The sequence below is a fragment of the Neorhizobium populisoli genome, from assembly GCF_019430945.1.
GTDB classification, from domain to species: Bacteria; Pseudomonadota; Alphaproteobacteria; order Rhizobiales; family Rhizobiaceae; genus Neorhizobium; species Neorhizobium populisoli.
Genome location: NZ_JAHYCB010000007.1, coordinates 112,390 through 170,060 on the forward strand (window position 1 = coordinate 112,390; position 57,671 = coordinate 170,060).

Annotated in this window: 45 protein-coding genes (2 of these 45 only partly in view); 11 read left to right on the plus strand and 34 right to left on the minus strand. The window is 61.0% G+C overall.

The features are described 5' to 3' along the window. From hemA to KX729_RS20685, 4 genes are all read right to left on the minus strand, one after another. On the minus strand, positions 1 to 1,120 hold the 5' portion of the coding sequence (gene hemA, locus KX729_RS20670) for a 5-aminolevulinate synthase (protein WP_219744382.1). It extends 95 nt beyond the left edge of the window; the window shows 1,120 of its 1,215 coding nt (coding positions 1–1,120); its start codon is at positions 1,118 to 1,120; the stop codon falls past the left edge of the window. Between the two features lie 222 nt (positions 1,121 to 1,342). Continuing rightward, a complete protein-coding gene (locus tag KX729_RS20675) occupies positions 1,343 to 2,140 on the minus strand; it encodes an FAD binding domain-containing protein (RefSeq protein WP_219744383.1) in 798 nt (265 codons plus the stop codon). Positions 2,141 to 2,152: 12 nt separating this feature from the next. Further along, positions 2,153 to 4,498 carry a xanthine dehydrogenase family protein molybdopterin-binding subunit gene (locus tag KX729_RS20680; RefSeq protein WP_219744384.1) on the minus strand — a complete coding sequence of 782 codons (2,346 nt, stop codon included), beginning with the start codon at positions 4,496 to 4,498 and terminating at the stop codon, positions 2,153 to 2,155. Positions 4,499 to 4,583: 85 nt separating this feature from the next. After that, on the minus strand, positions 4,584 to 5,072 hold the full coding sequence (locus KX729_RS20685) for a (2Fe-2S)-binding protein (RefSeq protein ID WP_219744385.1): 489 nt from the start codon (positions 5,070 to 5,072) through the stop codon (positions 4,584 to 4,586). Positions 5,073 to 5,351: 279 nt separating this feature from the next. Here KX729_RS20685 and KX729_RS20690 point away from each other — a divergent pair, with 279 nt between their 5' ends. From KX729_RS20690 to KX729_RS20715, 6 genes are all read left to right on the plus strand, one after another. Beyond that, positions 5,352 to 5,615 carry a YMGG-like glycine zipper-containing protein gene (locus tag KX729_RS20690; RefSeq protein ID WP_219744386.1) on the plus strand — a complete coding sequence of 88 codons (264 nt, stop codon included), beginning with the start codon at positions 5,352 to 5,354 and terminating at the stop codon, positions 5,613 to 5,615. A gap of 178 nt (positions 5,616 to 5,793) precedes the next feature. Then, a complete protein-coding gene (locus tag KX729_RS20695) occupies positions 5,794 to 7,722 on the plus strand; it encodes an autotransporter assembly complex protein TamA (protein ID WP_219744668.1) in 1,929 nt (642 codons plus the stop codon). 29 nt (positions 7,723 to 7,751) lie between these two features. After that, on the plus strand, positions 7,752 to 12,251 hold the full coding sequence (locus tag KX729_RS20700) for a translocation/assembly module TamB domain-containing protein (RefSeq protein WP_219744387.1): 4,500 nt from the start codon (positions 7,752 to 7,754) through the stop codon (positions 12,249 to 12,251). A gap of 287 nt (positions 12,252 to 12,538) precedes the next feature. Further along, the gene (locus KX729_RS20705; protein WP_219744388.1) at positions 12,539 to 14,326 is read left to right on the plus strand and encodes a methyl-accepting chemotaxis protein; all 1,788 of its coding nucleotides are present in this window, start codon (positions 12,539 to 12,541) and stop codon (positions 14,324 to 14,326) included. Then, positions 14,326 to 14,805 carry a chemotaxis protein CheW gene (locus tag KX729_RS20710; protein ID WP_219744389.1) on the plus strand — a complete coding sequence of 160 codons (480 nt, stop codon included), beginning with the start codon at positions 14,326 to 14,328 and terminating at the stop codon, positions 14,803 to 14,805. Before KX729_RS20705 ends, KX729_RS20710 begins: the two co-directional genes overlap by 1 nt. Positions 14,806 to 15,052: 247 nt before the next feature. After that, positions 15,053 to 16,819, plus strand: coding sequence for a methyl-accepting chemotaxis protein (locus tag KX729_RS20715; RefSeq protein ID WP_219744390.1), 1,767 nt, complete (start codon positions 15,053 to 15,055; stop codon positions 16,817 to 16,819). Positions 16,820 to 16,881: 62 nt separating this feature from the next. On the opposite strand, the gene KX729_RS20720 is transcribed toward KX729_RS20715, so the two are convergent. The 8 genes from KX729_RS20720 to KX729_RS20755 all read right to left on the minus strand — a co-directional run bounded on the left by KX729_RS20720 (position 16,882) and on the right by KX729_RS20755 (position 27,331). Continuing rightward, positions 16,882 to 17,925: an aldo/keto reductase gene (locus KX729_RS20720; RefSeq protein WP_219744391.1), complete on the minus strand. Its 1,044-nt coding sequence runs from the start codon at positions 17,923 to 17,925 to the stop codon at positions 16,882 to 16,884. A 267-nt stretch (positions 17,926 to 18,192) separates the two neighbouring features. Then, complete coding sequence (locus KX729_RS20725) at positions 18,193 to 19,845, minus strand: OFA family MFS transporter (protein ID WP_219744392.1); 1,653 nt, start codon at positions 19,843 to 19,845, stop codon at positions 18,193 to 18,195. 155 nt (positions 19,846 to 20,000) lie between these two features. Continuing rightward, entirely contained in the window at positions 20,001 to 20,360 is a 360-nt protein-coding gene (locus KX729_RS20730) for a formate dehydrogenase subunit delta (RefSeq protein WP_219744393.1), read from the minus strand. Then, positions 20,350 to 21,177, minus strand: coding sequence for a formate dehydrogenase accessory sulfurtransferase FdhD (gene fdhD, locus KX729_RS20735; RefSeq protein ID WP_219744394.1), 828 nt, complete (start codon positions 21,175 to 21,177; stop codon positions 20,350 to 20,352). Before fdhD ends, KX729_RS20730 begins: the two co-directional genes overlap by 11 nt. Before the next feature lie 181 nt (positions 21,178 to 21,358). Further along, positions 21,359 to 24,238: a formate dehydrogenase subunit alpha gene (fdhF, locus tag KX729_RS20740; protein WP_219744395.1), complete on the minus strand. Its 2,880-nt coding sequence runs from the start codon at positions 24,236 to 24,238 to the stop codon at positions 21,359 to 21,361. Positions 24,239 to 24,242: 4 nt separating this feature from the next. Continuing rightward, positions 24,243 to 25,799, minus strand: a complete 1,557-nt coding sequence (locus KX729_RS20745; protein WP_219744396.1) for a formate dehydrogenase beta subunit — start codon at positions 25,797 to 25,799, stop codon at positions 24,243 to 24,245. Continuing rightward, the gene (locus KX729_RS20750; protein ID WP_219744397.1) at positions 25,796 to 26,275 is read right to left on the minus strand and encodes a formate dehydrogenase subunit gamma; all 480 of its coding nucleotides are present in this window, start codon (positions 26,273 to 26,275) and stop codon (positions 25,796 to 25,798) included. The genes KX729_RS20745 and KX729_RS20750 overlap by 4 nt, the downstream gene beginning before the upstream one ends. Positions 26,276 to 26,437: 162 nt before the next feature. Further along, positions 26,438 to 27,331 carry a LysR family transcriptional regulator gene (locus KX729_RS20755; protein ID WP_219744398.1) on the minus strand — a complete coding sequence of 298 codons (894 nt, stop codon included), beginning with the start codon at positions 27,329 to 27,331 and terminating at the stop codon, positions 26,438 to 26,440. Between the two features lie 180 nt (positions 27,332 to 27,511). Between KX729_RS20755 and glpD the strand changes: the two genes are divergently transcribed. Beyond that, positions 27,512 to 29,026 carry a glycerol-3-phosphate dehydrogenase gene (gene glpD, locus KX729_RS20760; RefSeq protein WP_219744669.1) on the plus strand — a complete coding sequence of 505 codons (1,515 nt, stop codon included), beginning with the start codon at positions 27,512 to 27,514 and terminating at the stop codon, positions 29,024 to 29,026. 91 nt (positions 29,027 to 29,117) lie between these two features. Beyond that, positions 29,118 to 30,206 (plus strand): sensor histidine kinase, encoded by a 1,089-nt coding sequence (locus tag KX729_RS20765; protein ID WP_219744399.1) that lies wholly within the window; start codon positions 29,118 to 29,120, stop codon positions 30,204 to 30,206. 104 nt (positions 30,207 to 30,310) lie between these two features. On the opposite strand, the gene KX729_RS20770 is transcribed toward KX729_RS20765, so the two are convergent. From KX729_RS20770 to KX729_RS20810, 9 genes are all read right to left on the minus strand, one after another. Then, the gene (locus tag KX729_RS20770; RefSeq protein WP_219744400.1) at positions 30,311 to 30,718 is read right to left on the minus strand and encodes a F0F1 ATP synthase subunit epsilon; all 408 of its coding nucleotides are present in this window, start codon (positions 30,716 to 30,718) and stop codon (positions 30,311 to 30,313) included. Between the two features lie 113 nt (positions 30,719 to 30,831). Next, positions 30,832 to 32,262 (minus strand): F0F1 ATP synthase subunit beta, encoded by a 1,431-nt coding sequence (gene atpD / locus KX729_RS20775; protein WP_219744401.1) that lies wholly within the window; start codon positions 32,260 to 32,262, stop codon positions 30,832 to 30,834. 24 nt (positions 32,263 to 32,286) lie between these two features. After that, positions 32,287 to 33,165: a F0F1 ATP synthase subunit gamma gene (locus KX729_RS20780; protein ID WP_219744402.1), complete on the minus strand. Its 879-nt coding sequence runs from the start codon at positions 33,163 to 33,165 to the stop codon at positions 32,287 to 32,289. 30 nt (positions 33,166 to 33,195) lie between these two features. Then, positions 33,196 to 34,725 carry a F0F1 ATP synthase subunit alpha gene (gene atpA / locus KX729_RS20785; protein WP_219744403.1) on the minus strand — a complete coding sequence of 510 codons (1,530 nt, stop codon included), beginning with the start codon at positions 34,723 to 34,725 and terminating at the stop codon, positions 33,196 to 33,198. Beyond that, entirely contained in the window at positions 34,725 to 35,291 is a 567-nt protein-coding gene (locus KX729_RS20790) for a F0F1 ATP synthase subunit delta (protein WP_219744404.1), read from the minus strand. Before KX729_RS20790 ends, atpA begins: the two co-directional genes overlap by 1 nt. Before the next feature lie 262 nt (positions 35,292 to 35,553). After that, on the minus strand, positions 35,554 to 35,937 hold the full coding sequence (locus KX729_RS20795) for an AGROH133_08824 family phage infection protein (RefSeq protein WP_219744405.1): 384 nt from the start codon (positions 35,935 to 35,937) through the stop codon (positions 35,554 to 35,556). A gap of 84 nt (positions 35,938 to 36,021) precedes the next feature. After that, the gene (locus tag KX729_RS20800; protein WP_219744406.1) at positions 36,022 to 38,259 is read right to left on the minus strand and encodes a primosomal protein N'; all 2,238 of its coding nucleotides are present in this window, start codon (positions 38,257 to 38,259) and stop codon (positions 36,022 to 36,024) included. A 129-nt stretch (positions 38,260 to 38,388) separates the two neighbouring features. Continuing rightward, positions 38,389 to 39,522, minus strand: coding sequence for an AAA family ATPase (locus KX729_RS20805; RefSeq protein WP_219744407.1), 1,134 nt, complete (start codon positions 39,520 to 39,522; stop codon positions 38,389 to 38,391). Between the two features lie 42 nt (positions 39,523 to 39,564). Next, entirely contained in the window at positions 39,565 to 40,491 is a 927-nt protein-coding gene (locus KX729_RS20810) for a lysophospholipid acyltransferase family protein (protein ID WP_219744408.1), read from the minus strand. A gap of 151 nt (positions 40,492 to 40,642) precedes the next feature. Between KX729_RS20810 and KX729_RS20815 the strand changes: the two genes are divergently transcribed. The 3 genes from KX729_RS20815 to KX729_RS20825 all read left to right on the plus strand — a co-directional run bounded on the left by KX729_RS20815 (position 40,643) and on the right by KX729_RS20825 (position 43,982). Next, positions 40,643 to 41,578, plus strand: a complete 936-nt coding sequence (locus tag KX729_RS20815; RefSeq protein WP_219744670.1) for a tyrosine recombinase XerC — start codon at positions 40,643 to 40,645, stop codon at positions 41,576 to 41,578. Positions 41,579 to 41,674: 96 nt separating this feature from the next. Beyond that, positions 41,675 to 42,754, plus strand: a complete 1,080-nt coding sequence (locus KX729_RS20820) for a TraB/GumN family protein (RefSeq protein ID WP_219744409.1) — start codon at positions 41,675 to 41,677, stop codon at positions 42,752 to 42,754. 247 nt (positions 42,755 to 43,001) lie between these two features. Then, positions 43,002 to 43,982, plus strand: coding sequence for a TraB/GumN family protein (locus tag KX729_RS20825; RefSeq protein WP_219744410.1), 981 nt, complete (start codon positions 43,002 to 43,004; stop codon positions 43,980 to 43,982). Between the two features lie 5 nt (positions 43,983 to 43,987). Here the strand turns inward: KX729_RS20825 and KX729_RS20830 are convergent, their stop codons facing one another. From KX729_RS20830 to KX729_RS20890, 13 genes are all read right to left on the minus strand, one after another. After that, positions 43,988 to 44,494, minus strand: coding sequence for a cytochrome b (locus KX729_RS20830; protein WP_219744411.1), 507 nt, complete (start codon positions 44,492 to 44,494; stop codon positions 43,988 to 43,990). A 113-nt stretch (positions 44,495 to 44,607) separates the two neighbouring features. After that, positions 44,608 to 45,198, minus strand: a complete 591-nt coding sequence (locus tag KX729_RS20835) for a YdeI/OmpD-associated family protein (RefSeq protein WP_219744412.1) — start codon at positions 45,196 to 45,198, stop codon at positions 44,608 to 44,610. Positions 45,199 to 45,275: 77 nt separating this feature from the next. After that, positions 45,276 to 46,682 (minus strand): dihydrolipoyl dehydrogenase, encoded by a 1,407-nt coding sequence (gene lpdA, locus KX729_RS20840; RefSeq protein ID WP_219744413.1) that lies wholly within the window; start codon positions 46,680 to 46,682, stop codon positions 45,276 to 45,278. An 89-nt stretch (positions 46,683 to 46,771) separates the two neighbouring features. Further along, entirely contained in the window at positions 46,772 to 47,524 is a 753-nt protein-coding gene (locus KX729_RS20845; protein ID WP_219744414.1) for an SDR family oxidoreductase, read from the minus strand. Continuing rightward, positions 47,521 to 48,015 (minus strand): hypothetical protein, encoded by a 495-nt coding sequence (locus tag KX729_RS20850; protein ID WP_219744415.1) that lies wholly within the window; start codon positions 48,013 to 48,015, stop codon positions 47,521 to 47,523. Before KX729_RS20850 ends, KX729_RS20845 begins: the two co-directional genes overlap by 4 nt. Before the next feature lie 4 nt (positions 48,016 to 48,019). Then, complete coding sequence (locus tag KX729_RS20855) at positions 48,020 to 48,427, minus strand: MAPEG family protein (RefSeq protein WP_219744416.1); 408 nt, start codon at positions 48,425 to 48,427, stop codon at positions 48,020 to 48,022. 18 nt (positions 48,428 to 48,445) lie between these two features. Further along, positions 48,446 to 49,690 (minus strand): 2-oxoglutarate dehydrogenase complex dihydrolipoyllysine-residue succinyltransferase, encoded by a 1,245-nt coding sequence (gene odhB, locus KX729_RS20860; protein ID WP_219744417.1) that lies wholly within the window; start codon positions 49,688 to 49,690, stop codon positions 48,446 to 48,448. Between the two features lie 54 nt (positions 49,691 to 49,744). Next, positions 49,745 to 52,741 (minus strand): 2-oxoglutarate dehydrogenase E1 component, encoded by a 2,997-nt coding sequence (locus KX729_RS20865; protein ID WP_219744418.1) that lies wholly within the window; start codon positions 52,739 to 52,741, stop codon positions 49,745 to 49,747. 303 nt (positions 52,742 to 53,044) lie between these two features. Beyond that, positions 53,045 to 53,947, minus strand: a complete 903-nt coding sequence (sucD, locus tag KX729_RS20870; protein ID WP_219744419.1) for a succinate--CoA ligase subunit alpha — start codon at positions 53,945 to 53,947, stop codon at positions 53,045 to 53,047. A 19-nt stretch (positions 53,948 to 53,966) separates the two neighbouring features. Next, the gene (sucC, locus tag KX729_RS20875; RefSeq protein ID WP_219744420.1) at positions 53,967 to 55,160 is read right to left on the minus strand and encodes an ADP-forming succinate--CoA ligase subunit beta; all 1,194 of its coding nucleotides are present in this window, start codon (positions 55,158 to 55,160) and stop codon (positions 53,967 to 53,969) included. A 38-nt stretch (positions 55,161 to 55,198) separates the two neighbouring features. Continuing rightward, on the minus strand, positions 55,199 to 56,161 hold the full coding sequence (gene mdh / locus KX729_RS20880) for a malate dehydrogenase (protein WP_219744421.1): 963 nt from the start codon (positions 56,159 to 56,161) through the stop codon (positions 55,199 to 55,201). A gap of 177 nt (positions 56,162 to 56,338) precedes the next feature. Further along, positions 56,339 to 57,502, minus strand: coding sequence for a cell division protein ZapE (gene zapE, locus KX729_RS20885; protein WP_219744422.1), 1,164 nt, complete (start codon positions 57,500 to 57,502; stop codon positions 56,339 to 56,341). Between the two features lie 28 nt (positions 57,503 to 57,530). Continuing rightward, on the minus strand, positions 57,531 to 57,671 hold the 3' portion of the coding sequence (locus KX729_RS20890) for a protease inhibitor Inh/omp19 family protein (RefSeq protein WP_219744423.1). It continues 384 nt past the right edge of the window; 141 of the gene's 525 nt are visible here — the last part of the coding sequence; its start codon lies beyond the right edge, outside the window; the stop codon is at positions 57,531 to 57,533.

A 57,671-nucleotide genomic window follows, 5' to 3' on the forward strand; every position in this document is an offset into this window, starting at 1 on the left:
GTGTGATGCGCAGGCGCTCGGTCTTGCGCGGCACGGTCGGGTAGTTGATCGGCTGCACGTAGATGCCGCAGGTGTCGAGCAGGATGTCGGAGATCCACTTGCACTTGGCCGCATCGCCGACCATGACCGGCACGATATGGCTCGGATTGTGCATATGCGGAATGCCCTGCTGATCCAGCATCACGCGCAGCTTCTTGACGCGATCCTGATGGCGAACCCGCTCGAACGGGCTGTTTTTCAGGTGGCGGATCGAGGCGATCGCTCCAGCAGCCAAAGCCGGCGGCAGCGAGGTCGTGAAGATGAAGCCGGACGCGAATGAGCGGATGAAGTCACAAAGTGCCGTGGAAGCCGCGATGTAACCGCCCATCACGCCGAACGACTTGGCAAGCGTTCCCTCGATAATGGTGACACGATCCATCAGGCCTTCGCGCTCGGCAATACCGCCGCCGCGCGGGCCGTACATGCCGACGGCATGCACTTCGTCCAGATAGGTCATCGCGCCGTATTTGTCGGCGAGATCGCAGATTTCCTTGATCGGCGCGATATCGCCGTCCATCGAATAGACGCTTTCGAAGGCGATCAGCTTCGGCGCCTTCGGATCGGCAGCCGCCAGCTTCGCTTCGAGGTCGTTCAGGTCGTTATGCTTCCAGATCACCCGCTCGCACTTGGCGTAACGAATGCCTTCGATCATCGAGGCATGATTGAACGCGTCGGAAAAGATGATCAGGCCGGGGATTTTCTGGCCGAGCGTGCCGAGTGACGCCCAGTTGGACATGTAGCCGGAATTGAAGATCAGCGCGTCTTCCTTGGCATGCAAATCGGCAAGCTCACGCTCCAGCACGACGTGGTAGTGATTGGTGCCAGAAATATTCCGGGTGCCTCCCGCACCCGCGCCACAGTGATCGATGGCGTCTTTCATCGCCTGGATCACGGCGGGGTGCTGGCCCATGCCGAGATAGTCGTTGGAACACCAGACGGTCACTTCCTTCGGGCCGTCGGCGGTGTGACGGGTGGCGCGCGGAAAATTGCCGCGATGCCGTTCGAGATCGGCGAACACGCGATAACGGCCTTCCTTGTGAAGTCCGTCCAGTTCGCTCTTGAAAAATGCCTCGAAATCCATGTCACACTCCAGAACCTGCTTTGGTTTTGGTTTCAGTCGCGCTTTTCGTCAACCCCGGATCGCGCCAATGGAACCAACCTGCGGCAAAAGGCCCGCTTTTTTTCAATTATTCCAATGAAAAGCTAATCGATACCGAAGATGTGAGAATTGATCCACGTCAACAGGGCCGGAAACTGCGGTTTTTACCGCATTCCGACCCCGTTTATCGATGCCGATTCGAGCTTAGCAGGCGGAGACCACCGCTCGCTTTGCCATGACCTTCACCAGGTTTGCGCGGTATTCCGCATTTGCATGCAGGTCGGACATCAGCTTGGAAGCGTCGACCGCGACATTGGCAATCGCATCCGCCGACCAGTTGCCGGCCAGCGCCTGCTCCATGCCCGCCTGGCGGAAGACGCCGTCAGAACCGGCACCGGTCACCGCCACACGAACCCCACCGGCTGTCTTCGCCACGAACACGCCGGTCATCGCAAAACGCGAAGCCGGGTTGTTGAACTTGGCGTAACCCGCCTTTTCCGGAGCATCGAAGGTGACAGCCGTCACCATCTCGCCCTCTTCCAGCGCCGTTTCGAACAGGCCGATGAAGAACTCGTCGGCGACAAGCGACCGTCGATCGGTGACGATGGTCGCGCCGAGCCCGAGCAGGCCGGCCGGATAATCGGCCGCCGGATCGTTATTGGCGATCGACCCGCCGATCGTGCCCATGTGGCGCACATGCGGATCGCCGATATGGCCGGCAAGCTGGCAGAGTGCCGGACAGACCGCCTTGAGTTCCCGCGAGGCGGCAACATCCGCATGCGGTGTGGCCGCTCCGATCGTCACCTTGCGGCCTTCGACCTTGATGCCCCGGAGCGCCGGGATATGGCGAAGGTCGATGAGGTCGCTCGGCGCGGCAAGCCGCTGCTTCATGGTCGCGATCAGCGTCATGCCGCCGGAGAGGTATTTGCCCTCGTCATGCGTCGCTTTGGTTTTCACGGCATCCTCGACGGAGGAAGCGCGATGGTAGCTGGTTGCGTACATAGGTCGTCCTCCTCAATGAGCCGCGTGAAGCGCCTGCCAGACCTTCATCGGGGTCGCCGGCATGGTCAGTCCGTTATTGCCGATCGCGTCGGTGATCGCGTTCATCAGCGCCGGCGGCGAACCGATGGCACCCGCCTCGCCGCAACCCTTGATGCCAAGCGGATTGCTCGGGCAAGGTGTGTTCTGATGCGACAGGTTGAACGACGGCAAGTCGTCGGCGCGGGGCATGGCGTAATCCATGAAGCTCGCGGTCAGAAGCTGGCCGTTCGCATCGTAATGCACGCTTTCCAAAAGCGCCTGACCGATGCCCTGCGCAATACCGCCATGCACCTGGCCCTCGACGATCATCGGATTGATGATATTGCCGAAATCGTCCGCTGCGACGAATTGGATGATATCCGTTTCGCCCGTATCCGGATCGATCTCGACTTCGGCGATATAACAGCCGGCCGGGAAGGTGAAGTTGGCCGGGTCGTAGAACGCCGTTTCCTTCAGCCCCGGCTCCATGCCGGCGGGCAAATTATGCGCAGTATAAGAAGCAAGCGCCACCTGGAACCAGGGCAGCGCCTTGTCGGTACCGGCGACCTTCAGCTCGCCGTTCTCGATGACGATGTCCTGCTCGTCCGCTTCCATCAGATGAGCAGCGATCTTCTTTGCCTTGGCTTCGACCTTGTCGAGCGCCTTGACGACCGCCGACATGCCGACAGCGCCGGAGCGGGAACCATAAGTACCCATGCCCATCTGCACCTTGTCCGTATCGCCATGCACGATGTTGATACTGTCGATCGGCACACCGAGACGGCCGGCAACGAGCTGCGCAAAGGTCGTCTCATGCCCCTGGCCGTGGCTGTGCGAACCGGTCAACACCTCGATCGTGCCGACCGCATTCACACGCACTTCTGCTGATTCCCACAGGCCGACACCGGCCCCGAGCGAACCAACCGCCGCCGAAGGTGCGATGCCGCAGGCCTCGATATAACAGCTCATACCAATGCCGCGTTTCTTGCCATTGGCTTCGGAGGTCGCCTTGCGGGCTTCGAATCCGGCCCAGTCCGCCGCCTGCATCGCGGCATTCAGCGAGGCCTCGTAGTCGCCAGCGTCATAGTTCATGATGACAGGCGTCTGGTAGGGAAAGGTCCGGATGAAGTTCTTGCGACGCAGTTCCGCCGGCGAAATGCCGAGTTCCCGCGCCGCCGTCTCCATCGTCCGCTCCAGCAGATAGGTCGCCTCGGGACGCCCTGCGCCACGATAGGCATCGACCGGCACGGTATTGGTATAGACCGTGCGGACATTCGCATGGATCGCCGGAATGGCGTACTGGCCGGACAGCAGCGTCGCATAAAGATAGGTCGGCACGGCCGAGGAGAAGAGCGACATATAAGCGCCGAGATTGGCGATCGTATCGACCTTCAGCGCTGTGATGCGGTGATCCGCATCGAAGGCCATCTTCACCTTCGAGACATGGTCGCGGCCATGGGCGTCGGTCAGGAAAGCCTCGGTCCGGTCGGACGTCCACTTCACCGGCACACCGGTCTTCTTGGAGGCCCAGAGACAGACAATCTCTTCCGGATAGATGTAGATTTTAGAGCCGAAACCGCCGCCGACATCCGGCGCGATGACGCGCAGCTTGTTTTCCGGCGCCACATTGTAGAAAGCGCTCATCACCAGACGCGCCACATGCGGGTTCTGGCTCGTCGTGTAGCAGGTATAATGGTCTTCAGCGCCGTCATAGATACCGAGCGTGGCCCGCGGTTCCATCGGGTTCGGCGAAAGCCGATTGTTGTGGATTTCGATCTCGGTGACATGCGCGGCTGCAGCGATCGCCTGATCGGTCGCATCCGGTTCGCCGATCTGCCAATCGAAGATCAGGTTGTCGGAGGATTCCGGATGGATTTGCGGCGCACCGGCTTTCAGCGCATCGACGGCTTCGGTCACGGCCGGCAGCACGTCGTAATCGATCACCACGGCTTCGGCCGCATCGCGCGCCTCGCCCAGCGTGTCCGCCACCACGATCGCAATCGCATCGCCGACATAACGCACGGTATCGGCCGCCAGCGGGCGCCAGGCACCCATCTTCATCGGCGAGCCATCCTTGGAATGGATCATCCAGCCGCAGATCAGATTGCCGATACCGTCTGCCAGCAACTGCCTGCCGTCCAGCACGTCGATGACGCCGGACATGGCCTTGGCGGCGGACACGTCGATGGATCTGATCTTGGCATGCGCATGAGGACTGCGAACGAAATAGGCATATCTCATGCCCGGAGCGGTCATATCGTCCGTATAACGGCCCTTGCCGGTCAGGAAGCGTTTGTCTTCCTTGCGGGTAACGCGTGCACCGATTCCTTCAACACCCATTTTCATCTCCTCCCGAGATGGCAATTACTGTGCAGTGATTAGGAGCTAGTTGGTCCCGAACTATCGCTGGTAAGCGACGGCCGCCTTATTCCGCAGCCTGGCGGCCGCCCGCCATTTCGGCATCGGCGGCAAGGATCGCCTTGACGATATTGTGGTAGCCGGTGCACCGACAGATATTGCCTTCGAGCCCGGCGCGGACCTTCTCTTCGGTCAGCGAACCGCCTTCGCGGTTGATCATGTCGACGGCAGTCATCACCATGCCCGGCGTGCAGAAGCCGCATTGCAGACCGTGATGTTCCTTGAAAGCCGCCTGGACGGGGTGAAGCTCGCCCTGACCTGCAAGACCCTCGATGGTTGTGATCGTCGAACCGGAGGCCTGCACGGCCAGGATGGAACAGCTCTTCACCGAATGCCCATCCATATGGACGACGCAGGCACCGCACTGGGTGGTGTCGCAACCCACATGCGTGCCGGTCAGGCTGAGCTTTTCGCGGATGAAATGCACGAGCAGGGTGCGATCCTCGCACTCGCCGCTCACCGTGCGGCCATTCACCGTCAGCGTCACTTTCGTCATATTTTCCTCCTCGTGTCCCTCCCGGACACGGCAATCATCATTTGCCTTTTTGCCTGGGGGATCAACCACTACTTTCTATGGAACATGCAATATTTTGGTCGACCGTCTGACAAAAATCAGGTCGACCGTCAGGCGCCCGAACCGAGTAACTATCGGCAAACCAAACCGAAATTCCGTCTCAAAAGTGATCAATCGGATATGGACTCTTGGTGCTTGCGACCTATTCTTCTCATCGAAGGCCGGAGCGACCGGCCGCAAGAATGAACCCAGGAGGATCTCATGAAAAAGGTCATCGCACTTCTGCTGGTCGGCGCCGCACTCGCGAGCTGCACCGCAACCGAACAGGGTGCCGGCATCGGCGCCGCATCCGGCGCCGTCATCGGCGGCCTGGCAACCGGCAACGTCCGCGGCGCGGCCGTCGGCGCTGCAATCGGCGGCGTTTCCGGCGCCGTGATCGGCTCCGTCGCCGAACAGCCCGGCCAGTGCTATTACCGTGACCGCTACGGCCGCCGCTATATCGACGATTGCCCGCGCCGTTACTGATAAACGCTCGGATTGCATTAAAATCTGTGGCCCCGGAGCAAGTTCCGGGGCTTTTTATTTCATGAAATCATCACGAAAGACGCGGGAGGGGTACCCCACCCGGTTTTTTGCGGTTAAGTAGGTCACTTCGTTGGAAGCATGACGGCTTCCGGTCGGGGAAACGACAGTCAGTTTGCGTATGCGGAACGAAAACACTGGGCGGGCTAAAAACCGGAGGCTGAAGGGGGCAGGTGTTGCAGCACTGCTGGCCGCAGCCTTGACGGTCGCTCCGCCGCTCGCGACCAACGCATTCGCCTTCAAGCTTTTCGGCATCACCCTTTTCGGCGACGACGATGACGACACCGTCGAGGTGATCGATCCCGTGCGCTACGAACCGACCCTTCAGACCGGCAATGCCGACAAGGATCTGAAAGACCGTCTGGAATCCGCCGCCGCCCTCATCACCGATAAGGAAAAGCCGGTTTCCGGCGATCTCGGCGTCATCATCAAGGCGCGCGAGGATCGCGACCGGCTGATCGCCGTACTTTACGAAGAAGCGCGCTACGGTGGCACGGTGAAGGTCTCCGTCAACGGCACCGATATCGACCGCCTGCCGCCCAACCCGACATTCGACCACTCCAAGCCCGTTCCGGTGACGGTCAGTATCGACCCCGGCCCGCTCTTCAAGCTCGGCTCCATCAGGTTCGATGGTGATCTCAAGGGCAGAAACCCGGAGGATTATGACCTCGTGCCCGGCGGCGAAGCCGGTTCGAGGCTCATTCTCAAAGCGGGCGAAAAGCTGCTCGTCGACCTTAAGGATGAAGGCCGGCCTCTTGCCAAACTGACGGAACGGAAAGTCACCGCCGACCATCGCACCAATACGCTCGATGTCGTGCTCGGCGCGGTCGGCGGCCCAGTCGCGCCGTTTGGCGCCGTCACGGTCAAGGGTTCGCGTAGCGTCGATCCCGCCTTTATTAGCCGTTATTCCCGCCTCGACAAAGGCGGCCGCTACTCCCGGGAACAGCTCAAGAAGGCCAATGACCGGCTGCGCGAACTCGGCGTTTTCTCGAGCGTGACCATCCATGAATCGGAAAAGCTGGCGCCGGATGGCTCGCTGCCGCTTCTGATCGAGGTTTCCGACGGCAAGCAGCGCTATTTCGGCCTCGGCGCCGAATATTCCTCGTTGGACGGCGCCGGCCTGCAGGGCTATTGGGGCCATCGCAACCTCTTCGGCGAGGCGGAATCGCTGCGCATCGAGGGCAAGGTATCCGGCATCGGTGCGACGACCGACGTTTCCACCTTCGATTATTCCGCCGGCATCATCTACACCAAGCCCGGCGCCATCGTACCGGAGGCCACGTTCGAATCCCGTCTCGAAGCCAAGAGCGAGACACCCGACGTCTACGATGCCCAGACCGTCGTTTATTCCGCCAGCCTCGCTTACGAACTGAACGATACGGACAAGATCAAGGGCGGTGGCGAGATCGCCTGGATCAATACAGACGATGCCTTCGGCAAGAACCAGTACCTGACCTTCAGCCTGCCGATCTCGTTCGAGCGCGATACACGCGACAACAAGCTCGATCCGACCGAAGGTTATTATGGAACGCTGTCGGCCAAGCCGAGCTACGAGTTCCTCGACGGCACCGTATTCTCCTCTTTCGAAGGGGCGATTTCCGGTTATCTCGGCTTCGGAGAGGAAAACGGCGTGGTCCTGGCCGGCAAACTTTCGGCCGGTACGCTGATCGGCGGAGATGGGCTTGAAACTCTCCCGGCAACGCGCAGATTCTTCGCCGGCGGCGGCGGATCGATCCGCGGATATACCTATCGCGAAGTCTCGCCCTACAATAATGACGACGAGGCGACCGGCGGGCGCTCTTATGCCGTGGGATCTTTCGAAGTGAGGGTAAAAGTGTCAGAAAACATAGGCATTGTACCTTTTATTGATGTCGGTACGGTATCGACCGGAATCATGCCTGATTTTTCTGATATTCGTGCGGGCGCAGGGATTGGCGTCAGATATGCCACGCCTTTTGGCCCGCTCAGACTGGATGTTGCAGTTCCACTGCAAAGATATGACGGCGGCAGCCAATACGGTATCTATGCAGGCATAGGGCAAGCATTCTAAATGGCACCTCGAAAGGTTAACGAGCGGGCATGACGCTGATGGTTCGCATGATGAAATGGATCTTGAAGGCTGCGCTTGGCGCGGTCGCGGTCCTGTTCGTCATGGGGCTGGGCGTCGTGCTTTTCGTGGCCCTGACGCCGGTCGGCGGCCGCGTGGCAGCAGACCGTATTTCCCAGATCGTCTCGACCCCTGACCGTGGCATTACCTTCACCCGGCCCGAAGGCTTGTTAACGGGCGATCTCAAGATCGACAGCCTGACCCTGTCCGACGATGCCGGCCCCTACGCCCAGATCGGCGGCATCAAGGTGGACTGGTCGCCGACCTCGCTGGTGACCGGCGTCTTCCGCGCCGACCATATCTCCGCCGATACCGTCAATTTCATTCGCCCGCCCCGCCCGCCGAAACCGGCCGCGCCCGGCGCTTCGAACTCCAGCTCTTCCGGCTCGCCATTGCCGGTCGGTATCCGCGTTGCGCAAATCGACCTGCCGGATGTCAACCTGTCGCAGGCACTGTCGGGCGGGCGTGACTTCTCACTCTCGGTCAAGGGCTCGATCGACGCGACCGGCCCAGACATCTCCCTCGACCTGCAGGCGACCCGCAAGGACGAGCCGAACGCCAAGGCCTCCGCCGACGTCGTCTATGCGCCGACCGAAAACCGCTTGACGCTGAAGGCGGCGATTTCCGAGCCGAAGGGCGGCCTGCTCGCCCGTCTTCTCCGCCTGCCGGGCGCCCCCGCGGTCGATCTTGCACTCGATGGCGAAGGACCGCTTTCTGATTGGGCCGGCAAGCTGCAGGGCAGCGTCGGCGGCGTTCCTGTGATCGACGTCAACGGCAAGCATCTCCTGGTCGAAAACGAACGCCACCGCATTGAAGTCACCGGCGGTGGCCAGTTGTCCACCCTTCTGCCGCCAGCCTTCCGGCCACTGTTCGGCGGCACGACGGATATCAATATCGCCGCCATCTACGCGCCGTCCGGCCGCGTCGATATCGAGCGCGGCGACTTGGCTTCCGGCGCCGTTAAGATCGGCGCCAAGGGTGCCTGGGACCCGACCGGCGACAACAGCCTGACCGCCAGTCTCAACGGCATGAACGGCCCGGTGGATTTCGTCTGGCCGATCAACGGCCAGGAGAGCCGCTTCTCCTTCGAGAGCATCAATTTCACGCTGAACGGGGCCGCGACCTCCGCGCGCTTTAACGCGACCGCCGCATTGAGCGCCGCTCAGGTGCCCCAAGGTCGGTTCAACCAGATCCGCCTGCAGGCCGAGAGCGAAGACCTGAACCTCATCACGCGATCCGGCAGCGTCCGCAGCCGTTTCACGGTGGCTCGCACCGAATTCACCGATCCGGACCTCAACCGGATCGTGCGTGGGCCGGTCACGCTTGACGCGCCATTGCGCCTCGCGCCGCCGGCGATCGGCCTCGATGCCGCGACCTTCGACAGCCAGAATGTCAACGGCACGCTATCCGGTGCCTATGACATGTCCAAGCAGGCTGTCACCGGCAACTTCCGCATCTTCGCCAACCCGGTCGTGCTGCCGCCTGCGCTCTCTTCCAAGTTCGACGGCAAGCTGTCGGCCGAAGGTTATGTCAACGCCGTTACCGGTGGCCGCGTCAGCCTCGAAAACTTCGTGATGCGTTCCAACGCCGTCGAGGCGCATGGCAGCGTGCTGCTCGAAAACCAGAAGGTGACCGGCAAGCTTGCAGGCCGTGTACCGGACCTCAAGCGCTGGCTGCCGGAAGCCGAGGGTGCCGCGGGCTTCGACATCGCGGCCAACGGACCGCTGACCGCCGTCGGTATCAAGGCGATTGTCAATTCCGCCGATGCCCGCCTTGTCGGCCGCAAGCTGCAGGACATGAGCTTCGTGCTCGACGGCGTTGCCGACCCGAACGCCCCGAAGGGCAAGCTGACCGCGACCGGTTCGCTCGACGGCCAGCCGATCAAGGTCAATGCCGACCTTGCTTCGGCGCAGGGCCGCACCAGCGCGCCGGCCATTTCCGCCGAAGTCGGCCCGAACAAGCTGAACGGCTCGCTCACCTTCTCGCCGGACTTCATGCCGGAAGGCCAGCTGACCTTCGACTTCCCGGATGTCGCATTGCTGGCCGCCCTCGCCGCCCAGCAGGCGCAGGGTGACCTGCGCGGCACCGTGATGTTCAGCAATACCGGCGGCAAGGCAGGCGCCGCGATCCGCGCTTCCGGCAATGCGTTGCGCCGCGGCGGCATCGAGATCGCCCAGCCGAACATCGATCTCGCCATTCCTGACATCAAGGCGATAGCCGCTCAGGGCACGGTCAAGGCCGCCCGGATCGGTGCAGGCTCGGTCGGCCTCAACGACATCAATCTCGGTTTCCAGCACGCCGGCAACCGCACCGGCTTCAATCTCGCCGCCCAATATGACAATGCTCCGCTGAATGCGATCGGCGACATCCAGACCGGCGCGGATATCTCCGTCGGCATCGACAGTTTCACCGCCACGCCGCGCAATATCCCGATCCGTCTCGCACAGCCGACCCGGATCGCCATCGCCAATGGCGGCGCGCGGCTTGCCGGCCTGACGCTCGCAACCGGCACCGGCAGCGTCACCGTCAACGGTTCGGCGGGAACCAATCTCGACGTGACGGCCAAGATCAATGCGCTGCCGGCGAGCCTGCTGAACAGCTTTGTCCCGGCAATCAACGCGGCCGGTACGATTTCCGGCTCGATTAGCGCCACGGGCGCTGCGACAGCACCGGCCGTCAAATATGACCTAGAATGGAGTGATGCACAGCTTCGCCAGACGCGCGACGCTGGCATCAGCCCGTTTCGCCTCCAGGCTAGCGGAAGCTTCGCCAACGGGACAGTCGCACTAGACGCGACGAAACTGACCGGTTCCGGCGGGCTCGATCTTTCGGCCACCGGCCGCGTCATCCTGAAGGACGGCGTGCCGGCGCTCGACATCAACGCCCGCGCCAATGCCGTGCCGGCCAGCCTCATCAATGCCTTTGCGCCGACCATGGGCGCCCGCGGCACGATTTCAGGCACCGTCACTGCCACCGGCACACCTGAAGCACCGGCAGTGAAATATAATCTGCGCTGGGCCGATGCCGGCGTTGCGCAGACCGCATCGGTCGGCCTGACCTCGGTCGATGTCAATGCCAATGGCACCTTCCAGAACGGCACCGTCACCGTCGATACCCGTCTTTCCGGCGGCGGCGGAATTTCGCTCTCCGGCGGCGGTTCGGTCTCGCTTGCGGGCGCAAAACCGCTGAACTTGAAATTCGACGGCCGTCTACCCTTTTCCATCCTCGCCGGTCAGCTGGCCGCGCAGGGTTTCGTGCTGGAAGGCACCGGCAATGTCGATATCGCCGTCGGCGGCACCGCGGCCGCGCCTGCGATCACCGGCACAGCCTCCACCTCTGGCGCCCGGCTCGTCGACGTGCGCCGCAACCTCGCCCTGACGGACCTTGCCGCCAATGTCTCGCTGGACGGCAAAAGCGCCAACATCTCTCGCGTATCGGCCAAGCTCTCGGGCGGCGGCACCGTCTCGGTTAACGGCTCGGTCGGCATCACTCCCGGCTCCGGCTTCCCCGCCGACCTGAAGATCACGCTTGCCAAGGCGAGCTATGCCGACGGCACGCTGTTTGCCGTCACCGCCGACGGCGCGCTGACGATCACCGGACCCTTGACCTCCGGTCCGACGCTTGGCGGCAAGGTGACGCTGACCAAGGCTTCGATCACGGTGCCCGCCCGCCTGCCGACCTCGCTTTCGGCAATCGACATCCGCCACCGCAATGCCCCGCCGGATGTGTTGCGGCAGATGGAGGAGTTGCGGCCGAAGGGCGCCAAGGGTGCCTCCGATCCGATCGCGCTCAACCTGCAGATCAGCGCTCCGAACGGCATCTTCGTGCGCGGCCGCGGCATCGACGCGGAACTCGGTGGCGATCTTACCGTCACCGGCAATGCGATCGCTCCGGTGATCTCCGGAGGTTTCGAGATGCGTCGCGGCCGGATCGTCATCCTCGCCAAACGTCTCGATTTCACCGATGGCGATATCAAGTTCGGCGGTGGCCTCGTCCCGATCCTCAATATGGAAGCCAGCACGACCTCCGCGGCTACGACGATCATCGTGAAGGTCACCGGCGTCGCCAATGACCCGACGATCACCTTCTCCTCCTCCCCTGCCCTGCCGCAGGACGAGGTCTTGGCCCGGCTGATCTTCGGCCAGTCCATGTCGCGGCTTTCGCCGCTGCAGATCGCCCAGCTCGCTGATGCCGTCACCCAGCTTGCCGGCGGCGGCTCTACCTCGCTGCTGGAGACGCTGCGCAGCAATCTCGGCGTCGACGATCTCGACATCAACACGGATTCGACGGGGCAGACGACCGTTTCGGTTGGACGCTATATCAACAACCGCACTTATCTGCAGGTCGAACAGGGCGGCGCGGGCGGCGCTCAGGCAACCATCAATCTCGATGTGGGCCGCGGCGTCAAGCTGAAGGCCGGGGCCGGCACCGAAGGCGGCACCGCCGGCATTTTCTACGAAAAAGAATACTGAGCCTATAGGCGCAAATCACGAACTGCCGAATACACTTTCGCCCTTTCGTTGCGCCGGCAAGTAAACATCAAAAAACATCAGCAACCACAGAGAGAAATCCTCTATCAAAAGCAATTAAATCGCGTAATTGTCATATTTAGACTTATTCATCGTTGACGCGATATTAATTTCAATCGTTTATTTCTAGCATAACGTCGCTCATTGAAATATCGCAGTATTATGCTCGCCTAATATTGCGATATTCCCGTAAGCGCCGACAACACATCTCATTTGAGCGGGCACTTACCATGTCGATTTTTTCCGTTCCCGGCGCCGACGCCAAAGCAACGCTTGCAGCCCTGGATCAATCCCAGGCCATCATCGAATTCGATCTCTCCGGGATCATTCTCCGGGCCAACGAGAATTTCTGCCGCACGGTGGGTTACTCGCTGTCGGAAATCGTCGGCAAGCATCACAGCATGTTCTGCGAAGCAGACTATGCTAAGTCGCAGTCCTATCGGGATTTCTGGACACGGCTCGGTAACGGCAAGTTCGATGCCGGCGCCTACAAGCGGATCGGCAAGGGCGGCCGCGAGGTCTGGATCCAGGCGTCGTATAACCCCGTCTCTTCCGGCGGGAAGCCATACAAGGTCGTCAAGTTCGCAACCGATATCACCGCCGCCAAGCCCAAGTCCGCCGAGGACGAAGGCAAGATCGACGCGATCTCCCGCACCCAGGCGATCATCGAATTCACCCCAAGTGGCGATATCCTGACGGCGAACGAGAATTTCTTAGCCTGTCTCGGTTATCAGCTTTCCGAAATCACCGGCAAACATCACAGCATGTTCTGCGAAGCTTCGTTCCGCGACAGCGCGGAATATCGCGCTTTCTGGAAGAAGCTCGCCGGCGGCGAGGCTATCTCGGCGGAATTCAAGCGCATCGGCAAGGGTGGCAAGGTGGCCTGGATCCAGGCGTCCTACAATCCGATCTTCGATGCCGACGGCCGTGTCTTCAAGGTCGTGAAGTTTGCGACCGACATTACCGAGCGGGTGCGCGCCGTCGATGACATTGCCAGCGGCCTCACCGCGCTGTCCAAGGGTGATCTTCTCGCTCATATCGAAAAGCCGTTCATTCCCACGCTCGAGCAGATCCGTACCGATTTCAACGCGGCAGTCTCGACGCTCGCTGATGCCATGCGCACTGTCGGTGAAAACGCCGAAGGCATCGCCAGCGGCTCGAACGAAATTCACAATGCCTCCGACAGCCTGTCGACCCGCACCGAGAAGCAGGCCGCAGCGGTAGAAGAAACCGCCGCCGCCCTCGAAGAGATCAGCCGCACGGTGGCCGACAGCGCCAAGCGGGCCGAAGAAGCCGGTTCGCTGGTGTCACGCGCCAAGAAGAGCGCCGAACATTCCGGCGCCGTCGTCCGCAATGCCGTCGATGCCATGGACCAGATCGAAAACTCGTCCAGAGAGATTTCCACTATCATCGGCGTCATTGATGACATCGCCTTCCAGACCAACCTCCTGGCACTGAATGCCGGCGTCGAGGCTGCCCGTGCCGGCGAAGCGGGCAAGGGTTTTGCAGTCGTCGCGCAGGAAGTCCGCGAACTGGCGCAGCGCTCTGCCAAGGCCGCCAAGGAAATCAAGACGCTGATTTCCACCTCGTCGGAACAGGTAAAGCGCGGCGTCGAACTGGTCGACGAAACAGGCAAGGCGCTGGACGGCATCATGTCTCAGGTGGACGAGATCAACGGCAATATCGCCGCGATCGTCGAAGCCTCCCGCGAACAGTCGACCGGCGTCAGGGAAATCAGCAACGCCGTCAATTCCATGGACCAGAACACGCAGCAGAATGCAGCGATGGTCGAGGAAACCACGGCTGCGAGCCATAGTCTGGCAAAGGAAGCCGAAACTCTGCGCAATCTTTTGGCGCGATTTAGATTTGGGCAACCTTCTTCGCATAAAGTAACCATAGCGCGACCAGATGCACGACCCGTCGCATCGCCGGCACGCAAACTTATGGCTACGGTCGCGCGCGCCGCATCAGGGGGGGCCGCTGCCGCTCAGGCAACGGAGAGTTGGGAAGAATTTTGATGGCTACCACGATCAATTCCACGACCTACGGCGGCGAGACGCTGGAGATCATCGCATTCCGCCTTCACGATCAGGAATTCTGCGTGAAGACAACCACGATCCGCGAAATCCGCGGCTGGGCTCCGTCCACCCCGATCCCGCATTCGCCGGCTGACGTCATCGGCGTCATGAACCTGCGTGGTTCCGTGATCCCGATCATCGACCTTGCCTACAAGCTCGGTATGAAGAGCACCGTCGCCAACGAGCGCAGCGCCATCGTCGTCGCCGAAGTCCACAACATGGTCATCGGCATGCTGGTCGACCGCGTTTCCGACATTCTGACGATTTCGTCGAGCCAGGTTCAGCCGGTTCCGGAAATCTCGGCATCCTTCGACAAATCCTTCTCCGAAGGCATCATCGCCAACGAAAACGGCATGATCTGCTTCCTGAACCTCTCCAAGATGTTCAAGGGCAACGAAGCCGACGATCTGGCTGCCTGATAGTCGCCAAAACCGAATTTAAAAAAGCCGCCCGGTCATGACCGGGCGGCTTTTTCGTTTGCGCAGGCATACATAGGTAAATTTATTCGAAAAATCTAATATTCGCAATTTACTTAAATCACCTGTTAATTCTTAGATGTCCTAATACACCCATAAGTTACGGTTTCGAATTAATCATTGAGACTGGCGCTTAAGATAAAAATTTAGAGAACCGGCAAAAAACATTGCCGTTTCAAGAGGATACTAAATGTTGGGATTGGGTAAAACCGCTGAAGCGCGTCATATCGTCGATGCCATCTCGCGATCGCAAGCCGTTATCGAATTCGATCTGACGGGAACAATCCTCAACGCTAACGCGAATTTTTGTCAAGCCCTGGGTTATTCGCTCAACGAGATCAAAGGACAGCATCACCGGATGTTCTGCGAGCCGGCTTTTGCTGCCTCGGACGAATATCGGACATTCTGGGCCAATCTCGGCGCCGGCAATTTCGATGCCCGCGAATACAAGCGCATCACCAAAACCGGCCGCGAGATCTGGATCCAGGCCTCCTACAATCCGATCTTCCGCGGCGGCAAGCCCTACAAGGTCGTGAAGTTCGCAACAGACATTACTGCGGTAAAGATGGCGGCGTCCGAGGATGCCAGCAAGCTCGCGGCGATCGGCCACTCGCAGGCGGTCATCGAGTTTACGCCGGACGGCGAAATCCTGACCGCCAACGAAAATTTCTGCGCCGGCCTTGGCTACAGCCTGGCGGAGATCAAGGGGCGCCATCACCGCATGTTCTGCGAACCGGGTTATGCGGCATCCGCGGAATACGCCACCTTCTGGAAGAAGCTTGCGAGCGGTGAGTTCATCGCCGACGAATTCGTGCGCTTCGGCAAGGGCGGCAAGGAAATCTGGATTCAGGCAGCCTATAACCCGATCCGCGACATGAGCGGCAAGGTCTACAAGGTCGTCAAATTCGCCACCGACGTGACGCCGCGCATGAGCGCCATCGGCCAGCTCGGCCGCAGCCTGCGCGATCTCGCCGACGGCAAGCTTGCCCAGTCGCTCGAAACCCCGTTCGTGCCGACGATGGAGGCCGTGCGCCAGGATTTCAATACGGTCGCCGCCAAGCTGCGCGATGCCATGCAGGTCGTTGCCCGCAATGCTTCCGGCATCGCGGCTGCCTCCGGTGAAGTTCGCGATGCCTCGCAGGAACTTGCAAAGCGCACCGAACAGCAGGCAGCAGCGCTGGAGCAGGCCGCAGCGGCGCTGGAACAGATCACCAATACGGTCGGCGATTCCAGCAAACGCGCAGACGAGGCCGGCCGCCTCGTCAACCACACTCGCCAGCATGCGGAACAATCCGGCCTCGTGGTGCGCGACGCGATCGCCGCCATGGATCAGATCGCCAATTCTTCCGGCGAGATCACCAATATCATCGGCGTCATCGACGATATCGCCTTCCAGACCAACCTGCTTGCCCTCAACGCAGGCGTCGAGGCAGCGCGCGCCGGTGAAGCAGGCAAGGGCTTTGCCGTCGTCGCCCAGGAAGTTCGTGAGCTTGCACAGCGTTCAGCCAAGGCTGCCAAGGAAATCAAGACGCTGATCAACACATCGAGCCAGCAGGTCTCGTCCGGCGTCGAACTCGTCGGCAAGACCGGGACATCATTGCGCGAGATCGTCGGCCAGGTCGCAGGTATCCACGACAATGTCGCGGCGATCGTCGAGGCCTCCCGCGAACAGGCTACCAGCCTGCGCGAGATCAGCCAGGCGATCAACCATATGGATCAGGCGACCCAGCAGAATGCCGCCATGGTGGAAGAAACCACGGCCGCCAGCCATTCGCTGGCGAGCGAAGCGGAAAGCCTGCGCGAACTACTGGGCCAGTTCGACACCGGCAGCCAGCAACAGAGCCGGTCTGCGCGCCCGGCCTATAATGCGCCGGCTCCGCAGACTGCCCAAACGGTTCAGCTCAGAGCCGCTCATTCAAATCTCATGGCCAAGGCGGTTGGCTGGGAAGATTTCTAAGAAAACCGTCATTTGAACTGGAGAGCCCGCAGCCTGCGAGGTGCTGCGGGCTCTTTTTATGATCAGTCCTTCGGCTCAAATGGAGCCGGACGGCGCCCGGCGCCCTGACGCGTAAGCATCCAGGCCGGATATTCCGGCGGCAGCGCACTGACCTCGTCCAGCTTCGTCATGTCATCCGCGTCGAGCCTCAGCTTCACCGCCTTCAGGTTCTCGTCCAGCTGGTCCAGCCGTTTGGCACCGATGATGACGCTGGTAACGAAGGGCTTGGCGAGGATATAGGCGAGCGCCACTTCCGCAACGCTTGCAGCATGCTTGGTGCCGACTTCGCGCATCGCCGCGACGCAGGCCCAGGCTCGGTCCTTGTCGACCGGCGGGAAATCGAAGGTCGCGCGGCGGCCTTCGTTTGCAGCGCCCGGGCCGTATTTGCCGGAAAGGAGACCGCCGGCCAGCGGCGACCAGACCATCAACCCCATCTTCTCTTCCTGCATCATCGGCACGATATCGCGCTCCAGATCGCGACCGGCGATGGAGTAATAGGCCTGCACCGTCTCGAAACGGGCAAAACCCTTGCGCTCGGAAATGCCGAGCGCCTTGGCAATCCGCCAGGCCGCCCAGTTGGACAGGCCGATATAGCGCACGAGACCGCGCGACACGAGATCGTCCAGCGCCCGCAACGTCTCGTCAATCGGCGTCACGGTATCCGTGCCATGCACCTGATAGAGGTCGATATGATCCATCTGCAGACGCTCCAGGCTCTGCTCGACGGAATCCATGATATGACCGCGGGAGGAGCCGCGATCGTTCGGCTTGTCGCCCATCTGGCCATGCAGCTTCGTGGCGATCACCACGTCCTTGCGGGCGACGCCGAGATTCTTGATCGCCTGGCCGAGGGTGATTTCCGAACGGCCCTGCGAATAGACATTGGCGGTATCGATGAAGTTGATGCCGGCAGCCAGCGACCGCTCGACAATCTTGTCGGAGGCTTCCTGATCGAGACCTGCAACGGCGCTCCAGACAGCACCCTCCTGGTTCTCGCCGAATGTCATCGTGCCAAGGCAAAGCTCGGAAACAAAAAGACCTGTATTGCCCAATTGATTGTAGCGCATGGAGAACTCCCGTATGCACCGAGGACTGAAATAGATATGTTTGGTCGTATGGAGCAGCGGCGAGGCACGCCGCGACTTGGGAAAGACGCCGAGAAGACGCCGCCCGACTCCGAGCTACAATCTAGATCGAAATCGCGCACCGTCAATCGGAGGATCCTCCGTTTTTGATTTCAACTTTTCGTGCGCGCGATATTTTGGCTTGTTGGATGTCCCGCAAACGAGAAAGGGCGGCCAAGCCGCCCTTTCGTTTCACACATATCGGCAGGATCAGCCGAACAGGACGAAACTGCTCTTCAGCGTCACCCAGACACCCCACAGAAGCGGGATGCCGACGACAGCCCAGGCCAATGCCGCCTTGCCGTCGAAGCCGCCGGTGCCGATGCCGAACGAACCGGTCGGACCTGCATTCGCAGCAGCCGTCTTCGCCTGCAGCGAGGCGACTTCCGCATCCGACATAAACCACTTGTCGGAAAGCGGCCGCACCAGCGAGTTCGCGACCAGGCCAAGCACCAGCATGCCGGCGAGGATATACATCGTGCCGGTATAAAGCGCCGGTCCCGGCGCCGTACCGGCGGCGATCTGTGCTTCGCGGATGTAGTTGACGACGACCGGTCCAAGAATGCCCGCCGTGCCCCATGCCGTCAGCAGACGGCCATGGATCGCGCCCACGAACTGCGTTCCGAATATATCGGCCAGATAGGCCGGTACGGTCGCAAAACCACCGCCATACATCGACAGGATGATGCCGAAGGCCAGAACGAAGAGCGCCTTGTTGCCCATCGTGGCAAAGGTCGGCGCAAGCGCATACAGCACGATGCCGATGATGAAGAAGCAGTAATAGGTATTCTTGCGGCCGATCTTGTCGGAGAGCGACGCCCAGAAGAAACGCCCGCCGATGTTGAACAGCGACAGAAGACCGGCGAAACCGGCGGCGATCGTGGCGATCTGTGCCTTCTGACCCACATCAAGTTGCGAGAAGGTGAGGTTCGGCAGGCCGATCAGCGAGCCGGCGAAGATTTCCTGCAGCATAGGCGAAGCCATGCCGAGCACGCCGATACCGGCCGAGACGTTAAGGCACAGGACAGCCCAGATCAGCCAGAACTGCGGCGTCTTGTGCGCATCGCGAAGATGCACGTGCTTGGTGGTGATCATCGTCGACTTGGAGACCGGTGGTGTCCAGCCTTCCGGACGCCAGCCGGCCGGCGGAATGCGGTAACCGAAGGCACCCCCCATCATGAAGCAGAAATAGATCACCGCCATGCAGACGAAAGTCTGCCAGACGCCGACCGAAACATCGGTCTTGAAATAGTTCATCAGCAGGTTTGCGAGCGGAGCGCCGATCATCGCGCCACCGCCGAAGCCCATGATGGCCATCCCGGTCGCCATGCCGCGGCGGTCCGGGAACCATTTGATGAGCGTCGAGACCGGAGAGATGTAACCGAGGCCGAGACCCACGCCGCCGATGACGCCGGCACCCACCCACATCAGCCACAGCTGGTGTGTCATGACACCGATTGCCGCGACGAGAATGCCGCCGCACCAGCAGCAGGCGGACACGAAACCGGCCTTGCGCGGGCCGACCCGCTCCAGCCAACCACCCCAGATGGCCGCCGAGCAGCCGAGCAGCACGAAGAACAGCGTATAGATCCAGCCCAGATCCGCCACGCGCCAGTTGCAGCTTGTCGTAAACAGAGCAGACAACAGGTTCAGACTGGCGCAGGATGGATCTGCAGCACCCGGAATGGCCCTGGAAAGCGGCAGCCAGAACACGCTGAAGCCGTATGCCATGCCGATGCAAAGGTGAATTGCGAGCGCCGCCGGCGGCACGAGCCAGCGGTTGAAGCCCGGTTTTGCGATAATACGTTCCCTATCGAGGAGCCCGACATCGCCGGCCAGGCCCTCGTTCGTTGCAACTGCCATGTAATCTATCCTCCCTCTGGATGATGGCTTCGCGCTATCCCGCTCCCACAGCGCGCAGCGCTGTAGAACTTAGTTTTGGCGCATCGTATTTTCCGAAGATCGAAAACGATTTTCGGATCGATGCGACAGGCTCCCCTCCTGTGTAAAGGCTGACCTCATGCGGCGCTCTCCGGGATATTGGGTTCGGAAAGCGACTCGCCTGCTCCTGGTCCCTTGCCGCCCGGCGCGCCTTTTGCGGCATCCAGACCGACGCCGACGCCCTCGCCGACCTTGGCCTCTGGCCGGCGTATGAGGGCTGACGCCTCGATGACGAGCGGAAGAAAACCTTCCCCGCCCCGGTCGAGATGCTCGAAAAGGTGCCGGCGCATGCGCGGCTCCCAGAATTTGTTGATATGGGTGGCAACCCCTTCCGCGCGCACGTTTTCCGGCTGCGACAGGAAGAAGGTGGCGATCTGATTGGCCATCCGGACGATCTTGTCCATCACCAGCTGTTCGGGGCTTTTGTCATGCGACATTGGCGACAACTCCGGTACTGACGCGGTCGGTGCGCGTGAAAATTTCGAAATCCTCGCCGCGCGTCAGCGCGATGAGCGTCATGCCCGCCTCTTCTGCCGTGCGGATGGCAAGCGCCGTCGGCGCGGAAATGGCGATGAGCACCGCGCTTCCGAGGATCGCCGTCTTCTGCACCATCTCGACCGAAATGCGGCTGGTGACGACCACGACGCCGTCCGCGCCTCTGACACCCTTGCGAATGGCGGCCCCGGCAAGCTTGTCCAGTGCATTATGGCGGCCGACATCTTCGCGCACGGCAACCAGTCCATGGCCGGGGATGAAGAACCCTGCCCCATGCACCGCATGGGTTTGCGCATGCAGCGGCTGCGCAACGTTTAGCGCGGCCACCGCCTCGGCAATTTCCTTCGGCGTCAGCGTCATGGCGATGCCGGAAACATCCGGCACGACGCGCATTGCCTGATCGATCGACTCGATACCGCAAAGCCCACAGCCGACCGGACCCGCCATGCTGCGGCGACGAGCGCGCAACGCATCTTCCTTGTCCTCGGCCAGCGTCACCTGCACATCGAGACCACGGCCCTCATCCAGGACATTGATCTCCTCGATCTCCGCCATGGAGGCGATAATGCCTTCGGTGAGGCTGAAGCCGACCGCGAAGTCTTCGAGATCCGCCGGGGTACCCATCATCACGGCATGGGTGGAGCCGCCATAGGAAAATGCGATCGGCACTTCTTCGGGGACGATGCGGGAGCTGGCACGTGTGACGCCGTTGCGGCGGGAGATTTCGGGGGCGGTGGCGGTGGTTTTGTGGGTGGTCAAAAGGCGCCCCCCTCTGCCCTGCCGGGCATCTCCCCCTCAAGGGGGGAGATCGAATCGTGGCACTGCCTCGCTTCATTTAAGCGCCGAAGATTGGAGGAAGCCCGTGCGCCCAGCCAATCTTCCCCCTTGAGGGGGAGATGCCCGGCAGGGCAGAGGGGGGTGCCACGACCTCGCACAATCACTACTCAGCCGCCTCCATCTTCCCCGCGATCCGACGAGACCGCCGCACCAGCTCGTTGTAATCTTCCTGCCATTCCGTCGGCCCGTTCGACGGCGAAATCTGCACCGCCGTCACCTTGTATTCCGGACAATTGGTCGCCCAGTCGGAGAAGTCGGTGGTGATGACGTTCGCCTGCGTGTCCGGATGGTGGAAGGTCGTATAAACCACGCCCGGCGCCACGCGATCGGTGATCAGCGCCCTGAGCGTCGTGTCCCCCGAACGGCTGGCAAGCTTTACCCAGTCGCCTTCCTTCACCCCACGCTGCTCGGCATCATGCGGATGGATTTCCAGCCGGTCTTCCGCATGCCAGGCGACGTTTTCGGTCCGCCGCGTCTGGGCGCCGACATTGTACTGGCTGAGGATGCGGCCGGTGGTGAGCAACAGCGGGAAGCGCGGGCCGGTGCGCTCATCGGTCGCGACATATTCGGTGCGGATGAACTTGCCCTTGCCGCGCACGAAACCGTCCACATGCATGATCGGCGAACCGACCGGGAATTTCTCGTTGCACGGCCACTGAACCGAGCCCATCTTTTCCAGATAGTCGTAGGAGACGAGTGCGAAACTCGGCGTCGTGGCAGCGATTTCATCCATGATCTGCGACGGATGCGTGTAGTTCCAGTTCAGACCCATGGCCTGCGCCAGCTTCTGGGTGACTTCCCAGTCGGCATAACCGTTCTTCGGGCTCATCACCTTGCGGACGCGGTTGATACGGCGCTCGGCATTGGTGAACGTGCCGTCCTTTTCCAGGAAGGTCGAACCCGGCAGGAAGACATGCGCGTAATTGGCGGTCTCGTTGAGGAAGAGGTCGTGAACCACGACACATTCCATCGCTTCGAGACCGGCCGAAACATGCTTGGTATCAGGGTCGGACTGGAGAATGTCCTCGCCCTGGATATAGATGCCCTTGAACGTGCCTTCGACGGCTGCATCCAGCATGTTGGGGATGCGCAGGCCCGGCTCGTTGTTGAGCGTCACGCCCCAGAGCTTTTCGAAGATATCGCGGGTCGCATCGTCGGAGATGTGGCGGTATCCCGGCAGTTCGTGCGGGAAGGAACCCATGTCGCAGGAGCCCTGCACATTGTTCTGGCCGCGCAACGGGTTCACGCCGACGCCCGGACGGCCGATATTGCCGGTGACCATCGCAAGGTTGGCGATCGCCATGACGGTGGTCGAACCCTGGCTGTGCTCGGTAACGCCGAGGCCGTAATAGATCGAGCCGTTGCCGCCCGTCGCAAACAGCCGAGCCGCGCCGCGGATCAGCTCCGGCTTCACGCCGGTGAACTTCTCGATCGCTTCCGGGCTGTGCTGCTCTTCCGAGACAAAGGCAGCCCAGTCCTCGAATTCCGACCAGTCGCAGCGTTCGCGGATGAATTGTTCGGCAAACAGGCCTTCCGTGACGATGACATGCGCAAGCGCCGTCATCACGGCGACATTGGTGCCCGGCAGCAGCGGCAGGTGATAAGCCGCTTCGATATGCGGCGACTTGACGAGATCGGTGCGACGCGGATCGATGACGATCAATTTCGCGCCCTGGCGCAGCCGCTTCTTCAGTCGCGAACCGAACACCGGATGACCGTCCGTCGGGTTGGCGCCGATGACGACGACCACATCCGTATGCTCGACCGAATCGAAATTCTGGGTGCCGGCAGACGTACCGAAAGCCTGACCGAGGCCATAACCAGTCGGCGAATGGCAGACGCGGGCGCAAGTATCGACATTGTTGTTGCCGAAACCGGCGCGGATCAGCTTCTGAACCAGGAAGGTTTCTTCATTGGTGCAGCGCGACGAGGTGATGCCGCCGATCGACTCGCGGCCGTATTGATACTGGATGCGCTTGAACTCGGAGGCCACATGGGCATAGGCCTCTTCCCAGGTCACTTCCCGCCACGGATCGGAAATCTTCTCGCGGATCATCGGGTTGAGGATGCGGTCCTTGTGGGTCGCATAACCGTAGGCAAAGCGGCCCTTGACGCAGGAATGGCCGCGGTTCGCCTGGCCGTCCTTGTAGGGCACCATGCGCACCAGTTCTTCGCCGCGCATTTCTGCCTTGAACGAGCAGCCGACACCGCAATAGGCGCAGGTAGTGACTGCCGAGTGCTCCGGCTGGCCGATCGCGATCACCGACTTTTCGGTCAGCGTCGCCGTCGGGCAGGCCTGCACACAGGCGCCGCAGGAGACGCATTCGGAATCGAGGAAATGTTCATGCGCACCGGGCGAGACACGGCTCTCGAAGCCGCGGCCCTCGATGGTCAGCGCAAACGTCCCCTGTACTTCTTCGCAGGCACGGACGCAGCGCGAGCAGACGATACATTTCGAAGGGTCGTAGGTGAAATAGGGGTTCGACTCGTCCTTCGGCATCCATTTGGCGTTGATATCGCCGCCGTTGCGGGCCTTGACGTGGTTGTCACCCTCGTAGCCGTAACGCACATCGCGAAGGCCCACTGCGCCGGCCATGTCCTGCAATTCGCAGTCGCCATTGGCGGCGCAGGTCAGACAGTCGAGCGGGTGGTCGGAGATATAAAGCTCCATCACGCCCTTGCGGATATCCTTCAACCGGCCTGTCTGGGTGTGAACCACCATGCCCGGCATGACCGGCGTGGTGCAGGAAGCAGGCGTTCCGTTGCGGCCTTCGATCTCCACGAGACAGAGGCGGCAGGAGCCGAATGCGTCGACCATGTCGGTGGCGCAAAGCTTCGGCACCTGAATGCCGGCCTCCATCGAGGCGCGCATGATCGAGGTGCCTTCCGGCACAGTGATGGCGCGGCCATCAATGGTGAGCGTTACCTGGGCTTCGGAACGGGAAGCCGGTGTGCCGTAGTCGATTTCATGAACGAGGGACATGATGTTACTCCGCCGCTTCGATAAGGGGTGTTGGAGCGAAATCCTCCGGGAAATGGTTCATCGCGCTCATGACAGGATAGGGCGTGAACCCGCCGAGCGCGCAGAGCGAGCCGAATTTCATGGTGTTGCAAAGGTCCGCCAGCAGCACCTTGTTCTTTTCCGGCTCGATGCCAGCCCTGATCTTGTCGGCCGTCTCGACACCGCGGGTCGAGCCGATACGGCAGGGTGTGCACTTGCCGCAGCTTTCGATGGCGCAGAATTCCATCGCGAACCGCGCCTGCTTCAACATGTCGGCAGAATCGTCGAACACGGTGATGCCGGCATGGCCGATCAATCCGTCCTTGGCCGCAAACGATTCATAATCAAACGGCGTATCGAACAGCGCACGCGGGAAATAAGCTCCAAGCGGCCCACCGACCTGCACCGCCTTCACCGGCCGTCCTGTCGCCGTACCGCCGCCGATCCGGTCGACGATCTCGCCGAGCGTCAGGCCGAAGGCGACCTCATAAAGCCCGCCATGCTTGACGTTGCCGGCAATCTGGATCGGGATCGTGCCACGCGAACGGCCCATGCCGAAGTTTTTATAATACTCAGCGCCCTGGTCCATGATCACCGGGACTGAGGCGAGCGAAATGACGTTGTTGACCACCGTCGGCCGGCCAAGAAAACCCTGCAGCGCCGGGAGCGGTGGCTTGGCGCGCACAATGCCGCGCTTGCCTTCCAGCGAATTGAGCAGCGAGGTCTCCTCGCCGCAGACATAAGCGCCGGCGCCGGAACGGATCTCGATGTCGAAAGCGTATTTCGAACCCATGACAGATGCGCCGAGGAAACCCGCCGCGCGGGCGATTTCCACCGCTTCGGTCATCGTCGCGATCGCGTGCGGATATTCCGAGCGGGTGTAGACGTAGCCCTTCGTGGCTCCCGTCGCGATGCCGGCAATCGTCATGCCTTCAATCAGCACGAAGGGATCACCCTCCATGATCATCCGGTCGGCAAATGTCGCGCTGTCACCCTCGTCGGCATTGCAGACGATATATTTCTGCGGTCCCGCCGCATCCATCACCGTCTTCCACTTGATGCCGGTCGGGAAACCCGCGCCGCCGCGACCGCGCAGACCGCTATCGGTGACCTGCTTGACGATATCGGCGGAGGCCATCGCAATGGCCTTCTCGAGACCTGCAAAACCACGATGGGCGCGATAATCTGCGATCGACAGCGGATCGGTAATGCCGCAGCGGGCAAAGGTCAGGCGCGTCTGCTGACGAAGGAAGTCGATTTCCTCCGTCAGCCCGAGACAGAGGTTGTGGCTCTTGCCTTCGAGCAGCCCGGCATCGAAGAGCCCGGCCACATCGGCGGCTTTCACCGGTCCATAGGCCACGCGGCCCTTGTCCGTTTCGACCTCGACAAGCGGCTCCAGCCACAGCATTCCACGCGAACCATTGCGCACGACCTTAACATCGAGCCCGCGAGCCGCAATCTCCTGGGCAATCGCTTTTGCCACCTTCTCGGCACCGAGTGCCAGCGCGGCAGCATCGCGCGGAACGAAGATTTTCACCGTCATCGGCGCACCTCCGCAACGATTTCGGAAAGACAGTGCTCATCGACCCGGCCATAGACCTCGCCGTCCAGCATGGCGGCGGGCGCACAGGCGCAGAGGCCGAGACAGTAGACGGCTTCGAGCGTCACCGCGCCGTCCAGCGTCGTCTGATGGAAGTCGATACCGAGCATCTGCCGGGCGCGATCCGCAATGCGGTCGCTGCCCATCGACTGGCAGGCTTCGGCGCGACAGAGTTTTAGGACATGCCGGCCGGCGGGATGATCGCGGAACTCGTGATAGAAGGTCACAACACCGTGTACTTCGGCACGCGACAGGTTCAACTCGCTGGCGATGACCGGTTTCACCTCGTCCGGCACGTAGCCGAACTCCGCCTGAATGGCGTGCAGGATCGGCAGCATCGGGCCTTCCAGATGCTTCAGATCCCGAATGATCTCAAGCGACCGCTCGGTAACGGAACCGGCGGAAACGCGAATATTCATAGACTTGGCCTCCCGGCTGATCCGGCGTCCGCCCTCCGACGGTCACAGGATCAGAATTCTGAGCAGCGTACGACAGTCTGACCACGCCAACTGAGGGCGAGTGTTGCAACGTGGGTCACAACCGTCAATAAAGGAGATCGGTTACGCGATAGAAAAAAACTATCAAGCCATAGCGGCTGGAGTGAGGCTACGCGCCTCGTGCAGCAGCGCCGAGACCAGTGGCGTAAAGGGTTCGCGGTGTGTTGCGACCAGCCCGACGATATGGCTGGCCTCCGGTTCGACGATCGGGATCGTGCGGATTTGTTTGGCAAAACCATAGGATCGGGCGACATTGCGCGGCATGATACTGGCCCAGCGGCCGGTGCCGATATGCGAAAGCAGCACCACCATCGAATTTGATTCGAGCATCGGCTTCACCGTAATACCGGCTTCGGCAAGGTGCTGGTTGATGATCCGGCGGTTTTGCATGTCCGGCGTCAATAGGCAGAGCCTAAGATCGGCCATCTCCTTCCAGGTGACGTTTTCCCGATCCGCCAGCGGCGCCCCCGCGGCCGTCACCAGATTGTAGGTCTCTGCATAGAGCGGCACGCTGGTAACCCGCCCGAGCGGCTCGTTGTCGAGATAGGTGATGCCCGCGTCGATCTCGAAATTGTCGAGCTGCGACAGAACCTGCAGCGAATTGCGCGACACGACGGAAAAGGTGACATCCGGGTGTTTTGCCTGGAACGGCTCGGTCAGACGCGGGATCATGGCGAGTGCCGTCGGGATCGAGGCAAGCCGGATATGCCCGGCGAGGCCCTTGCGGGCCGCCCGCATTTCCTCGCGCATGGTGCGCGCGTCGCCCACGATGCGCTTGGCCCATTCCAGCACGCGCTGGCCTTCCGGCGTCAGGCCCTGGTATCGCGAACCGCGAACCACGAGCTGCACACCGAGCTGTTCCTCCAACTGCCGGATCGCTGCCGAAAGCGAGGGCTGTGAAATGCCGCATTCTTCCGCCGCCCTGCCGAAATGCGCTTCGCGGGCCAGCGCAATGAAGAATTCCAGCTTGTCGATCATCGGCGATCCTCCGTCATAAACGGCTAACCTGCCAAAGCCCAAGATACAAGCGAAGGCCTGACGAACTGCTGTCATCAAAACTTGCTTTACGTCGGCGATTGGCTGAAGCTTGATTGTCAGGTCCACGCCGACCCGCCGGAAGAGGCTCCCTTGAACGCCCTAAACATGAATTCGCCTGAGATGAAAAACCAGCAGGATGTCACCGATCTTTTCGTGATCGGCGGCGGGATCAACGGCTGCGGCATCGCCCGTGATGCTATCGGTCGCGGTTATTCCGTGACGCTCGCCGAGATGAACGATTTCGCCTCCGGCACATCCTCGCGCGCCACCAAACTCATCCATGGCGGCCTGCGCTATCTGGAGCATTATGAATTCCGGTTGGTGCGGGAATCGCTGATGGAACGCGAAATCCTCTGGGCGATGGCGCCGCATATCATCTGGCCGCTGCGCTTCGTGCTGCCGTTCCAGAGGGGCGGCATCCGCCCCGCCTGGCTGATCCGCCTCGGCCTTTTTCTTTACGACAATCTCGGCGGCCGCAAACTGTTGCCGGGCACGAAGACGTTGGACCTGCGCACCGACCCCGCCGGCAAGGCGCTGAAGCCGGTCTTCTCCACCGCATTCGAATATTCCGATGGCTGGGTGGATGACGCCCGTTTCGTGGTGCTGAACGCCCGCGATGCCGCCGATCGTGGCGCGACCATCCTGCCGCGCCACCGCGTCCTCTCTGCGCGCCGGGAGAATAATCTCTGGCGCATCGAACTGCGCAGCGAAGTGACCGGGGAAACACAGACCCGATACGCTCGCATGCTGGTCAACGCCTCCGGCCCATGGGTCGACAACGTCATCGCCATTACCGGCGAAAACGAGAAACGCCATGTCCGCCTCGTCCAGGGCAGCCACATCATCGTGCGCAGGAAGTTCGAGGGCGAGCGCGCCTATTTCTTCCAGAACCCGGACAACCGCATCATTTTCGCCATTCCCTACGAAGATCATTTCACGCTGATCGGCACGACCGATCGCGATTATCAGGGCGATCCCAAGGATGTGGCGATCAGCGAGGCGGAGACCGATTATCTCTGTAATGCGGCCAGCGAATATTTCGCCGAGCCGGTCAGGCGCGAGGATATCATCTGGACCTATTCCGGCGTGCGCCCCCTCTTCGACGACGGCGCTTCCAAGGCCCAGGAAGCGACCCGCGATTATGTGCTTAAGGTCGAGGACGCCAAGCGCCAAGCGCCGATCCTCAACGTCTTTGGCGGCAAGCTCACCACCTATCGCCGGCTTTCCGAACATGCGCTGGAAAAGATCGGCGAAGCGATCGGCGTCAGCGGCAAACCGTGGACCGCGACGAGCAAGCTTCCCGGCGGCGAATTCGCCGTCACCGGTCGTGCGGCGCAGGCGGCTGGCCTGAAAAACCGCTATCCCTTTCTCAGCGATGAACTTGCCACACGCCTTACCCGCCATTACGGCACCCGTGCCGCCAAGCTACTCGGCGAAGCCAAGAGCGAAGCTGATCTTGGCCGGCATTTCGGCGCAGGGCTTTACGAGGCAGAGATCCGCTACCTGATGGCCGAGGAATGGGCGATGACGGCGGAGGATATTCTCTGGCGCCGCACCAAGCTGGGGCTGCGGCTGACAGCAGAGGAGGCGAGAGCGCTGGAGCAACACGTTCTTGCGCTCAAACAGAACGTCTGAACCGAAATCAACACCCGCCAAACCTTGCCAAAACATCCTCGCTGGACAAGTTTATGATCGTGAAGTGATATAAGCCCGACAAGGATTGGCAGTGCACGATTTCAACCCTCTCTATTTCCTCGAAGGCGGCGGTGCGGTCGTCAAAGCCATCAGGGATGTGGATTGGGCAAAGACGCCGATCGGGCCGATCGAAACATGGCCGGTCGCCCTCAAGACAACCGTCTCGACCATCCTCAACTCGCACTTCCCTGCTGCGATCGTCTGGGGCCCGGATTATACGACGATCTACAACGATGCTTTCCGGCCGATTCTCGGCAACAAGCCTGAGGCGATGGGTCGGCCGTTTTACGAGATATGGCAAGAGGCCTGGGACGAGATCGGCAGTATTGCCGACCGAGCCTATGCCGGAGAAGCGACTTTCATCGAGGACTTTCCCCTTGAGATCAATCGCTTCGGCAGGACAGAAAAAGCCTATTTCACCTTCTGCTACAGCCCGTTGCGCGATGACCAGGGACGCCTTGCCGGCTTGTTGGATACGGTTGTCGAAACGACCGGCAAGGTGGAAATCCAGCAACAGTCCCGCGTCCTGAATGCCGAACTGCAACATCGCATCAAGAACACACTCGCCATGGTGACCTCGATCGTCAACCAGACGCTTCGTCGCCTGCCCAATGCCGGGCCGGTGAAAGAAGCGCTGATGCTGCGGCTGACGGCGCTTGCCAATACCCACGACGCCTTGACCGGCACCGGCCGAGCCAGTGCCGCGATCGGCGATATCGTCAGCGGCGCGCTCTCACCACATGAGGCCAGCCAAAAGCAGATGACCGTTGAAGGCCCGCGGATCAGGCTTTCCGAGAGACAGGCTCTATCCCTTGCGCTCGCCATCAACGAGCTTGCCACCAATTCCATCAAATACGGATCGCTCAGCACCTCGGTGGGCGATGTGCGCATCGCCTGGTCGGTAACCGATGGTGATGACGGCAAGTTTCAGTTCAGCTGGGAGGAAAAGAATGGCCCGATCGTCGAGCCGCCGACCCGGAAGGGTTTTGGCTCGCTCCTCATCGAGCGGGTCGTTCCGGGTGACTTCGGGGGGACGGCTACGCTAAGCTATGACCCGTCCGGGCTGTATTACACGATGGTCACCGATCGCAACCAGATCGTCGATCGGTTGGAACACTGACTTGCAGGCAGCTTGCGTGGAATGAGCGACAACAAAGGAAAAGACGGCCTTTCGGCCGCCTCATATTTTTCCAGCTGATCAAATCTCAGATCCGTTGGGTCCTATCAGGCACCGACAACGATACCGTTGAGATGCGTCAGTTCGGCAAGGAACTGCTCGAGCTTGGTCTTGTGCTCGTCACCGTTGGCCTTGGAAATATCGGCCTGCGTCGATTCAATGCGCTTCTGCAGCGTGTCGCGGGTCAGCTCGCTGGCGGCAACAGCCGATTCTGCGAGCAGCGTGCAGCTGTTCGGCAGGATGTCTGCAAAACCGCCGAATACGACGTATTTGTTGACCTGGCCGGAAGCGAGCTTCACGGTCACCACGCCCGGCTTGATGGTCGTCATCGTCGGCGCGTGATTGACCAGCACCGTCATTTCGCCAAGCGTTGCCGGGATCACCACTTCGGAGACCTTCTCCGAAACGAGCAGACGCTCGGGCGAAACCAGTTCAAAGTTGAAAGCGTCGGCCATGAAGGTCCACTTCCCCGATTTTCCCGCGCGAAAATAATGTCCGGCGCAGGCTTGAGTCTCTTATGCGGAATTGGCGCGCCGAACCGGTGTCCCGCGCGCCGTCTTGTCGGCTATTAAGCGGCTTCAGCCAGCTTCTTTGCCTTTTCCATGGCTTCTTCGATCGAGCCGACCATGTAGAAGGCAGCTTCCGGAAGATGGTCGTAATCGCCGTTGACGAGGCCCTTGAAGCCCTTGATCGTGTCTTCTAGAGCAACCAGCTTGCCTGGCGAACCGGTGAAGACTTCGGCGACGAAGAACGGCTGCGACAGGAAGCGCTCGATCTTGCGGGCGCGGGCAACGGTCATCTTGTCCTCTTCGGACAGTTCGTCCATGCCGAGGATGGCGATGATGTCCTGCAGCGACTTGTAGCGCTGCAGAGTCGTCTGCACCTTACGGGCAATTTCGTAATGCTCTTCGCCGACAACCATCGGGTCGAGCATGCGCGAGGTGGAGTCGAGCGGGTCGACGGCCGGGTAGATACCCTTTTCGGCGATCGAGCGCGACAGAACCGTCGTTGCGTCCAAGTGGGCGAACGAGGTTGCCGGCGCCGGGTCGGTCAAGTCGTCGGCGGGAACGTAGATGGCCTGAACCGAGGTGATCGAACCCTTGGTCGTGGTGGTGATGCGTTCCTGCATCTGGCCCATGTCGGTGGCGAGCGTCGGCTGGTAACCCACGGCCGAAGGAATACGGCCGAGCAGAGCCGACACTTCCGAACCTGCCTGGGTGAAGCGGAAGATGTTGTCGACGAAGAACAGAACGTCCTGGCCCTTGTCGCGGAAGTCTTCAGCGATAGTCAGACCGGTCAGAGCGACGCGAGCGCGAGCGCCCGGCGGTTCGTTCATCTGGCCGTAAACGAGGGCTGCCTTGGAACCTTCGCCGCCGCCATGCTTGTTGACGCCCGATTCGATCATTTCGTGGTAGAGGTCGTTGCCTTCGCGGGTACGTTCACCCACGCCCGCAAACACCGAATAACCACCGTGCGCCTTGGCGACGTTGTTGATCAGTTCCATGATCAGAACGGTCTTGCCGACGCCTGCGCCGCCGAAGAGGCCGATCTTGCCGCCCTTTGCGTAAGGAGCGAGAAGGTCGACGACCTTGATGCCGGTGACCAGGATCTGGCCTTCGGTCGACTGCTCGACGTAGGACGGTGCTTCCTGGTGGATGGCGCGCTTGCCTGAGGTGACGAGCGGACCGGCTTCGTCAACCGGCTCGCCGATGACGTTCATGATGCGGCCGAGCGTTTCCGGACCGACCGGAACGGTGATCGGAGCGCCCGTATCCGTTACCTGCTGGCCGCGGACAAGACCTTCGGTCGAGTCCATCGCGATGGTGCGGACGGAATTTTCGCCGAGGTGCTGCGCGACTTCGAGAACGAGGCGGTTGCCGTTGTTCTCGGTTTCGAGCGCATTCAGGATCGCCGGCAGTTCGCCGTCGAACGCGACGTCGACGACAGCGCCGATAACCTGGGTTACCTTGCCGAGGGACGTGCCCGTTGCGTTAGCCATGATTCATACCCTCTTTCTGGTACCTCAGAGCGCTTCCGCGCCCGAAATGATTTCGATGAGTTCCTTGGTGATCTGTGCCTGCCGCTGACGGTTGTAGGAGAGCGTCAGCTTGTTGATCATGTCACCGGCATTGCGCGTTGCGTTGTCCATTGCGGACATCTGCGCGCCATAGAAGGAAGCGTTGTTTTCGAGAAGCGCCCGGAAGATCTGCACCGCGATGTTCTTCGGCAGCAGGTCTTCGAGGATTTCCTCTTCGCTCGGCTCGTATTCGTAGAGCGCCGAGGAAGCATCCGCCGTCCCGGTGGTCTCGAACTTCGCCGGAATGATCTGGCTCGCGGTCGGCACCTGGGCGATCACCGACTGGAAGCGCGCGTAAAACAGCGTCGCGACGTCGAATTCGCCGGCGTTGAACAGTGCCAGAACCTTGTGAGCCACTTCGTCCGCCTGAGCGAAACCGAGCGACTTCACTTCGCGGAACGTCACGTAGTCGACGATGTTCTCACGGAACGAGCGGCGCAGGATGTCGTTGCCCTTGCGGCCGACGGTCAGGATCTTGACCGTCTTGCCCTGGGCAAGCAGCTTCAGCGCATGATCGCGGGCCATGCGGATGATCGAGGAGTTGAAGCCCCCGGCCAGACCGCGTTCGCCGGTCGCGACGATCAGGAGGTGAACCTGATCCTTGCCCGTGCCCGAAAGCAGCAGCGGCGCTTCCGCATTGCCGGCATTGGCGGCCGAAAGGCCGGCCAACACCTTGTTCATCCGTTCCGCATAAGGACGAGCGGCCTCGGCCGCTTCCTGCGCACGGCGCAGCTTCGCCGCGGCGACCATCTTCATCGCCTTGGTGATCTTCTGCGTCGCCTTGACGGAGGCGATCCGGTTTTTCAGATCCTTAAGTGAAGGCATCCGTTATCGGTCCTTAGCTTTGATCCGGTCTCAGGCGAACGACTTGGCGTAGCTGTCGAGAGCTGCCTTGACCTTCGCGCGGGTGTCGTCCGACAGCTGCTTCTCGGCACGGATCGTGTCGAGGATCGCCTTGCCTTCGGAACGCATGTAGGAGAGCAGGCCCTGTTCGAACTTGCCGACCTGGGTCACGGCGATCTTGTCCAGATAGCCATTGACGCCTGCGAAGATCACCACGACCTGTTCTTCCGTCTTCAGCGGCGAGAACTGCGGCTGCTTCAGGAGTTCGGTCAGGCGGGCGCCGCGGTTGAGCAGGCGCTGCGTCGAGGCATCGAGGTCGGAGCCGAACTGGGCGAAGGCTGCCATTTCACGATACTGGGCAAGCTCGCCCTTGATCGAACCGGCAACCTGCTTCATCGCCTTGATCTGTGCGGCGGAACCAACGCGGGAAACCGACAGACCGACGTTAACGGCCGGACGGATACCCTGATAGAACAGGTCGGTTTCGAGGAAGATCTGGCCGTCGGTGATCGAGATCACGTTGGTCGGAATGAACGCCGAAACGTCGTTACCCTGGGTTTCGATAACCGGCAGAGCGGTCAGCGAGCCGGCACCGGCAGCGTCGCCCATCTTGGCGGCGCGCTCGAGAAGGCGCGAATGGAGATAGAAAACGTCGCCCGGATAAGCTTCGCGGCCCGGAGGACGGCGCAGCAGGAGCGACATCTGACGGTAGGCGACGGCCTGCTTGGAAAGGTCGTCGTAACCGATCAGCGCGTGCATGCCGTTATCGCGGAAATATTCGCCCATCGCGCAACCGGCGAACGGTGCGAGATACTGCATCGGAGCCGGATCAGAAGCCGTTGCGGCAACGATGATCGAATACTGCAGGGCGCCGCGCTCTTCGAGAACCTTGACGAACTGGGCAACAGTCGAACGCTTCTGGCCGATAGCGACGTAGACGCAGAACAGCTTTTCGCCTTCCGGACCGTTGTCGTGAATGGCCTTCTGGTTGAGGATCGCGTCGAGAATGATCGCGGTCTTGCCGGTCTGACGGTCACCGATGACCAGCTCGCGCTGGCCGCGGCCGACCGGGATCAGAGCGTCGATGGCCTTGAGGCCGGTCGACATCGGCTCATGAACCGACTTGCGCGGAATGATGCCCGGAGCCTTGACGTCGACGCGCGAGCGGCGGGTCGCATTGATCGGGCCCTTGCCGTCGATCGGGTTGCCGAGCGCGTCGACGACGCGGCCGAGCAGTTCCGGACCAACCGGAACGTCGACGATGGCGCCGGTCCGCTTGACGGTATCGCCTTCCTTGATGCCACGGTCGGAACCGAAGATGACGACGCCGACATTGTCGGCTTCGAGGTTCAGCGCCATGCCGCGGATGCCGCCCGGGAACTCGACCATTTCGCCGGCCTGGACATTGTCCAGACCGTAGACACGGGCGATACCGTCACCGACGGAGAGAACCTGGCCGACTTCGGAAACTTCGGCTTCCTGGCCGAAATTCTTGATCTGGTCCTTGAGAATTGCGGAAATTTCCGCTGCACGGATATCCATCAGCCGACCTCTTTCAATGCAAGCTTAAGAGTGGAAAGTTTGGTGCGAAGGGACGTATCGATCTGACGCGAACCGACCTTGACGACCAGACCACCGAGGATCGACGGATCGATCTTCACGGCAATGGTCACATCCTTGCCGGTCACGCCCTTCAGCGCCGACTTGAGTTCAGATTCCTGCGCTGCGGAGAGCGCATGCGCCGAGGTGACCTCGGCAGTGATTTCACCGCGATGCTGGGCGGCGATCACGCGGAAGGCGCGGATCATGCCGGGGATCGCGAACAGGCGGCGGTTGCCGGCAACGACCTTCAGGAAATTGCCGACCAGACCGGCAATGCCAGCCTTCTCGGCGACGGCCGCAACGGCGTTGCTCTGCTCTTCGGCGGAAAAGACCGGGCTTGCGACCAGACGTCGCAGATCTTCGCTTTCGTCCAGCAGCGCCTGAAAACGATCAAGATCGGAACCGACCTTGTCGACCGAACCGGACTCCAAAGCCAGTTCGAAAAGCGAGGAAGCGTAACGCTCCGCTACACCGGAAATAAGCTGGGACGTGTCAGCCACGGGCACAGTTTCCCTGTATTGCCATCCAAGCGCCAGACCCTATGGGAGAGGTGCAGCAAGACCTTGAAAACGTTTGATTATTTCTCAGAACCTGTAGAGCAGGCGCTCTACCCTTTCCGACTTTCGGGGTCCGTCTAGCATAGGCTGTAAGGACTCGCAACACGCCTGATAGAGGAAAAAGCCCATGACGCAAGGGCTTGAACCTCATTTTATACCGAAGACGGAAGGATTTTCGGGAGACTGCGTCTCACCGCATCAAAACAAGGCGTCAGATATAGCCGAAAACATAGGCGAGAGGCCCGCTGGCAAGCACAACCTGAAGTAAGAAAAATGCTACATTTCTGGGCGTGAAGCCCCGATCGAGACCCCAGGACAGCAGGCGCCCGACTGCAGCGAAACCAAGGGCGATGCCGAGCGTCATATAGATCCAGTCCTGCGCCAGCATGATGGCTGCCAGTCCCAATCCGAGATGATGACCACCGACGGCACGCACCGCGCCATATCCTTCCGGCCGGACCTCACCAACCTGGAATGCCGAAAGACGCAACATCAAGGCCGGCAACAGGAAAGCCACAAGACCGAGGAAGGCGGTCGCCGCGGAGCAGATGAAGGCGACCTGCTCGCCGAGTTCAGTGGGGAAGTAGAGTTCCATGCCAGTTCCATGCCTTTGATTCGTAGATTGACGCCAGCTTGCATCATGAGCACGAAGACAGGGTTAACAGATCCTTGCCGTGGGCTACAGAAAGCTCTGCGGATCGACATCCAGCTGGATCTGCACCGAGCCCCGCTGCTTCGGCCCGTTGGCCAGCATCGCCTTCAAAAACGCCTGCATGTCGGAATTGCGGCGACCATGGACCAGCAGACGAAAACGGTGCCTTCCACGCACCAGCGCCAGCGGCGCCTCGGCCGGACCCAGCACGGAAATGCCGGTGACGCGAGGGGCTGCGGCACGAAGGCCGCGCGCATGGGTTTCCGCATCGGCGCGCGTATCGGCCGAGACGATCAGCGAGGCGAGACGACCGAAGGGAGGCAGAATCGCCTTTTCCCGCTCGGCGATTTCCCGTTCGTAGAAAGCGCCCGCGTCACCGGAAACGATCGCCTGCATGACAGGATGCTGCGGCTGGAAAGTTTGCAAAAGCCCGTGGCTTTTCAGGCCGGTACGCCCGGCGCGGCCGGTGACCTGCGAAAGCAGCTGGAACGTGCGTTCGGCCGCCCGTGGATCGCCGTTCGACAAGCCGATATCGGAATCGACGATGCCGACCAGCGTCATCAGCGGAAAATTATGCCCCTTGGCAACGAGCTGCGTGCCGATGACGATATCCGCCTCGCCCTTGGCGATCGCTTCCAGTTCAAGCCGCATGCGCTTGACCCCACCGAGCAGGTCCGAGGACATGACGATGGTGCGGGCATCCGGGAAATGTTTTTCCACCTCTTCGGCAATGCGCTCCACACCCGGTCCGCAGGCGACGAGATGGTCGAGCGTGCCGCATTCCGGGCAGGCTTCCGGCGTATGCTCGTGATAACCGCACTGATGGCACTGGATCTGGCTCTTGAACCGGTGTTCCACCAGCCAGCTCGAACATTGCGGGCACTGGAAACGGTGGCCGCAGACGCGGCAGAGCGTCAACGGCGCATAACCGCGGCGATTGAGGAAAAGCAGCGCCTGTTCCTTGCGCTCGATCGTCTTCGCAATCGCCCGCAGCAGGATAGGCGAGAGGAAACCTCCACGCTGCGGCGGATGCCGACGCATGTCGACCAGATGCAGGTCCGGCAGCGCCGCGTCGCCAAAGCGCGTGGGCAGGTGCACAGTCGTGTAGCGGCCGGAAAGCCCGTTCACCTGGCTTTCTACGGACGGCGTCGCCGAGACCAGCACGATCGGGAAATCGCCGATCCGCGCCCGCACCACGGCCATGTCGCGGGCATTGTAGAAGACGCGGTCTTCCTGCTTGTAGGCGGGATCGTGTTCTTCATCGATGATGATCAGGCCAAGCTCTTCGAACGGCAGGAACAGCGCCGAACGGGCGCCGGCCACCACCCTCACCTCACCTGTCACCACCCCGCGCCAGACCTTTTCGCGCATGCGCGGCGGCAGATCGGAATGCCATTCACCCGGCTTGGCACCGAAGCGGTTTTCGAAACGCTCGAGAAAGGCCGAAGTCAGCGCGATTTCCGGCAGCAGGATCAGGACCTGCTTGCCACGCCGCAAAGTCTCGGCAATCGCCTCGAAATAGACCTCCGTCTTGCCGGAGCCGGTGACGCCATCGATCAGCGAGGCGGCAAAACCGCCGGCCTTGATGGATTCGACGATTTCGGCTGCGGCCTCCTTCTGCGGCCCTTCGATGCGAGGCGCTGCATAGTCCGGATCGGGCCTGGCCACGACCGGAGGCGGCGGTAGAAAAATCGTCTCGAAAATACCCTGTGCCGTCATCCCGTCGATGACGCTCATCGACACGCCGGCCGCATGCGCCAGCCCGCTGCGTGTCCAGGGAATTTCCTCTTCACCGGCAAGGTCCAGCACGCGGGCACGCGCCGGCGTCAACCGCTCCGGTTGGCCGCCGAGATAACGCAAGGCTTCCACCATCGGCTCGGGATCGAGCGCCGCGGGAGCACGGATCGCCATACGAGCCACCAGCCCCGGCGGAGAGAGCGTATAGGCCGAAACCCAATCGACGAAATCACGCATTTCCTTGGAAAGCGGCGGGCAATCGAAGGCGAGCGTGATCGGCCTCAGTTTCTTCGGGTCGAGCTTGTCATCATTCTCGCCGTCCCAGACGACGCCGATATGCTGGCGTGGCCCGACTGGCACCTGCACGACCGAACCCGGCTCCACATACATGCCTTCCGGCACGGCATAGCTATACGCTCCCGGCACCGGCAACGGCACCAGGACCGGCACGACGCGAACCTGCGCCGGTGCTTCGGGTAGCAGCTCGCCAAATAGGGAGCCGAGGAGATCGGACGAATCTTTGCCCATACGGCGGGACCATGCCGAAAGAGAGAACAGAAGTGAACCCTCTACAGCGCCGCGCGACATTTTATGGCGCGCAAAGGACGCTATAGCGCTTCAAAGTAGGTAGAGCGGGCTTTCCCGATTTGCCGGTGGCTAGTCGTCCTCTTCGTCAACCACACCCGTCAGCCGCATGCCTTCGATCCATGTCGCGCCTTCCTTGCGGATGACCCGTTTGGGCCGCACGCCGCAGCGTTCTTCCACCGCGGAAGCAAGCATTTGGGAATGCGTGACGATCCAGATCTGGCTCGATTTCGCCGCCTGCGCGATCATATCGGCCAGCGGTCCCAGCATATCCGGATGCAGGCTGGATTCCGGCTCGTTAAGCGCGATCAGCGGCGGCTGGCGGTAGGACATCAGCGCTGCTGCCAGCCCGAGGAAGCGGATCTGACCATCGGAAAGCTCGCGCGGCTGGAATACCCGCTTGGGAAACTCAGGGAAGATCAAACCGAATTCGGCATATTCGCCGATCTCCGGAAACGAGAGCGAGGCGCCTCCCATGGCAGCAGCGATCGCGTCGTCCAGTTCCCCCGGCACGCCGCGATTGCCTATCAGCGTGGCAAACACAGCCGCGAGATTGCTGCCATCCTGCGCGAGCAATGGCGAAGTTACGGCAAGACAAGGCTGCCGGAGCGGGGAATCGCGATCGGTGCGGAAACCATGAAAAAATCGCCAGTTGTCGACAACGCGCCGAAAGGCACCGACAGCGGGATAGTGCCCGGCATCCCCCAGCAGTGCGATAGCAGTTTCCGAGACCATCGCCTGTTCCGGATAGTCCTCCATCCGCCCGTGATCACCGCGCACCATGATGCTGGGCCCGGCGCGCTTCATCATTATCACCGGCCTCGAACCGGCTTCCATCGATAGTTCTTCTTCCTTGATATTTGGTTCGAAAGCGAAGCCAGCTGCACCCGGCGGCTTCAGCCCAGCCTCCACCTTGTAACGGAACGTCACCGCCCGCTCCTCGTCCAGCACCTCGATATCGAGCTTGATTCGGAAATTCTTCTCAAGCCGCCGCTTGCCCGTCCAGAGCGCCGAGGCCATGCCGCCTTCCGCGGCGATCTCATAGGCCAGCGTGCCGCGCGCCGCCGCCTGCACCAGCTGCAACGCGCGGTAGAGATTGGATTTGCCCACCCCGTTCTCGCCTATGAACACATTGACGCCGGCCAGATCCATGCGGATCGAGCGCAACGAACGGTAATTCTGGGCAAACATGGAGCGGAGCAGCATGCTGGCTCTATACCACGGGCTCAGCTGGAAAAAAGCGAACGCTCACGCCGCAACGGGATGATCGCGACGCGGCAGAGTAAATCGCGCATCTCCATCCGCCCCCAGATCGAACACCGTATGGTGCTCCAGCGCCTTGGTCACATCCGCCACATCGCCTTCCAACTCATGCGGCTGGATCATCTGCCCGACGGTGAAATCGAAATGATTGCCCTTTTTGTTGAGCAGCTCATAAAACACCGTCATGTCGCGCAATTCGGTGGACCATTTGGCGAACCAGTAGAACAGGCCGGAATTGCGCGCCCGCATATGGATCGGCAGGATCGGCAGATTGTATTTGCGCGCCAGTCCCACAGCCGACGTCTTCCAGGGGCGTTCGTTCAGTTTGCCGTTTTCCCAAAAGGCGATGCGACCCGAGGGGAAGAGCACCATCACCTTGCCGTCCTCGACCGTCTTGTTGGTCAAGACCAGCGTCTCGCGGGTCTTGAGCTTGCTCTTGTACTCTTCGCGCCACTCGACCGGAATGATCATCTCGGCAAAGCGCGGGTTGACGCGCACCGCATCACGATTGGCAAAGATCATCAGATCCGGCCGCCTGGCCTTCAAAAGGTCGAAGATCGCCACGCCATCGGCAATGCCTGTCGGGTGATTGGAGACGAGGATAAAGCCGCCCTTTTCCGGAATTCGCTCCGCATTTTCCACCGTCACGTCGAGCTTCAGCAGATCACTCATATATTGAAACGACTGGAAACCGCTCTTGCCCTGAATGTCATTGGCAAATTTCAGCGCCCGACCGTAACGCAGCAGCGTGTAGAGGAAAGGCCGCATGACCGGCCAGAGCGGGTTTTTCACGATACGCTGGCCGCGCTCGGCAATCAGCGTATCGACGATATGTCCGGGCTTGCCCTGGGATAGGAGTGCGAGTGTTTCCGCCAATTGGCCGAAGGTGGTCATAGAAGCACGTCGCTCCATAAAAACTCCCGCAAACGAGACCTGAACAATACTTCAAGCCTCGTGATCGAACATGACGAAACTAACAATCGTCAATTTCATCTTTAGCAAATTCGTAACGCCGTCCACAGCAATCTGGGGCGCTGATGCTCCGAATTCAACGGGTCCGGAAATGAACGAACTGCTGATCATCGCCGCACCCGACGTGACGGAAAAGCGTCATGAGTGGCTTCGAAGCCTCGCCAACGAGCGGTGGCTTTCGGAGAACACGCTCGACGCCTATGAGCGCGATACGCGGCAATTCCTGACCTTTTTGACCGGCCATGTCGGCGGTCCGGCCAAGCTGGCCGACATCCATACGCTACGCCCGGCAGACCTGCGCGCCTTTCTGGCCGCCCGCCGCCGCGAAGGTTCTGGTGCTCGCTCGCTCGGCCGTCATCTCGCGGGCCTCAGATCATTTCTGCGTTACCTAGAACGTCAGGGCCTCGCGAACGCCGCCGCTGCCGGCGCCATCCGCGCGCCAAAACAGCCGAAATCCTTGCCGAAGCCGCTCACCGACCGGCAAGCCTTGAACCTTGTCACCACCGATGCGCAGCTCCAGGAAGAACCCTGGATCGCTGCCCGCGATGCCGCCGTACTGACGCTCCTCTACGGCTGCGGGCTGCGCATTTCCGAAGCGCTCGGCTTGACGCCCGCCGATATCACCGCCGGATCGAAAACGCTGCGCATCACCGGCAAGGGCGGCAAGACACGCATCGTGCCGCTGCTGCCGATCGTCACGGAAGCGGTGGCGGCTTATCGAAAACTCTGCCCCTACCATATGGACGATGACGACCTGCTGTTCCGCGGCGCCCGTGGCGGGCCGCTGCAGCCAGCGATCATCCAGCGGGAAATGCAGAAGCTCCGCAGCGCCTTCGGCCTGCCGGAGACCGCGACGCCGCATGCGCTGCGCCATTCCTTCGCCACCCATCTGTTGGCCGGTGGCGGAGACCTGCGCACCATTCAGGAACTGCTCGGCCATGCCAGCCTGTCGACGACCCAGATCTATACCGGCGTCGATTCCTCACGCCTGTTGGAAGTCTACGACCGCGCCCATCCCCGCGCCTGACCGTCCACCGCGTGAACGAAGTTTTAACCAGCCGCGTTAAGCCCTTGTGCAGCCCGCAAGCCTAATATGCCGGCACCATTTCAGACGGATGCCATGATGACTCCCGCCTTTGCCCCGACCGCCGGCAGCTTGTTCAAGCATGCCCAGAACCTTACCCTCTGGCTGATTGCGGCTGCACATCTGTTGGCGCTCCTGTCCTTCCTGCTGGTGCTTGGCACGCTATCGCCGGCAAGGGCTGAGACGGCCGCCTGCAGCGGCGCGAACCTGCTCGAGGAACTGAAGGCTGAAAACCCGGCGACCTACGCTCAGGTCATGGCTGAAGGCGACAAGGTGCCGAATGGCAAGAACATCTTCTGGAAGATCGAGAAACCCGGTTTCGCCACCTCCTACCTGCTCGGCACGATGCATGTCACCGATCCGCGCGTCCTGAAAATGCCGCTCGGCGCGCAGGAAGCTCAATCCCGCGCCAAGACGATCGTCGTCGAATCCGATGAAGTGCTCGACGAGAAGAAGAGCATGGCCGTGCTTCTGATGAAGCCGGAACTGACCATGTTCACCGATGGCCGCTCGCTCGATTCGCTGCTTTCCAAGGATGACCTGAAGACCTTGCAGGACGGCTTGAAGAGCCGTGGCATCACCTATTCCGCCGTCTCCCGCATGAAGCCGTGGATGCTGATGGGCGTCGTGGCGCTACCGGCCTGCGAACTCGCCCGCAAGGGCGAGAAGAACATCTTTCTCGACAAGAAGATCGCCTTGCAGGCCGCTGCCGAGGGCAAGCAGATCAGAGGCCTCGAAACGCTCGAAGAACAGGTCAACGCGATCAACTCGCTGCCGATCGAGCTGCATATCAAGTCGATGGTCGAAGCGATCCGGCTCGGCAAGAAGATGGACGACCTCTTCTTCACCATGACCGATCTCTACCTTTCCCAGCAGATCGGTGTGCTGACGCCGCTCACCAAGGCGATCGCGCCCGACGGCACCGATGACGATGCCGGCTACGGCGCTTTCGAAGACCTGATCATCACCAAGCGCAACCATCTGATGGCCGAACGCGCCGCCCCGATCCTGGCCGATGGTTCGACCTTTATTGCGGTCGGCGCCGCTCACCTTCCGGGCGAAGAAGGCCTGGTCGAACTGCTGCGCAAACAGGGTTTTGCGGTGACGGCGATCAACTGACGTTCAGACGGCAACCTGAACATGTGCGCAGCTTCAAAGTAACCGTTGCGTCGATCACGATTCCCAGCAATCATCCAACCACTGATAGGAAATCCACCAACCGGTGATCATCCGATCCGCCGGTCATTTTCAGATGGTTATAATGATCTGCTCGGCTTTATCGCGTCTTTTCCGCCATTCCACAGCATCCGCCAATACGGTCCAAGAACTCCGGAAAGTCTCTCGTATCGGAGCGCTACAAGCATGCTTGTCGGCATTGCTGTTTGTTTCCTCTCCGGCGCTGGCTCAGACCCAAGCCTGCAGCGGTAAAAACCTCGTCGAGGCCCTGAAGTCCGAAAACCAGCCGGAATATGAGCAGCTCGTTGCACAGGGAGACAAGGTGCCCAACGCCAAGGGCATATTCTGGAAGATCGAGAAGGACGGCCTCGACACCTCCTATCTGTTCGGCACCATGCATGTGTCGGATCCGCGCGTTCTGGACTTGCCCGAAAGCGTCGAGGACGCCCGGTATGACGCCAGCGTGGTCATCGTCGAATCGACCGAAGTGCTCGATATGAAGAAAGCCATGGGCCGCGTCCTGATGCAGCCTGATATGATGTGGCTGCCGGACGGCAAACGGCTCGAAGATTATCTTTCGAAGGAAGATGCCGAGCGGCTTGCCGCAGGCCTAAAGGCAAGAGGCATGGTCCTGTCCGCCGTTAACCGCATGCGGCCCTGGCTGATCTCCTCCACTTTGGCGGGAACGGGCTGCGAAGGCAAGCGCCAGGCCAAGGGCATAAAGATGTTGGATATGCAGATCGCCTTCGACGCCATCGATGAGGATATACCCCTTGAAGGCCTGGAGACATTCGAAGAGCAGTTTGCAGCGATGAACAGCGTCTCGACGGAAAAACAGGTACAGAACCTGCTCACGATGGTGACGTCCGGCGTCCAGACGAGGGATTTCACCGAGACGATGATCCAGCTTTACGAGGCAGGCGATTTCAGCCTCATCTGGCCAATGCTGACCGGAAGGTATGCCTCCGATCCTCTCGTTGCGACAAGCGGCATCTCGGAATTCGAAGACGCCATGCTGATCAAGCGTAACCATCTCATGGCAGAGCGCTCGGCCCGATTCCTGACCGAGGGCGGCGCCTTCATCGCCGTCGGCGCCCTGCATCTTCAGGGGGAAAAGGGTCTGGTCGAGCTGTTTCGCAAGCAGGGCTATACCGTTACAAGGGCCGACTAGAGAAGTTACCGGACCCCACTCGTCATCCGCTTCACCACATCCGTCTTCCAATAGAATTGGTGAACCAGCGCGCCGAGAATATGCGCGGCGATCAGCGCCCACATCACCAGCTTCATCGGCCCGGCATGCGCGAAGGCAGCCGTCTTGTTTCCGAAATAATAGGCGCCGATGCCGGCAAACGGCATGACGAAGAACAGCGCGTAGAAGGCCCAGTGGCTGGTTTTCGCGACAAAACGCAGGAGCGCCGGTTCCTCTTTCGGTTCTGCCGGCACACCCTGGATCAAGCGGAGACAGAGCCGGATGATCGCGAGAACCAGAATAGTGATACCGACATAGGCATGGATATTCGCCGCATTCACCTGATCCGGCGTCGACGTACGGCCGCCGAAAAAGACATTCGCATATTCCTCCATCGCGTCGGTGACGAGCAGGTTGAAGACGATCAGCGCGGCCATGATCCAATGCAATATCCGCTGCGCCAGCGAAAATGAAACCAGTGTAGAATGCGTCATGTCTCGGCCCTTTCCAAGGGTTTGCTGATGGAAAGTATAAAAGCCGCGAACTGCCCTGCAAGTTACAGCTTGGAAAGATGACCGAGATTTAATCCTGAATTGCGGGACGGCGTTTAATCGTCCAGCCCCTTGCCTTCCAGGATACGCGGCATGTGCTTCTCGATACGAGCCTCGCGTGTTTTGGATTGCTTGGCGCCCGAGAAATGCAGCAGGTAGGCGCGCTGCCGCCCCGGTGTCAGCGCCTCGAAGGCGACTTTCAAATCGGCAAGCTCATCCAGTTTGCTCTGGAACTCCTCCGGCACCGCGAACTCGGCGGTCTTCTTGAACTCAGCCTTCAGGCCTGCTTTTTCCACCTCGATCGCCCGCTGGATATAGTCCTTCAGCAGATTCTGCATCCGGGCGATTTCCGCCGCGCCAGTAAACCGGATTTGCCGCGCCGACTGCACGTTTTCCGTCTGCTGAACGAGGATGCCGTCCGGATCCTTCAGGAGCGCGCCCTTGAAGAACAACAGGGCGCAATACTCCTTGAAACCGTGGATGAGAACGATATTGGCCTTGCCAAGCGAATAGCAGGGCTGGCCCCATTTCAGCTCTTCATCGAGACCGCAATCGAGCACGATCTTACGCAGCCTCGCGAATTCTTCGCGCCAGCTTTCCGCCCTGTCCAGAAACGCATCGATCTTGGGATTGGTCAGCACAGTCATGCAGATACGGCCTCGGTAAAATGCAAAAAGGGCAGGACGAATCCTACCCTTTTCAAATGCGCGATGATAGCGACCGATTACATATGGATCGGCTTGAAGAACGTGCCGAGTGCCGCTTCCTTCACCGCTTCCGACATGGTCGGGTGCGCGTGGCAGGTGCGGCCGAGGTCTTCGGACGAACCGCCGAATTCCATCAGAACGGTGATCTCGTGGATCATTTCGCCGGCGCCGAAGCCGACGATATGGCCGCCGAGCACCCGGTCGGTGTCCTTGTCGGCGAGGATCTTCACGAAACCGTCGGTCGCCAGCATGGCGCGGGCGCGGCCGTTCGCCGTGAACGGGAACTTGCCGACCTTGTAGGCGATGCCTGCAGCCTTCAGCTCTTCCTCGGTCTTGCCGACGGAAGCGACTTCCGGCTGGGTGTAGACGACGCCCGGAATGACGTCGTAGTTCACGTGACCATGCTGGCCGGCGAGGATTTCGGCCAGCGCCACGCCTTCGTCTTCCGCCTTGTGGGCGAGCATCGGGCCCTTCACCACGTCGCCGATCGCATAGATGCTGGCAACATTGGTCTTGAAGTGGCCGTCGATTTCGACACGGCCGCGATTATCCAGAGCGACGCCGGCCGTATCGAGGCCGAGGCCTTCGGTATAGGGCTTGCGGCCGGTGGAGATCAACACGACATCGGCTTCGACGGTGACCGCATCACCGCCCTTGACCGGCTCGTAGGTGACCTTGGCGCCATTGGCGGTTTTCTCGACACCGGTGACCTTGGCTTCGGTGCGGATATCCATGCCCTGCTTGGCCATCATCCGCTGGAACTGCTTGGATACGTCGCCGTCCATGCCGCCGAGCAGCTTGTCGAGATATTCGATGACGGTGACCTTGGCGCCGAGGCGCAGCCAAACCGAGCCGAGTTCCATGCCGATGACGCCACCACCGACGACGATCAGGTTCTGCGGAACCTTGTCGAGCGCGATCGCACCGGTCGAGGAAACGATGACCTTCTCGTCGATCGCGACATTGACGCCCGGAATGCCGGCAACGTCGGAGCCGGTGGCGATGACGATGTTCTTCGTCTCGAGTTCCTGCACCTTACCGTCTTCGCCGGTGACGGAAACCTTGCCGGCCGACACGATCTTTCCGGTGCCAATGAAGCCGTCGATCTTGTTCTTCTTGAAGAGGAAGGAAACGCCGTCGACATTCGACTTAACGGTGGCATCCTTGTGGGCCATCATCTTTTCGAGGTTCAGCTTCGGAGCCGACACCTCGACGCCGAGAGCGTCCACGCCATGGGCGACCTGATGGAACATTTCCGAAGCGTGCAGCAGCGCCTTCGACGGAATGCAGCCGATGTTGAGGCAGGTGCCGCCATAGGTGGCGCGCTTTTCGACGACTGCGACCTTGAGGCCGAGCTGGGCGGCCTTCACCGCGCAGACATAACCGCCGGGGCCGCTACCGATGACGACGACATCATATGCCATTGTTCTCTTTCCTTCTTCTCATCTCTGCGCTGCCGCGCTTCTCTCGTTTCATCGCAATTCCAGATACAAGACCACTTGCCGGAATTGCCTTAGCGCCCACCGCTCACGTCGATGATGGCGCCGGTTGTGTATGAAGCCGTCGGCGAGAGGAAATAGAGAACGGCATCCGCCACCTCTTCCGCCCTGCCCGGCCGTTGCATGGGAATATTGGGCGCCATGTCGCGCGCCCGGTCCGGCAGGCCGCCGGAGGCATGAATGTCCGTATCGATAATGCCCGGACGGATCGCGTTGACGCGGACACCTTCCATGGCGACTTCGCGCGCGAGCCCGATCGTCAGCGTATCGATCGCCGCCTTCGAAGCCGCGTAATCGACATACTGGCCCGGCGAACCGAGCTTGACCGCCATGGAAGAGATATTGACGATCGACCCACCTCTGCCGCCGTGTTTCGTCGACATGCGGCGCACGGCTTCCGCCGCACACAGGATCGAGCCGGTCACATTGATGCGCATCATCCGCTCGATACGTTCCACGCTCATCTCGTCGAGACGCTGCGGCTGATCCACGATGCCGGCATTGTTCACCAACCCGTCGAGCCGGCCGAAATGCTTGTCTACCGCCTGACACATCGAGACGATCTCGGCCGCATTGCCGACATCTGCCTGCACCGCAATCGCATCACCGCCTGCGGCCTTGATCTCGGCGACCACCTTTTCGGCAGCCTCGCGGTTTGCGGCATAATTCACGGCCACGCGCCAGCCCTTGGCGGCAGCCATGAGCGATACCGCCGCGCCGATGCCGCGGCTTCCGCCGGTCACGAGAAGAACAGGGGCGTCGCTCATGCCTTGCATTCCTTGAATTCGTAGAGGTCCCAGGGAATATCCTTGAGACCGCTCTTGTCCCAGAGCTTTGAATGCCGAAGAGCCGGGCCGATACCCGGCAGCAGCACCGCATCCGGCGCCTGAGAGCCTTCTGCGCCCAATATGTCGATATGCCCGCTCTTCACATCAAGGGCATAGGGAACTCCGGTCCAGACGGTGCAGGCGCGCAGCTCCGCGCCGGTCGCATCGCCTTCCGGGCAGTTGTTCATGATCATGCCGGCCGGCCGTTTCGACTCGTCGTCATACATGACGTGGCCATCGAGCTTCAGCTTACCGCCGGTCACCGTGAAGAGGTGACTGACCGCGGCGGAACCGACCGGTTTGAAGGCAAGTACCGTGCCGGCATCTGCTTCGCCAAATACCGCTTTCTCGATCACGCACCGTTCCGCTGCCATCGCCCATCCGGGCACCAGGCAGAGAGCAAGCGAAACGACCTTGATTGCTTTCCTCATGGCGTCACCGGAACAGCGCGATCGTCATGGCCAGCATTCCCACCATGCTGATCAACCAGACGAAAGACCGGAAATAGGGGATGCCCGCGAGATAGAGCGGAATGTAGACGATCCGCGCCACGAACCACACCCAGCCGCCGATCAGCCCCCAACCCGAGGCGTCGCCGGTAATGGTGACACCGAACAGAAGCCCGATGAATGCCGGATAGGTCTCCTGGAAATTCTTCGAGGCCCGGCTGGCGCGCCCTGCAAGCTTGCCCTGCGGCTTACGCTCGTCGTCTCGCGGCCCGGCATTCCATTCGTTACCGAGTTCGCGGGTCGAAAACCTGCCTTGCAGCAGGATATGAAACACGAGAAGGACCACGCTCAGGGCAAGCAGCGTCATATACGGCGTTGCGGCGGCCCCGAGCATGGGTTCAACCTTCCTATCTTAGAGGTCGAGAACCAGACGTTCCGGATCTTCCAGGCTTTCCTTGACGCGGACGAGGAAGGTCACCGCTTCCTTGCCGTCGACGATGCGGTGATCGTAGGAGAGCGCCAGATACATCATCGGACGGATGACGATCTGACCGCCAACGACGACCGGACGCTCCTGGATCTTGTGCATGCCGAGAATACCCGACTGCGGAGCGTTGAGGATCGGCGAGGACATCAGCGAACCGTAGACACCGCCATTGGTGATGGTGAAGGTGCCGCCCTGCATGTCGGACATCGACAGCGAACCGTCGCGGGCTGCCTTGGCGAGACGGCCGAGTTCCTTCTCGACGCCGGCGATCGAACGTTCGTCCGCATCACGGATGACCGGAACCACGAGACCCTTGTCGGTGCCGACAGCCATGCCGACGTGGCAGTAGTTCTTGTAGATGATGTCGGTGCCGTCGATCTCGGCATTGATCGAAGGGATTTCCTTCAGGGCGTGGGTGACCGCCTTGGTGAAGAAGCCCATGAAGCCGAGCTTCACGCCATGCTTCTTCTCGAAGATGTCCTTGTAGCGGTTGCGCAGGTCCATGACGGCCGACATGTCCACCTCGTTATAGGTGGTGAGCATGGCGGCCGTGTTCTGCGCGTCCTTGAGACGGCGGGCGATCGTTTGGCGCAGGCGGGTCATCTTGACGCGCTCTTCGCGGGACGCGTCGTCGGCAGACGAAACCGGACGCGGTGCAGCCGGAGCAGCAGTGGCCGGAGCCGAAGCAGCCGGGCCCTTGGCGATTGCAGCGATCACGTCGCCCTTCAGCACCTGGCCACGCTTGCCGGAACCGTCGATATCAGACGTCGAAACGTTGTTATCGGCAGCGAGCTTGGCCGCAGCCGGAGCGGCCGGCATGGAGGTTGCAGCAGCAGGCGCCGGTGCGGCAGCAGCAGCCGGAGCCGGGGCAGCAGGTTCGGCAGCCTTGGCCGGGGCAGCGGCAGCCGGAGCGGCCGCGGCTGTGCCGGCAGCACCTTCGGCGATCTGGCCGAGCAGGGCGCCGAGGCCGACGGTTTCGCCGTTGGCGGCAACGATCTCGGTCAGAACGCCGGAAGCCGGCGCCGGAACTTCAACGGTTACCTTGTCCGTTTCGAGCTCGAGCAGCGGCTCGTCGGCCTTTACGGTGTCGCCGACCTTCTTGAACCAGGTGCCGACGGTTGCCTCGCTGACGGACTCGCCGAGAGTGGGGACGCGGATTTCGGTGGCCATGATCTGTTTCCGTAGTTGTCAGGTTTAATCTTTGAAGGGGAGAGGCGGCTGGAATCAGCCGCCGAGCGCGTCTTCGAGGAAGGCTTCGAGCTGTGCCAGATGCTTGGACATCTGACCCGTGGCCGGCGATGCGGCAGCCGGACGGCCCGTGTAACGGACGCGCTGGTACTTGGCATCGATATGGGCGAGCACCCATTCCAGATACGGGTCGATGAACGCCCAGGCGCCCATGTTTTTCGGCTCTTCCTGGCACCAGACCATTTCGGCGTTGCGGAAGCGCGACAGCTCGTTGATCAGCGCCTTGGCCGGGAACGGATAAAGCTGTTCGATACGCAGCAGGTAGATGTCGTCGATACCGCGCTTTTCGCGCTCTTCGAGCAAGTCGTAATAGACCTTGCCGGTGCAGAGCACGACGCGACGGATCTTGGCATCCTTCTGCAGCTTGATCGGACCGTCCTTGATGACCTCCGCATCGTCCCAGAGGAGACGGTGGAAGGAGGACTCGCCGGCCATCTCGTTGAGCGCCGAAGTGGCCCGCTTGTGACGCAGAAGCGACTTGGGCGTCATCAGGATCAGCGGCTTGCGGAAGTCGCGCTTGGTCTGACGGCGCAGGATGTGGAAGTAGTTCGCCGGCGTCGTGACGTTGGCGACCTGCATGTTGTCTTCGGCGCACATCTGCAGCCAGCGCTCGAGGCGGGCCGAAGAGTGTTCCGGACCCTGGCCTTCATAACCATGCGGCAGAAGGCAGACGAGGCCGGACATGCGCAGCCACTTGCGTTCGCCCGACGAGATGAACTGGTCGAACACGACCTGCGCACCGTTGGCGAAGTCGCCGAACTGGGCTTCCCAAAGGGTCAGCGCATTCGGACGGGCGAGCGAATAGCCGTATTCGAAACCGAGAACCGCTTCTTCCGAAAGCATCGAGTTGATGACTTCGTAACGGGCCTGTGTCGGCGCCAGGTTGGCGAGCGGGATGTAACGCTCTTCCGTGTCCTGATCGTAGAGAACCGAGTGACGCTGCGAGAACGTGCCGCGTTCGCAATCCTGACCGGACAGACGGATTTTGGTGCCTTCGACGGCGAGCGAACCGAAAGCCAGAGCTTCCGCCATCGCCCAGTCGATGCCCTCGCCCGTGTCGATCATCTGCGCGCGGTTTTCCATGAAGCGCTTGATCGTGCGGTGCACGTTGAAGCCTTCCGGAACGGTCGCCAGCTTGCGACCAATATCGCGCAGGTCCTTGATCGGCATCGCGGTCTTGCCGCGGCGCTGCTCGTCGGCATTGTCGGCGGAACGCAGGCCGGACCAGTTGCCGTCCAGCCAGTCGGCCTTATTTGGCTTGTAGCTCTGGCCGGCTTCGAACTCGGCCTCCAGATGAGCGCGCCAGTCGGCCTTCATCTTCTCGAATTCGCCTTCGGTCAGGTGGCCCTCAGCAATCAGGCGATCGGCATAGATCTGCGCGACCGTCTTGTGGGCACGGATGACCTTGTACATCTTCGGCTGCGTGAAGCCCGGCTCGTCGCCTTCGTTATGGCCGAAGCGGCGATAGCAGAACATGTCGACGACGACCGGCTTGTGGAACTTCATCCGGTATTCGGTAGCGATCTTGGCAGCATAGGTGACCGCTTCCGGATCGTCGCCGTTGACGTGGAAGATCGGCGCCTCGATCATCTTGGCGACATCGGACGGATAGGGCGACGAACGCGAGAAGGCCGGATTGGTAGTGAACCCGATCTGGTTATTGATGATGACATGCATCGTGCCGGCGACGCGATGGCCGCGCAGGCCAGACAGGCCGAGAATTTCCGCCGTCACACCCTGACCGGCAAAAGCGGCATCGCCATGCAGCAACAGCGGCAGGACCTTGGAACGTTCGGAAAGCGGAATGACGTCGCCTTCCCAGACCTTGGCCAGCATGTCCTGCTTGGCGCGAGCCTTGCCCATAACGACCGGGTTGACGATCTCAAGGTGAGACGGGTTGGCCGTCAGCGACAGGTGGACCTTGTTGCCGTCGAATTCGCGGTCGGAAGAGGCACCGAGATGGTACTTCACGTCGCCCGAACCTTCGACTTCGTCGGGCTTGAACGAGCCGCCCTTGAACTCGTGGAACACGGCGCGGTGCGGCTTGCCCATGACGTTCGTCAGGACGTTCAGGCGGCCGCGGTGCGCCATGCCGACGATGACTTCTTCAAGACCATCCTGGCCGCCGCGCTTGATGATCTGCTCCAGCGCCGGGATCAGCGATTCACCGCCGTCGAGGCCGAAACGCTTGGTGCCCTTGAAGCGGACGTCGAGGAACTGCTCGTAACCCTCGGCTTCGACCAGCTTGGACAGGATAGCCTTCTTGCCGTTCGGCGTGAATTCGACGCCCTTGCCGGGGCCTTCGATGCGTTCCTGGATCCAGGACTTTTCTTCCGGATTGGAGATGTGCATGAACTCGACGCCGAGCGTCGAGCAATAGGTGCGCTCGAGGATGGCGATCATCTCGCGGACGGACGCGAATTCGAGGCCGAGTACGTTGTCGATGAAGATCTTGCGGTCGTAATCGGCTTCGGTGAAACCGTAGGCCGACGGCGAAAGCTCGTTATAGTCTTCGACTGCGCTGGCAATGCCAAGCGGGTCGAGCTTGGCATGCAGGTGGCCGCGCATGCGATAGGCGCGGATCATCATGATGGCGCGAACGCTGTCACGGGTCGCCTGCAGCACGTCTGCTTCGCTTGCCGGCTTGCCGGCTGCCGCGGCGGTTTCCTCGACCTTGGCCTTGACCTTCTTTTCGATGGTCTTTTCCACGACCGGCCAGTTGCCGTCGAGCGCCGAGACCAGATCACCGCCTTCGGCGATCGGCCAGTTCTTGCGCTGCCAGGAGGCACCGGTCGCCGCCTTCTTCACGTCGTCCGGATTGTCCGCGAGTGCCTTGAAGAAGGCCTGCCATTCCGGCGAGACGGAGGCCGGATCGTCTTCGTAGCGGGCATGCAGCTGCTCGATATAGGCTGCGTTCTGCCCGTCCAGGAAAGAGGTGATGAGGAACTGCTCGTTGGCTTCTTGCCGTGCCATGGTTTTTTGCGGGCGCCGCGCCCGCCTCCTGACGTAATCGGAACCGGGAGGTCTCCCGTCTCCGCATTTTCTTATGGTCTTATCGTCTGTTATTTCGTCGTCTACTGTTTGGGGCCGCCGAAGCGGTAAGCGCTCAACTCGTGACGCTGTATTGGCCTCACTCCGATAACCGGCCGTCACATCGGCCACTATTGATCGGTGTAGACCTTGGACAGGCGAGGTTTTGCACCGTTTCGCCTGCCCGAAGCTTGCAGGATCAATCGCCACCTATCTATTGCGGCAGCGAGTGTCCTTTATGTGGCGTCAGCCCTTGAGGACTTCAACCAGCGTCTTGCCGAGGCGGGCCGGAGAAGGCGACACCTTGATACCTGCCGCTTCCATGGCCGCGATCTTCGATTCCGCATCGCCCTTGCCGCCGGAAACGACTGCACCGGCATGACCCATGGTGCGGCCCTTCGGAGCGGTACGGCCGGCAATGAAGCCTGCCATCGGCTTCTTGCGGCCCTTCTTGGCTTCGTCGATGAGGAACTGTGCCGCATCTTCTTCAGCCGAACCGCCGATTTCGCCGATCATGATGATCGAGGTCGTGGCTTCGTCGGCCAGGAACATCTCGAGCACGTCGATGAATTCGGTGCCCTTGACCGGGTCGCCGCCGATGCCGACAGCCGTCGTCTGGCCGAGACCTTCGTTGGAGGTCTGGAACACGGCCTCGTAGGTGAGCGTGCCGGAGCGGGAAACGATACCGACCGAACCCTTGCGGAAGATCGAGCCCGGCATGATGCCGATCTTGCATTCTTCCGGCGTCAGGACGCCCGGGCAGTTCGGGCCGAGCAGGCGCGACTTGGAGCGGTCGAGGCGAGCCTTGACGCGAACCATGTCCATGACCGGAATGCCTTCGGTGATGCAGGTGATGAACGGGATCTCGGCTTCGATTGCCTCGATGATCGCATCGGCTGCACCTGCCGGCGGAACGTAGATGACCGAGGCGTCTGCGCCGGTGCGTTCCTTGGCTTCGGCAACGGTCGCGAAGATCGGCAGGCTTTCGCCCTTCGAGCCGGTCCAGGTTTCGCCACCCTTCTTCGGGTGGATACCGCCGACCATCTGCGTGCCGTAGTAGGCGAGAGCCTGTTCGGTGTGGAAAGTACCGGTCTTGCCGGTCAGGCCCTGAACCAGGACCTTGGTATTCTTGTTGACGAGAATCGACATTGGGTTCCGGTCCTTTAGATTAGCCGTTGATCGCCGCGACGATCTTCTTCGCCGCGTCGTCGAGATCGTCGGCAGCCGTGATGGCCAGACCGGACTTGTTCAGGATCTTCTTGCCGAGTTCGACATTGGTGCCTTCGAGGCGAACCACGAGCGGAACCTTGAGGCCGACTTCCTTCACCGCGGCAACGACGCCTTCGGCAATGATGTCGCACTTCATGATGCCACCGAAGATGTTGACGAGGATGCCCTCGACCTTCGGGTCGGCCGTGATGATCTTAAAGGCAGCCGCGACCTTCTCCTTGCCGGCACCACCGCCGACGTCGCAGAAGTTTGCCGGCTCCTTGCCGTACAGCTTGATGATGTCCATCGTCGCCATGGCGAGACCGGCACCATTGACCATGCAGCCGATATTGCCGTCGAGGGCAACATAGGCGAGGTCCCACTTGGAAGCTTCGATTTCCTTGGCGTCTTCTTCGGTCTCGTCGCGCAGCGCCTTGACGTCGTCGTGGCGGAAGAGCGCATTGCCGTCGAAGGAGCACTTGGCGTCGAGAACGCGCAGGTGGTCGTTCTTCATGACGATCAGCGGGTTAATTTCGAGAAGGGCCATGTCCTTCTCGTTGAACGCCTTGTAGAGGATCGGGAAGAGCGACTTTGCATCTTCCGCAGCCGCGCCCGAAAGCTCGAGAGCCTTGGAGATCTTGGCAATGTCGTCGGCCGTTACGCCGGCTTCCGGGTCGATGGCGATCGTGTGGATCTTCTCAGGCGTGTCGTGGGCGACAGCTTCGATATCCATGCCGCCTTCGGTCGAAACGACGAAGGCAACGCGGCCGACCGAACGGTCGACCAGCAGCGAGCAATAGAGTTCGCGAGCAATGTCGGCACCGTCTTCGATATAGAGACGATTGACCTGCTTGCCCGCCTCACCCGTCTGGGCGGTGACCAGCGTGTTGCCGAGCATTTCGGCAGCATGCTTCTTGGCTTCCTCGATCGAGAAGGCTAGGCGAACGCCGCCCTTGGCATCCGGGCCGAGTTCCTTGAACTTGCCCTTGCCGCGACCGCCGGCATGGATCTGGCTCTTGACGACGTAGAGCGGGCCCGGAAGCGACTTGGCAGCAGCTTCGGCTTCGTCCGCCTTCAGGATCGCCACGCCTTCGGCAACCGGCGCGCCGTAGCTCTTCAGAAGAGCCTTGGCCTGATATTCATGAATGTTCATGGGGTTTGGTCCCTGTTTCTATGACTTCGGCGCAGCGCTTACTTCAGAGCCGGGGCGATGTTGATGCAGGCTTCGCAGAGGCCGGCAACAGCGCCGACGGACTTCTGGAAGGCAGCTTCTTCGTCCTTGTTGAATTCGACTTCGATGACGCGCTCGACGCCGCCGGCACCGAGAACGACCGGAACGCCGACATACATGTCGTTGACGCCGTACTGGCCGGAAAGGTGAGCGGCGACCGGCAGGACGCGCTTCTTGTCCTTGAGGAAGGATTCGGCCATTTCGATCGCCGAAGCGGCCGGGGCGTAATAGGCCGAGCCGGTCTTCAGCAGGCCGACGATTTCGGCGCCGCCGTCACGGGTGCGCTGGATGATTTCTTCGAGGCGTTCCTTGGTGACCCAGCCCATCTTGACGAGGTCGGTGAGCGGAATGCCGCCGACGGTCGAGTAACGGGCGAGCGGCACCATCGTGTCGCCATGGCCGCCGAGAACGAAGGCGGTGACGTCCTGGACGGAAACGTTGAATTCTTCAGCGAGGAACAGGCGGAAGCGCGACGAGTCGAGCACGCCGGCCATGCCGACAACCATGTTCTTCGGCAGGCCGGAGAACTTCTGCAAAGCCCAGACCATCGCGTCGAGCGGGTTGGTGATGCAGATCACGAAAGCGTTCGGGGCATATTTCTTGATGCCGGCACCGACCTGTTCCATGACCTTGAGGTTGATGCCGAGCAGGTCGTCGCGGCTCATGCCCGGCTTGCGGGCGACACCGGCGGTGACGATGCAGACATCGGCGCCTTCGATCGCAGCGTAGTCGCTTGCGCCGGAAAGCTTGGCGTTGAAGCCCTCGACCGGGCCGGACTGGGCGATATCGAGGCCCTTACCTTGCGGGATGCCGTCGGCGATGTCGAAGAGGACGATGTCGCCCAGTTCCTTCAGGCTGGCGAGATGTGCCAGCGTGCCACCAATCATGCCAGAACCAATAAGTGCGATCTTCTTGCGCGCCATCGAAAAGCTTCCTTTCGAGATCCGAATGCATGGCGAACTACGGCAAGGCTCGCCAATGTGCCAGTTCGCATACCGCCATCTCGAAAAAATGGCAATCGATTATTTTGAGGTGAGTTTTTTCAATCGGTTAGATGATAAAAAACTTACGTAAACGTAAGAAAATCTGTCACCAAATCGTTAAACTCGGCGCCGCTTTTCGTGATGCAGCGCGAGATAGTCCGGGCTGCGCATCTCGAACAGGCGAGAGACGGTACGGTCGAACTCGAAGCCTTCGGTACCACGTCTTTCCAACAGTATTTCGTCAGGAACCGTGGCGGCTGAGATGTAAAGCCGCACCGAGTGATCGTAAAACGCATCGACAAGGTTGATCAGCCGCTTGGCCTCGTTCCGCTTCTCGGGACCGAGCTGCGGAACATGCTCGACGAAGACCGCATCGAAACGGTCGGCGATCGCCAGGTAATCGGAGGCGCCGAGCGGCTTGCCGCAGATATCGGTGAAATCGAAACGCGCCGCCCTGCCGGCCGCCGCCGGCACATGGATGCTGCGGCCCTTCATGGGGATTTCGGTGGGCTCCGAACGCTTGCCTTCGGTCACTTGATGCCAGGCAGATTCCATCGCCGCATCGGCGCGCCCATCGAGCGGCGTCAGATAGACCGGCAGGCTGGCCAGCTTCTGCATGCGGTAGTCGGTCGGGCTGTCGAGCGTTACCACATCGACATATTTGTTGAGGAGCGCGATGAAGGGCAGGAACAGGCCGCGATTGAGGCCGTCCTTGTAGAGATTGTCCGGCGCGACGTTGGATGTGGCGATCAACACGCAGCCGAGCTCGAACAGCTCCGTGAACAGGCGGGCGAGGATCATCGCATCGGTGATGTCGGTCACCGAGAATTCGTCGAAGCAGAGCACTTCCGCCTCGGCAAACAGGGCGGCAGCGACCGGCGGCACCGGATCGGCCTGCTTGGTCTCGCCGCGCTTCAGTTTCTGGCGATGTTCGTGGATGCGGTTATGCACATCCGCCATGAATTCGTGAAAGTGAAGGCGCCGCTTCTTCTCGTTCGGCACCTTCTTGAAGAACATGTCCATCAGCATGGTCTTGCCGCGCCCGACACTGCCATGCACATAAAGCCCGCGGATCTCCCGCGGCTTGCCGCCGCCCTTGTGGAACAGCCAGCCGAGCGCGCTCTTCTTCTTGGCGGGCTTGGTTTCCTTGAGGCAAGTGAGAACGTGATCGAGCTTGGCAGCCACGCTGAGCTGCGCGGCGTCCGCCGTCAGCGTGCCGGAGGCGGTCAGCGCCTTCAGCTCTTCGCCGACGCTCCTCGTGTATTCTGGAATGGGTTCCAAACCGGACGCCCTCGGGACTTTGCGCCGCTTAGCGGCTGAGGCTGACCGGCTGGCCGGAATTCATCGTGCCATCGTAACGGTTTTCGGCGCTCTTGTAGACGCGACCGATCACGTCGCCGGCGCGGTTCTTGAACTGCACCATCTTGCCCGACACTTCCCACGAACCCAT

Excerpts from the sequence above, each read along its gene's own strand:
- KX729_RS20855 (WP_219744416.1), bottom strand. The coding sequence starts at position 48,427 with ATGCTCGGGGCCGCCGCAACGCCGTATATGACGCTGCTTGCCCTGAGC.
- mdh (WP_219744421.1), bottom strand. The coding sequence starts at position 56,161 with ATGGCGCGCAAGAAGATCGCACTTATTGGTTCTGGCATGATTGGTGGC.
- KX729_RS20680 (WP_219744384.1), bottom strand. The coding sequence starts at position 4,498 with ATGGGTGTTGAAGGAATCGGTGCACGCGTTACCCGCAAGGAAGACAAA.
- KX729_RS20770 (WP_219744400.1), bottom strand. The coding sequence starts at position 30,718 with ATGGCCGACGCTTTCAACTTTGAACTGGTTTCGCCCGAGCGTCTGCTC.
- atpA (WP_219744403.1), bottom strand. The coding sequence starts at position 34,725 with ATGGATATCCGTGCAGCGGAAATTTCCGCAATTCTCAAGGACCAGATC.
- KX729_RS20730 (WP_219744393.1), bottom strand. The coding sequence starts at position 20,360 with ATGTCGCATGACAAAAGCCCCGAACAGCTGGTGATGGACAAGATCGTC.
- KX729_RS20845 (WP_219744414.1), bottom strand. The coding sequence starts at position 47,524 with ATGAGCGACGCCCCTGTTCTTCTCGTGACCGGCGGAAGCCGCGGCATC.
- KX729_RS20815 (WP_219744670.1), top strand. The coding sequence starts at position 40,643 with ATGAACGAACTGCTGATCATCGCCGCACCCGACGTGACGGAAAAGCGT.
- KX729_RS20750 (WP_219744397.1), bottom strand. The coding sequence starts at position 26,275 with ATGAATATTCGCGTTTCCGCCGGTTCCGTTACCGAGCGGTCGCTTGAG.
- KX729_RS20710 (WP_219744389.1), top strand. The coding sequence starts at position 14,326 with ATGGCTACCACGATCAATTCCACGACCTACGGCGGCGAGACGCTGGAG.
- atpD (WP_219744401.1), bottom strand. The coding sequence starts at position 32,262 with ATGGCTAACGCAACGGGCACGTCCCTCGGCAAGGTAACCCAGGTTATC.
- KX729_RS20675 (WP_219744383.1), bottom strand. The coding sequence starts at position 2,140 with ATGTACGCAACCAGCTACCATCGCGCTTCCTCCGTCGAGGATGCCGTG.
- KX729_RS20805 (WP_219744407.1), bottom strand. The coding sequence starts at position 39,522 with ATGCTGCTCCGCTCCATGTTTGCCCAGAATTACCGTTCGTTGCGCTCG.
- KX729_RS20795 (WP_219744405.1), bottom strand. The coding sequence starts at position 35,937 with ATGGAACTCTACTTCCCCACTGAACTCGGCGAGCAGGTCGCCTTCATC.
- KX729_RS20850 (WP_219744415.1), bottom strand. The coding sequence starts at position 48,015 with ATGAGGAAAGCAATCAAGGTCGTTTCGCTTGCTCTCTGCCTGGTGCCC.
- KX729_RS20780 (WP_219744402.1), bottom strand. The coding sequence starts at position 33,165 with ATGCCTTCACTTAAGGATCTGAAAAACCGGATCGCCTCCGTCAAGGCG.
- KX729_RS20865 (WP_219744418.1), bottom strand. The coding sequence starts at position 52,741 with ATGGCACGGCAAGAAGCCAACGAGCAGTTCCTCATCACCTCTTTCCTG.
- KX729_RS20830 (WP_219744411.1), bottom strand. The coding sequence starts at position 44,494 with ATGACGCATTCTACACTGGTTTCATTTTCGCTGGCGCAGCGGATATTG.
- sucD (WP_219744419.1), bottom strand. The coding sequence starts at position 53,947 with ATGTCGATTCTCGTCAACAAGAATACCAAGGTCCTGGTTCAGGGCCTG.
- fdhF (WP_219744395.1), bottom strand. The coding sequence starts at position 24,238 with ATGTCCCTCGTTCATGAAATCGACTACGGCACACCGGCTTCCCGTTCC.
- KX729_RS20800 (WP_219744406.1), bottom strand. The coding sequence starts at position 38,259 with ATGGGCAAAGATTCGTCCGATCTCCTCGGCTCCCTATTTGGCGAGCTG.
- odhB (WP_219744417.1), bottom strand. The coding sequence starts at position 49,690 with ATGGCCACCGAAATCCGCGTCCCCACTCTCGGCGAGTCCGTCAGCGAG.
- glpD (WP_219744669.1), top strand. The coding sequence starts at position 27,512 with ATGAAAAACCAGCAGGATGTCACCGATCTTTTCGTGATCGGCGGCGGG.
- KX729_RS20810 (WP_219744408.1), bottom strand. The coding sequence starts at position 40,491 with ATGGAGCGACGTGCTTCTATGACCACCTTCGGCCAATTGGCGGAAACA.
- KX729_RS20700 (WP_219744387.1), top strand. The coding sequence starts at position 7,752 with ATGACGCTGATGGTTCGCATGATGAAATGGATCTTGAAGGCTGCGCTT.
- KX729_RS20715 (WP_219744390.1), top strand. The coding sequence starts at position 15,053 with ATGTTGGGATTGGGTAAAACCGCTGAAGCGCGTCATATCGTCGATGCC.
- KX729_RS20685 (WP_219744385.1), bottom strand. The coding sequence starts at position 5,072 with ATGACGAAAGTGACGCTGACGGTGAATGGCCGCACGGTGAGCGGCGAG.
- KX729_RS20835 (WP_219744412.1), bottom strand. The coding sequence starts at position 45,198 with ATGACTGTGCTGACCAATCCCAAGATCGATGCGTTTCTGGACAGGGCG.
- KX729_RS20755 (WP_219744398.1), bottom strand. The coding sequence starts at position 27,331 with ATGATCGACAAGCTGGAATTCTTCATTGCGCTGGCCCGCGAAGCGCAT.
- KX729_RS20705 (WP_219744388.1), top strand. The coding sequence starts at position 12,539 with ATGTCGATTTTTTCCGTTCCCGGCGCCGACGCCAAAGCAACGCTTGCA.
- KX729_RS20725 (WP_219744392.1), bottom strand. The coding sequence starts at position 19,845 with ATGGCAGTTGCAACGAACGAGGGCCTGGCCGGCGATGTCGGGCTCCTC.
- KX729_RS20690 (WP_219744386.1), top strand. The coding sequence starts at position 5,352 with ATGAAAAAGGTCATCGCACTTCTGCTGGTCGGCGCCGCACTCGCGAGC.
- sucC (WP_219744420.1), bottom strand. The coding sequence starts at position 55,160 with ATGAACATTCATGAATATCAGGCCAAGGCTCTTCTGAAGAGCTACGGC.
- lpdA (WP_219744413.1), bottom strand. The coding sequence starts at position 46,682 with ATGGCATATGATGTCGTCGTCATCGGTAGCGGCCCCGGCGGTTATGTC.
- KX729_RS20820 (WP_219744409.1), top strand. The coding sequence starts at position 41,675 with ATGACTCCCGCCTTTGCCCCGACCGCCGGCAGCTTGTTCAAGCATGCC.
- KX729_RS20745 (WP_219744396.1), bottom strand. The coding sequence starts at position 25,799 with ATGACGGTGAAAATCTTCGTTCCGCGCGATGCTGCCGCGCTGGCACTC.
- KX729_RS20695 (WP_219744668.1), top strand. The coding sequence starts at position 5,794 with ATGCGGAACGAAAACACTGGGCGGGCTAAAAACCGGAGGCTGAAGGGG.
- KX729_RS20720 (WP_219744391.1), bottom strand. The coding sequence starts at position 17,925 with ATGCGCTACAATCAATTGGGCAATACAGGTCTTTTTGTTTCCGAGCTT.